The sequence below is a fragment of the Paraburkholderia unamae genome (assembly GCF_003268775.1).
GTDB classification, from domain to species: domain Bacteria; phylum Pseudomonadota; class Gammaproteobacteria; order Burkholderiales; family Burkholderiaceae; genus Paraburkholderia; species Paraburkholderia unamae.
Window position 1 is genome coordinate 173,015 of sequence record NZ_QLSU01000003.1, and the last position, 56,650, is coordinate 229,664.

The 56,650-nt window shown below is 66.3% G+C and carries 52 protein-coding genes and 1 riboswitch (2 of these 53 cut by a window edge); of the genes, 27 read left to right on the forward strand and 25 right to left on the reverse strand.

The window, feature by feature from the left end:
• Both C7401_RS05965 and C7401_RS05970 read right to left on the reverse strand, forming a co-directional pair.
• Positions 1-621 carry the 5' portion of an urea amidolyase associated protein UAAP2 gene (locus tag C7401_RS05965; RefSeq protein WP_112170437.1) on the reverse strand. It extends 33 nt beyond the left edge of the window, so only the first 621 of its 654 coding nucleotides appear in the window; it begins with the start codon at positions 619-621; the stop codon falls past the left edge of the window.
• A 16-nt stretch (positions 622-637) separates the two neighbouring features.
• Positions 638-1,405: an urea amidolyase associated protein UAAP1 gene (locus C7401_RS05970; RefSeq protein WP_112170438.1), complete on the reverse strand. Its 768-nt coding sequence runs from the start codon at positions 1,403-1,405 to the stop codon at positions 638-640.
• Positions 1,406-1,461: 56 nt separating this feature from the next.
• Positions 1,462-1,608: riboswitch (guanidine-I (ykkC/yxkD leader) on the reverse strand.
• Between the two features lie 215 nt (positions 1,609-1,823).
• Between C7401_RS05970 and C7401_RS44260 the strand changes: the two genes are divergently transcribed.
• Complete coding sequence (locus C7401_RS44260) at positions 1,824-2,030, forward strand: hypothetical protein (RefSeq protein ID WP_146757885.1); 207 nt, start codon at positions 1,824-1,826, stop codon at positions 2,028-2,030.
• Positions 2,031-2,047: 17 nt separating this feature from the next.
• Here the strand turns inward: C7401_RS44260 and C7401_RS05975 are convergent, their stop codons facing one another.
• The 3 genes from C7401_RS05975 to C7401_RS05985 all read right to left on the reverse strand — a co-directional run bounded on the left by C7401_RS05975 (position 2,048) and on the right by C7401_RS05985 (position 5,733).
• Positions 2,048-3,487, reverse strand: coding sequence for an MFS transporter (locus tag C7401_RS05975; protein ID WP_112170439.1), 1,440 nt, complete (start codon positions 3,485-3,487; stop codon positions 2,048-2,050).
• A gap of 139 nt (positions 3,488-3,626) precedes the next feature.
• Positions 3,627-4,778, reverse strand: a complete 1,152-nt coding sequence (locus tag C7401_RS05980; protein WP_112170440.1) for a CaiB/BaiF CoA transferase family protein — start codon at positions 4,776-4,778, stop codon at positions 3,627-3,629.
• 7 nt (positions 4,779-4,785) lie between these two features.
• On the reverse strand, positions 4,786-5,733 hold the full coding sequence (locus tag C7401_RS05985) for a hydroxymethylglutaryl-CoA lyase (protein WP_112170441.1): 948 nt from the start codon (positions 5,731-5,733) through the stop codon (positions 4,786-4,788).
• 118 nt (positions 5,734-5,851) lie between these two features.
• Between C7401_RS05985 and C7401_RS05990 the strand changes: the two genes are divergently transcribed.
• Both C7401_RS05990 and C7401_RS05995 read left to right on the forward strand, forming a co-directional pair.
• Positions 5,852-6,805: a LysR family transcriptional regulator gene (locus tag C7401_RS05990; protein ID WP_112170442.1), complete on the forward strand. Its 954-nt coding sequence runs from the start codon at positions 5,852-5,854 to the stop codon at positions 6,803-6,805.
• 61 nt (positions 6,806-6,866) lie between these two features.
• Positions 6,867-7,532 carry a DUF2278 family protein gene (locus tag C7401_RS05995; protein ID WP_112170443.1) on the forward strand — a complete coding sequence of 222 codons (666 nt, stop codon included), beginning with the start codon at positions 6,867-6,869 and terminating at the stop codon, positions 7,530-7,532.
• 74 nt (positions 7,533-7,606) lie between these two features.
• On the opposite strand, the gene C7401_RS06000 is transcribed toward C7401_RS05995, so the two are convergent.
• Both C7401_RS06000 and C7401_RS06005 read right to left on the reverse strand, forming a co-directional pair.
• Positions 7,607-9,814, reverse strand: coding sequence for a TonB-dependent siderophore receptor (locus C7401_RS06000; protein ID WP_181565501.1), 2,208 nt, complete (start codon positions 9,812-9,814; stop codon positions 7,607-7,609).
• Between the two features lie 273 nt (positions 9,815-10,087).
• Positions 10,088-10,978: a LysR substrate-binding domain-containing protein gene (locus C7401_RS06005; protein ID WP_112170704.1), complete on the reverse strand. Its 891-nt coding sequence runs from the start codon at positions 10,976-10,978 to the stop codon at positions 10,088-10,090.
• A 101-nt stretch (positions 10,979-11,079) separates the two neighbouring features.
• On the opposite strand from C7401_RS06005, the gene C7401_RS06010 reads away from it, so the two are divergent.
• The 3 genes from C7401_RS06010 (at position 11,080) to C7401_RS06020 (ending at position 13,342) form a co-directional block, all read left to right on the forward strand.
• The gene (locus C7401_RS06010; protein WP_112170444.1) at positions 11,080-11,670 is read left to right on the forward strand and encodes a LysE family translocator; all 591 of its coding nucleotides are present in this window, start codon (positions 11,080-11,082) and stop codon (positions 11,668-11,670) included.
• Positions 11,671-11,672: 2 nt separating this feature from the next.
• Positions 11,673-12,065: a cupin domain-containing protein gene (locus C7401_RS06015; protein WP_112170445.1), complete on the forward strand. Its 393-nt coding sequence runs from the start codon at positions 11,673-11,675 to the stop codon at positions 12,063-12,065.
• A 161-nt stretch (positions 12,066-12,226) separates the two neighbouring features.
• Positions 12,227-13,342, forward strand: a complete 1,116-nt coding sequence (locus tag C7401_RS06020; RefSeq protein ID WP_112170705.1) for a linear amide C-N hydrolase — start codon at positions 12,227-12,229, stop codon at positions 13,340-13,342.
• Between the two features lie 39 nt (positions 13,343-13,381).
• Here C7401_RS06020 and C7401_RS06025 read toward each other — a convergent pair whose 3' ends face one another.
• On the reverse strand, positions 13,382-13,807 hold the full coding sequence (locus C7401_RS06025) for a VOC family protein (RefSeq protein ID WP_112170446.1): 426 nt from the start codon (positions 13,805-13,807) through the stop codon (positions 13,382-13,384).
• 117 nt (positions 13,808-13,924) lie between these two features.
• Between C7401_RS06025 and C7401_RS06030 the strand changes: the two genes are divergently transcribed.
• The 9 genes from C7401_RS06030 to C7401_RS06070 all read left to right on the forward strand — a co-directional run bounded on the left by C7401_RS06030 (position 13,925) and on the right by C7401_RS06070 (position 21,528).
• Positions 13,925-14,815, forward strand: coding sequence for a LysR family transcriptional regulator (locus C7401_RS06030; RefSeq protein WP_112170447.1), 891 nt, complete (start codon positions 13,925-13,927; stop codon positions 14,813-14,815).
• Positions 14,816-14,852: 37 nt separating this feature from the next.
• Positions 14,853-15,455: an alpha/beta fold hydrolase gene (locus C7401_RS06035; RefSeq protein WP_112170448.1), complete on the forward strand. Its 603-nt coding sequence runs from the start codon at positions 14,853-14,855 to the stop codon at positions 15,453-15,455.
• Between the two features lie 179 nt (positions 15,456-15,634).
• Positions 15,635-16,765, forward strand: a complete 1,131-nt coding sequence (gene alr / locus C7401_RS06040; RefSeq protein ID WP_112170449.1) for an alanine racemase — start codon at positions 15,635-15,637, stop codon at positions 16,763-16,765.
• Positions 16,766-16,931: 166 nt separating this feature from the next.
• The gene (locus C7401_RS06045; RefSeq protein ID WP_112170450.1) at positions 16,932-18,002 is read left to right on the forward strand and encodes a fatty acid desaturase family protein; all 1,071 of its coding nucleotides are present in this window, start codon (positions 16,932-16,934) and stop codon (positions 18,000-18,002) included.
• 51 nt (positions 18,003-18,053) lie between these two features.
• The gene (locus C7401_RS06050) at positions 18,054-18,362 is read left to right on the forward strand and encodes a MocE family 2Fe-2S type ferredoxin (RefSeq protein WP_112170451.1); all 309 of its coding nucleotides are present in this window, start codon (positions 18,054-18,056) and stop codon (positions 18,360-18,362) included.
• Positions 18,363-18,665: 303 nt separating this feature from the next.
• A complete protein-coding gene (locus C7401_RS06055) occupies positions 18,666-19,781 on the forward strand; it encodes a SpoIIE family protein phosphatase (protein WP_112170706.1) in 1,116 nt (371 codons plus the stop codon).
• Between the two features lie 14 nt (positions 19,782-19,795).
• Complete coding sequence (locus tag C7401_RS06060; RefSeq protein ID WP_112170452.1) at positions 19,796-20,359, forward strand: SiaB family protein kinase; 564 nt, start codon at positions 19,796-19,798, stop codon at positions 20,357-20,359.
• A gap of 18 nt (positions 20,360-20,377) precedes the next feature.
• Positions 20,378-20,764: a DUF1987 domain-containing protein gene (locus C7401_RS06065; RefSeq protein ID WP_112170453.1), complete on the forward strand. Its 387-nt coding sequence runs from the start codon at positions 20,378-20,380 to the stop codon at positions 20,762-20,764.
• Positions 20,765-20,787: 23 nt separating this feature from the next.
• Positions 20,788-21,528, forward strand: a complete 741-nt coding sequence (locus C7401_RS06070) for a GGDEF domain-containing protein (protein WP_112170454.1) — start codon at positions 20,788-20,790, stop codon at positions 21,526-21,528.
• Between the two features lie 19 nt (positions 21,529-21,547).
• On the opposite strand, the gene C7401_RS06075 is transcribed toward C7401_RS06070, so the two are convergent.
• Entirely contained in the window at positions 21,548-22,141 is a 594-nt protein-coding gene (locus C7401_RS06075) for a putative pterin-binding protein (RefSeq protein ID WP_112170455.1), read from the reverse strand.
• Positions 22,142-22,266: 125 nt separating this feature from the next.
• On the opposite strand from C7401_RS06075, the gene C7401_RS06080 reads away from it, so the two are divergent.
• Positions 22,267-23,385, forward strand: coding sequence for a patatin-like phospholipase family protein (locus C7401_RS06080; RefSeq protein WP_112170456.1), 1,119 nt, complete (start codon positions 22,267-22,269; stop codon positions 23,383-23,385).
• 106 nt (positions 23,386-23,491) lie between these two features.
• Here C7401_RS06080 and C7401_RS06085 read toward each other — a convergent pair whose 3' ends face one another.
• The 3 genes from C7401_RS06085 to C7401_RS06095 form a co-directional block, all read right to left on the reverse strand.
• Entirely contained in the window at positions 23,492-24,736 is a 1,245-nt protein-coding gene (locus C7401_RS06085; RefSeq protein ID WP_112170457.1) for an NAD(P)/FAD-dependent oxidoreductase, read from the reverse strand.
• Between the two features lie 91 nt (positions 24,737-24,827).
• Entirely contained in the window at positions 24,828-25,151 is a 324-nt protein-coding gene (locus C7401_RS06090) for a non-heme iron oxygenase ferredoxin subunit (protein ID WP_112170458.1), read from the reverse strand.
• Positions 25,152-25,192: 41 nt separating this feature from the next.
• On the reverse strand, positions 25,193-26,251 hold the full coding sequence (locus C7401_RS06095; protein ID WP_112170459.1) for a fatty acid desaturase: 1,059 nt from the start codon (positions 26,249-26,251) through the stop codon (positions 25,193-25,195).
• A 249-nt stretch (positions 26,252-26,500) separates the two neighbouring features.
• Between C7401_RS06095 and C7401_RS06100 the strand changes: the two genes are divergently transcribed.
• A complete protein-coding gene (locus C7401_RS06100; protein ID WP_112170460.1) occupies positions 26,501-27,544 on the forward strand; it encodes a LacI family DNA-binding transcriptional regulator in 1,044 nt (347 codons plus the stop codon).
• A 33-nt stretch (positions 27,545-27,577) separates the two neighbouring features.
• On the opposite strand, the gene C7401_RS06105 is transcribed toward C7401_RS06100, so the two are convergent.
• On the reverse strand, positions 27,578-28,306 hold the full coding sequence (locus C7401_RS06105) for a FadR/GntR family transcriptional regulator (protein WP_112170461.1): 729 nt from the start codon (positions 28,304-28,306) through the stop codon (positions 27,578-27,580).
• A 270-nt stretch (positions 28,307-28,576) separates the two neighbouring features.
• Between C7401_RS06105 and uxuA the strand changes: the two genes are divergently transcribed.
• From uxuA to C7401_RS06135, 5 genes are all read left to right on the forward strand, one after another.
• Positions 28,577-29,617: a mannonate dehydratase gene (uxuA, locus tag C7401_RS06110; RefSeq protein WP_181565503.1), complete on the forward strand. Its 1,041-nt coding sequence runs from the start codon at positions 28,577-28,579 to the stop codon at positions 29,615-29,617.
• A gap of 123 nt (positions 29,618-29,740) precedes the next feature.
• Entirely contained in the window at positions 29,741-31,090 is a 1,350-nt protein-coding gene (locus C7401_RS06115) for an MFS transporter (RefSeq protein WP_112170462.1), read from the forward strand.
• A gap of 147 nt (positions 31,091-31,237) precedes the next feature.
• Positions 31,238-32,029 (forward strand): DeoR/GlpR family DNA-binding transcription regulator, encoded by a 792-nt coding sequence (locus C7401_RS06120; RefSeq protein ID WP_112170463.1) that lies wholly within the window; start codon positions 31,238-31,240, stop codon positions 32,027-32,029.
• A complete protein-coding gene (locus tag C7401_RS44860) occupies positions 32,026-33,237 on the forward strand; it encodes an MFS transporter (protein WP_258396909.1) in 1,212 nt (403 codons plus the stop codon). The genes C7401_RS06120 and C7401_RS44860 overlap by 4 nt, the downstream gene beginning before the upstream one ends.
• 169 nt (positions 33,238-33,406) lie before the next feature.
• Complete coding sequence (locus tag C7401_RS06135; RefSeq protein ID WP_112170465.1) at positions 33,407-34,717, forward strand: MFS transporter; 1,311 nt, start codon at positions 33,407-33,409, stop codon at positions 34,715-34,717.
• 20 nt (positions 34,718-34,737) lie between these two features.
• Here the strand turns inward: C7401_RS06135 and C7401_RS06140 are convergent, their stop codons facing one another.
• Together C7401_RS06140 and C7401_RS06145 are read right to left on the reverse strand one after the other, a co-directional pair.
• Positions 34,738-35,832 (reverse strand): lactonase family protein, encoded by a 1,095-nt coding sequence (locus tag C7401_RS06140; protein WP_112170466.1) that lies wholly within the window; start codon positions 35,830-35,832, stop codon positions 34,738-34,740.
• A gap of 52 nt (positions 35,833-35,884) precedes the next feature.
• Complete coding sequence (locus C7401_RS06145) at positions 35,885-37,444, reverse strand: methyl-accepting chemotaxis protein (protein WP_112170467.1); 1,560 nt, start codon at positions 37,442-37,444, stop codon at positions 35,885-35,887.
• A gap of 420 nt (positions 37,445-37,864) precedes the next feature.
• Here C7401_RS06145 and C7401_RS06150 point away from each other — a divergent pair, with 420 nt between their 5' ends.
• A complete protein-coding gene (locus C7401_RS06150; RefSeq protein WP_112170468.1) occupies positions 37,865-39,211 on the forward strand; it encodes an MFS transporter in 1,347 nt (448 codons plus the stop codon).
• Between the two features lie 2 nt (positions 39,212-39,213).
• Here C7401_RS06150 and C7401_RS06155 read toward each other — a convergent pair whose 3' ends face one another.
• The 8 genes from C7401_RS06155 to C7401_RS06190 form a co-directional block, all read right to left on the reverse strand.
• Entirely contained in the window at positions 39,214-40,440 is a 1,227-nt protein-coding gene (locus C7401_RS06155; protein ID WP_112170469.1) for an MFS transporter, read from the reverse strand.
• Positions 40,441-40,454: 14 nt separating this feature from the next.
• A complete protein-coding gene (locus C7401_RS06160) occupies positions 40,455-40,907 on the reverse strand; it encodes a MarR family winged helix-turn-helix transcriptional regulator (protein WP_112170470.1) in 453 nt (150 codons plus the stop codon).
• 103 nt (positions 40,908-41,010) lie between these two features.
• A complete protein-coding gene (locus C7401_RS06165) occupies positions 41,011-45,852 on the reverse strand; it encodes an NAD-glutamate dehydrogenase (protein ID WP_112170471.1) in 4,842 nt (1,613 codons plus the stop codon).
• A 221-nt stretch (positions 45,853-46,073) separates the two neighbouring features.
• Complete coding sequence (locus C7401_RS06170; protein ID WP_112170472.1) at positions 46,074-47,318, reverse strand: acyl-CoA dehydrogenase family protein; 1,245 nt, start codon at positions 47,316-47,318, stop codon at positions 46,074-46,076.
• A gap of 34 nt (positions 47,319-47,352) precedes the next feature.
• Positions 47,353-48,120, reverse strand: coding sequence for an SDR family oxidoreductase (locus C7401_RS06175; protein ID WP_112170708.1), 768 nt, complete (start codon positions 48,118-48,120; stop codon positions 47,353-47,355).
• 43 nt (positions 48,121-48,163) lie between these two features.
• On the reverse strand, positions 48,164-49,180 hold the full coding sequence (locus C7401_RS06180) for a phosphotransferase (RefSeq protein WP_112170473.1): 1,017 nt from the start codon (positions 49,178-49,180) through the stop codon (positions 48,164-48,166).
• A 26-nt stretch (positions 49,181-49,206) separates the two neighbouring features.
• Entirely contained in the window at positions 49,207-49,881 is a 675-nt protein-coding gene (locus tag C7401_RS06185; protein ID WP_112170474.1) for a histidine phosphatase family protein, read from the reverse strand.
• A 98-nt stretch (positions 49,882-49,979) separates the two neighbouring features.
• Positions 49,980-50,879, reverse strand: coding sequence for a LysR family transcriptional regulator (locus C7401_RS06190; RefSeq protein ID WP_112170475.1), 900 nt, complete (start codon positions 50,877-50,879; stop codon positions 49,980-49,982).
• Between the two features lie 137 nt (positions 50,880-51,016).
• On the opposite strand from C7401_RS06190, the gene C7401_RS06195 reads away from it, so the two are divergent.
• Together C7401_RS06195 and C7401_RS06200 are read left to right on the forward strand one after the other, a co-directional pair.
• Positions 51,017-52,414, forward strand: a complete 1,398-nt coding sequence (locus C7401_RS06195) for an MDR family MFS transporter (protein ID WP_112170476.1) — start codon at positions 51,017-51,019, stop codon at positions 52,412-52,414.
• Positions 52,415-52,462: 48 nt separating this feature from the next.
• Positions 52,463-53,458, forward strand: coding sequence for a GlxA family transcriptional regulator (locus tag C7401_RS06200; protein WP_112170477.1), 996 nt, complete (start codon positions 52,463-52,465; stop codon positions 53,456-53,458).
• Positions 53,459-53,466: 8 nt separating this feature from the next.
• Here the strand turns inward: C7401_RS06200 and C7401_RS06205 are convergent, their stop codons facing one another.
• Positions 53,467-54,042 (reverse strand): c-type cytochrome, encoded by a 576-nt coding sequence (locus C7401_RS06205; RefSeq protein ID WP_112170478.1) that lies wholly within the window; start codon positions 54,040-54,042, stop codon positions 53,467-53,469.
• A gap of 104 nt (positions 54,043-54,146) precedes the next feature.
• Entirely contained in the window at positions 54,147-55,100 is a 954-nt protein-coding gene (locus C7401_RS06210) for a GlxA family transcriptional regulator (RefSeq protein ID WP_112170479.1), read from the reverse strand.
• A 143-nt stretch (positions 55,101-55,243) separates the two neighbouring features.
• On the opposite strand from C7401_RS06210, the gene C7401_RS06215 reads away from it, so the two are divergent.
• Positions 55,244-56,047, forward strand: coding sequence for an SDR family NAD(P)-dependent oxidoreductase (locus C7401_RS06215; protein WP_112170480.1), 804 nt, complete (start codon positions 55,244-55,246; stop codon positions 56,045-56,047).
• A 41-nt stretch (positions 56,048-56,088) separates the two neighbouring features.
• Positions 56,089-56,650: the 5' portion of an SDR family oxidoreductase gene (locus tag C7401_RS06220; protein WP_112170481.1), read on the forward strand. The gene runs 200 nt beyond the window's last position; 562 of the gene's 762 nt are visible here — the first part of the coding sequence; it begins with the start codon at positions 56,089-56,091; the stop codon falls past the right edge of the window.

Here is a 56,650-nt window from a genome sequence, read left to right on the forward strand (position 1 = left end):
CGGGTTATAGCCGTTGCACGGGTTGTTCAGTTGCGGGCAGTTCGAGATCAGCACCGTCACGTCCTGCTCCGCGCGCATTTCCACGTATTTGCCGGGCGCGGAGATGCCGTCTTCGAAGGTGAGCTTGCCAAGCGGCGTCACGGGCACGTTCATGAAGAAGTTGATGTTGCTGACGATGTCGCGCTTGCCGAGCAGCGCGCCCACGCCGCATGTGCAGTGCGCAAGCGCGTTGAGGTAGCTGTCACGGCAGCTGTGCATGTGGCGCTTTTCGAGCGCATAGCGCACGGTGTTGCTCTCGGCCGCGCAAGCGCCGCCGAGCGTGTCGTGGCGGCCGCACGTATCGGCGGTGATAGTGAGCAGCGGCGCGCCGCGATTGGACATCAGCACGCTGCCCGCGCTCAGGTAGAGGTTGCGTTGCGCACGGATGGTGTCTTGCGCGCTATAGCGTTCCGTGGGGTCGGCGCTGCTGTAGAACAGCGTGTCCACGGCCTGGTTGCCTTCCAGATCGACAATGCGCAGCGTTTCGCCGCGCTTCATGTCGTGCATCCACGGTTCGCCCGCGGGCAGCGTGAAATCGGTATGGGCGTTGCGCGCGTCGAGCGCGCTTTCGATGATCGGCATGACGGCTTCCTTGCGCTCAGGCAAACAGACGGTCGGTGTTGATGAAGCCGCGCTGGTTTTCCGCGCAGGCGTTGCGGCACAGGTCGTCGGCGCTCGCGCTGGCGTCAGCCGCATAGGCGCGCCATGCCACGAGCTTGACCGGCTTCGGCGTGTACTCGCCGTGCGGGTCGAGCGGATGCGGCGCCGTGGAGAACGCGGCCAGCGTGTTCATTTCGAAGCGCAGGTCGAACGCCGCGCCCGCGCGCGAGTGGCCCGGCACGAATTCGAGCGCGCCGTCGTCGCCCACGGCCACCTTGCTGAAGAAGTTCACGTTGGCCACGAGGTCGCGCGCGCCGAGGCCGTACTTCGCGAGTTCGAGCACGAGGCTGTCGCGGCCGTTGCGGATCATCTCGTTGCGATGCGCCTGGTAGCGCTTCTCGCCATACTTGCGCGCGAACAGCGCCGCGTCGCCCACGCCGCCGAGCGGGTCGTGCCAGCCGAGCGTATCCGCCGTGATCGAGGCAATCACGCGGCCCATGTCGGTATGGAGTGCATGGCCGCGCGTGAGATGGGCCGTGTGCTGCGCCTTGAGCGTGTCGGCCATGTTGTAGCGTTCGAGCGGATCTTCCTGGCGGTGAAACACGGCGGCGAGGTTCGCGCCGCCTTCGAGGTCGATCACGCGCAGCGCGAGGCCGCGGCGCAGGATGCCCGACCAGTGCGTGCCCGCGGGAATCACGGTTTCCCACAACACGTCGACGGGCGGCAGATCAGGCTGCGCGGTGGCGGAAGAGAAGCTTGACGGCATGAGGGCTCCTGGTTGCGAAGGGATGGGGCGTGAGAGGGCGACCGAACGACATCGCGACCTCCCGGGCTTTTATCCCTCCGTGGAGCCTCATCGCCGCCTTGCAGGCAAGGTGGGAGACGAGACCGGATTGCTCTCGGACCAGGCATCGAACACGCCGCACGGACTCGTGCATTGCGCCGACCGGAACCCTAGCGATCCTAAGATGATGCAAATTGCTTCGCACCTCTCGCCAGGCTAATTAGCGAGTTCTGTGCCAGGCGTGTTGCGAATGGGGATGAACGAGGCTGCGTGCGCCGTAGCGGCGCGAGATGGCGGGCCACGCGGGCTTCAGGGCGCCGCGTGCGCGCAATCGCAGTGCAGCGCGTGCACCACGTTGCGAGGTCAAGCACCGTGACGGGGCATCACGTGCATTCAATGCGTGCGCGAAGGCACGCGCAAGGCGGGCCAGGCCAATGGCATACGAATTGCGTTGGCATGCAGGTCTACCCACCCGCTCATGCATTCACTCGAAACCGCCATGCCTACGCCCTTCGCCACCCGCCTGCGTCAATTCTTTTATGCCATGCTGGCCGCGCGCTTCATGGAATTCGATCCGCGCGCGCCCGGCGACATGAAGCGCAAATAAGTAGAGCAACCCGCCGCTCACCCAGAAAGCTCTTCGAGCCGCACGCCATTCGTGCGCGGTCCGAAGCCGCCTATGGAGATCATCACCGCGAGCATGCACACGGTGATGCCCGCGAACACCCCGTTCACGCCGAAGTCGCGCAAGAGCGCGGCGATGATGAAGCCCGACATCATCGCGCCCACCCGGCTCGCCGAATAGACGATGCCATTGGCGCTGCAACGCACGGCCGTTGGAAACAGTTCGGCCTGATAGGCGTGATAGCACACCGAAATGGTCTGCCCCGCGAGACTGATGAGCACGCCGAGCGCGATGAGCGCAACGGGACCGCGCGCCTGCGCGAACAGCAGCCCGAACACCACGACCGCGAACGCCGAGCCGACGATGAGCCACTTGCGCTCGATGCGATCGGCCACGAGCATGGCGAGCAACGGTCCGCAAGGCAGCGCGACGGCGATCACAACCGCATAGAGCAGGCTCTTCGTGACGGTCACGCCCTGCCCGATCAGCAGCGTCGGCACCCAGTTCGCGAAGCCGTAGTAGCCAACGGCCTGGCACAGGTTGAACGCGATCAGCATGATGAGGCGCGAGCGGTACGGCGGCTGCCACAATTCAGCGAGCGAGGCGCGCCGGTGCGCGGGCAGCACGAGCGAAGGTGTCGGTTCGGGCAGCGCCTTGCCGCTCTCGCGCACGGCCCGCTCCTCCATGCGCGCGATCACGCGCTCCGCCGCCTCGGTGCGGCCGTGCGAGACGAGCCAGCGCGGGCTTTCCGGCACCGCGCGGCGCACGAACCACACGAGCGCCGCGCCAAGCGAGCCCGCGAGCACGACCCAGCGCCAGCCGTCGAGACCGAACGGCGCCTGCGGCACGAGCCACCACGAGAGCAGCGCCGCAATGGGCGCGGCGGAGAACATGATGGCCTGATTGAACGCCATCGCGCGGCCGCGCATGCGCTGCGGGACCATCTCCGTCACATAGCTGTCGATCGTGACGATCTCGATCCCCACGCCGATGCCCGTGATGAAGCGCCAGAGAATCAGCCCTTCCGCGCTGTGCTGGAACGCCATCACCACCGATCCCACCGAATACCAGAGCAGCGAGAACGTGAAGACGCTTCGGCGTCCGAACCGGTCGGGCAGCCAGCCGAGACAAAACGTGCCGATGAACAGCCCCGCGAACGTCGCGGCCACGAACGCGCCCATGCCGTTGAAGCCGAAGAACGCGGAGGTCGTGGTTTGCAGCATGCCGCTTTTCGCCATGCCCGGCGCGATGTAGCCCGTGAAAATGAGGTCGTAGACCTCGAAGAAGCCGCCCAGCGATATCAGCAGCACCAGCATCCAGAGCTGCCGCGTGGCGGGCAGCCGGTCGAGGCGCGCGGAAAGCGCCGCCGCCGCGCGATTGCCAACGGGTATGGCCGTGACGGCGTCGAGCGGATCGTCCGCGCCCAAGGTTCGTTGCATGCTTGTCTCCGTGATGACGCCTCGTTGGGCATCTTTCTTCTGAAAAGCCGAGCGTAACCACGCGGCGCGCAACACATTGCGCGCGCCACGATCCGACTACCTCGGCACTGGAACCGCTAACGTGCGCTTTGCCCGTGCTTCAGGGCGAGGCGTGCGCCTTCAGGCCCGCCAGCACCTCTTCGGTATGCTCGCCCACGCGCGCGAGCGGCTGGCGCACGCCGGGGCGGCGGCCGCCCATCAGCAAAGGCAGCAACACGACTTCGGTCGTGCCGCCGTCGTCGGTCTGCATGGGCACGAGTCCGCCGCTCGCCTTCAGGTGCGGATCGTCCAGCAGCTGGTCAGGGCGCACGATAGGCGCGTAGGGAATGCCGGCCGCTTCGAGGCGCGGCGTGAGTTCGGCCACCTGGTGCGTGGCGAGCACCTGCGCGAGCCGCTCCAGCAGTTCGGGCCGCACCGCCACGCGCAGTGCGTTGTTCGCGAAGTGCGGTTCATCGGCAAGCTGCGGGCAGCCAATCACATCGCACAGCGTCACGAACTGCTTGTCGCTCACCGCGCCGATGAAAAGCTGCTCGCCGTCCGCCAGCGTGAACACGTCGTACACGCTCCACGCCGAAACGCGCGAGGGCATGGGCGGCGGCGCTTCATGCGTCATCGCGTACTGCTGCATGTGTTGCGCGCTCAGGAACACGCAGTTCTCAAACAGCGCGCTCTGCACTTCCTGGCCGCGCCCGGTTGCGTCGCGCTCGCGCAGCGCGGCAAGCACGCCGATGGCGCCGAACATGCCGCCCATGATGTCGTTGACGGACGTGCCCGCGCGCAGCGGACGCCCGGCGGGCCCCGTCATGTACGAGAGGCCGCCCATCATCTGCACGACTTCGTCGAGTGCGAGGCGCTTCTCGTACGGACCGGGCAAGAAGCCCTTGTGCGAGACGTAGATGAGGCGCGGATAACGTTGCGCGAGCGTGGCGTAATCGAGGCCGAGCTTTTCCATGAGGCCGGGCCGGAAGTTTTCGAGCATCACGTCGCACTGGCCGATCAGCTCGACGGCGGCAGCCTGCCCCGCCGCGGTGTTGATGTCGAGCACCACGCTCTTCTTGTTGCGATTGAACGAGCGAAAGAAGCCGATCCCGAGGCCCGGCAGATTGCGCGTCTTGTCGCCGCCGGGCGGTTCGATCTTGATGACTTCGGCCCCGAGGTCCGCGAGGATCATCCCGCAGGTCGGGCCCATGACCATGTGCGTGAACTCGATCACGCGCACGCCTTCGAGCGGAAGCCGGTTGGCAGTATTCATAAGGACCTCAAACAGATAAAGCGTGATGAACGGCGGCGCCGAAAGTTTTCGGCAGGCCGGCGCGCCAGAGCGTGCCGTGCAGCGTTTCGCCTTCCAGCCATTGCGCCACGCGCGCACGCAGCGCGAGCAGGCCTTCGATGTCGATGCCGGTGTCGATGCCCATGTCGGCGAGCATGAACGCGAGGTCTTCGCTCGCGGCGTTGCCGCTCGCACCCGGCGCATGCGGGCAGCCGCCGATGCCGCCGAGCGTGGCGTCGAAGCGCGTCACCCCCGCCTCCAGCGCGGCGTAGACGTTGGCGAGCGCGAGCCCGCGCGTGTCGTGAAAGTGCGCGCACCAGAGGCGCTCGCCCGCGATCTTGCACGCCGCCTCGAAGAGTTCGCGTACGGCCGCGGGGTTCGCGTAGCCCACGGTGTCGGCGAGGCTCACGCGGTCCGCGCCCGCATCGAGCAGCGCCTGCATGCAGTGCAGCACCTGCGCGGGCTCCACGCGTCCTTGCAGGGTGCAGCCGAACGCCGTGCCGATGCCGCCTTCGATCAGCGTCTTCGCGCCGCTCGCGTCGCGCGCGGCACGCATGCGGGCCACGTCGGCCACGACTTCATCGGGTGTCTTGCGCAGGTTCGCGAGGCTGTGCGCCTCACTTGCCGACAGCGGCACGAGCATCAGGTCCGCCTGCACTTCCAGCGCGCGCTCCGCGCCCTTGAGATTGGGCACGAGCACCGAAACGAACAGTTCCGGCAGCGTCTTCGCGAAGGCCACGAGTTCCGCCGTGTCGGCGAGTTGCGGCAAGAGGCGCGCGGGCACGAACGAGCCCACTTCGATCTCGCGCTGGCCGGCCTCGTGCGCGGCGCGGATCCATTCGATCTTGTGCGCGGTGGGCAGCACGCTCTGGATGCTTTGCAGGCCGTCACGCAGGCCGACCTCGCGGATCTGGGCCCGCAGGGGTAATGGGGGCATGAAGGTGTCTCCGTTTTTGTCTCCAGCGATGTGCTAACTTTAGGCATTCCATGAAATACATAAAGCGGTATTTTGGAAGCTTCAAGATTCCAAACCGGAAACACTGAAAGGAGACGCCGTGCGCGACATCGACCTCAAAACCCTGCGCCTGCTGGTGAGCGTGTGCGAGCACGGCAACATGGGCCGCGCCGCGCGCGAGGAGCATATCGAGCCCTCGGCCATCAGCAAGCGCATTGCCCAACTGGAAAGCGAATTCGGCGTGCCGCTGCTCACGCGCTCGCGGCGCGGCGTGCAGCCCACGGCGGCGGGACTCGCGCTCGTCGAGCACGCGCGCAGCGTGATTTTCACGCTGGAGCGCGCCGCGAGCGACATCGCGGCACTGGGCAGCGGCCTTTCCGGCAGCTTGAGCGTGTGCGCCTCGGCCTCCGCAATCGCCGAGGCGCTGCTCGACGACCTCGCCTCCTTCATGCGGCTGCCCGCCCACCAGAACATTCGCGTGAACGTGGAGGAGCGCACCTCGCGCGAACTGGTGGAGCGCGTGCGCGACGGCGCGGCCTCGCTCGGCGTGTGCTGGGACAACGTGGAGCTTGGCGGGCTGCAAGCGCGCCCCTGGCGCGAAGACCGGCTCGTGCTCGCCGTGCATCCCGAGCACGCGCTTGCGAAGCGCCGCTCGATCTCGTTCGAGGAAACGCTCGATTACGAGCACGTGGGGCTGCCGCCTTCCACGGCCGTTCATACGATGCTGCGCCAGTCGGCGGCGCGCAGCGGGCGCACCGTCACCTATCGCGCCGTGGTGTCGAATTTCGACGCGTCCTTTCGCGTGGTGGCCGCCAATCTCGGCATCAGCGTCGTGCCCGAGGAAGTGGGCAACACATACGGGCGCATCATGGACGTGCGCACCATCGCGCTTACCGACGCCTGGGCGCGGCGGCGCTTCATCGTCTGCTTTCGCGCGTTCGACGCGCTCCAGCCCGCGGCCCAGCGCATGGTCGAGCATCTCGTCGAGCGCGCGGCGCACAAGCCACGCGGCGCAAGAAGCCAGGCACGGGCGCGCGGCCCGGCCTCGCTGTAAGCGCATATTCACGTTCGGGCGGCACAATGAGCCGCTCCACCTGAACTGCAAGGAGCGCGCGATGGCCCTTCCTTACGGCTTCGTCAAGGCGAAGATCGTTTCCGCACCGCAACTGAAGTCCACGCGGCGGCCCCATGAAGTGCAGTACCACCTGCACTTCGGCATCACCGTGAACGGCGCGCCGTGGGACATTGCCGTGAACGTGGGCACTACCGACGCCGACGATCTGCTCAAGTACAAGCTCGTCTTCGACTTCCGCCACAGCGTGCTCACCACACTCAAGAGCGCGTCGCCTGGATCGACGGACCTCACGGGCACCGACGCGCTGCCCGCGCTCGACTTCCTGCGCAGCGACTTCCTCGCCAAGACCGGCGCGTGGCGCAACAGCGACGTGATGGACGGCTCCGACCAGGTCGAGCCCGTCGCCTCGTTGCAGCGTCTCCTGTTGCGCGCGCAACAATCTTCGCTGGACGTGTACGTGTTCGGCCGCTTCTACAGCGAAGGCGACGGCGTACACGACGTCCACATGAATCAGGGATCGAGGGGCGAGTTCATTCACCGCGCGGGCGACGACTCGAACGACCACAACGACATCTGGCAGGACGGCGCGCTGCTCGTCGATCTCGGCGAGCCCGAGTGGGCCCTGTATGCGGCGGCGTTCGACCAGCAATACGTGCCGACCGACGATCTCGGCAACCCCGCGCCGGGTTCGCAACCAATCTCCTGAACGCAAAACGGGCGCATCCCGGTCAACGGAATGCGCCCGCTCGCGGCGCGGCTTACGGCAAGCCGCTTGAACGCTTAGAAGTCGATCTTCGCGTTCAGGCTGACCGTGCGCGGATCGCCCGGCGCGATGTAGTCCGAGTACTGGAACATCCAGTAGCGGCGGTTCGTGATGTTGTCGATCGCCGCGCGCAGCGTGACATCGTGGCCGCCAATGCGCGTGAAGTAGTTCGCGCCGACGTTCATGAGCAGATAGCCGCCCGTCTGGAGATTGCCGGCCGGTCGCACTTCCGTGTTGCCCGTGAACTTCGCGTCGGCGGACAGTTGCAGGCCCGGCACGTACGGCATGTCATAGGTCACGCGACCCGCCGCCACGAACTTCGGCGCGCCCGCCACGCGGTTGCCGTTGAAGGACTGGCCCTTCGCGTACCAGGTATCGAGCAGCGTGACGCTGCCCGCCACCTGCCAGCTACGGCCGAGGCGCACGCTGCCGCCCGCTTCGATCCCTTCGTAGATCGAATCGCCGTCCTGCACGTAGACGTTATCGCTATTGGCATAGGCCGCGCCGCGCTCGATGCGGAACAGCGCCGCCGTCGCGCTCCAGCGCTCGTGCTCGCTCTTGACGCCCAGCTCGTACTGGCGCGAGCGCAGCGGGCGCAGCAACGAGCCGCCGTTCGCGTACATGCTGTCCACGATCGCACCCTGCTCCAGCGCCTCGACGTAGCTCGCATAGAGCGTCGTGTTCGGCTCCAGCTTGTACATGAGCGCGGCGGTCGGGGTGACCACGCCGTTCTGGCTGTACGCGGCGGTTTTCGCGCCCGTGGTTGAATAGGTGTTCTGACTATAGTTCGTGTAGCGCAGGCCCGCGAGCAGCGACCAGCGGCTCGTGATCTCCATGGTGTCGCTCACGAACGCCGACGTCTGCGTGATATCGCTCGCGCGGTACGTTTCGAGCCCGCTGCCCGAGTAATAGCGGAACGGATTCGGCTGATACAGGTTGCCGATGCCGAGCACGTTATAGACCGAGACCGACGAGTAGTCGTTGGTCTGATGCTGGTACGCACCGCCAATCACGAGCTGGTGCGTGAACGGCCCGGTCTTCACCTTGCCTTCGAACATGCCCTGCCAGTAGATGTCCTGGTGGCCTTCGTCGCCGTTCCAGCGCGCGTCCTGGTAGTCGCCGGCCTGATTGAGCAGTGTGAGCGTGCTTTCGTTGCGGTCGCGCGCCGACTTGCTGTAGCTGCCCGAGGTCGTGAACGACCAGTCGGGTGCGATCTGGTAGCGCACGCCCGCCGTGTAGAGTTGCAGGTTCGTGTTCAGATGCTGGTCGGTGCTGCCGAGCCAGTTGGTGCCGCCGCTGAGCACGGCGGGCAGGCTCGACGCCGTGTAGCTGCCCGTGTAGATCGCGGGCAGCTGGCCGCTGGAGCGGATCGTCTGGTAGAGCGCGTTGAACCACACCTGGAGGTCGCGCGTGAGCTGGCCGTCGAGCGCAAGCGAAACCGAGTTGCGGTTGTAGTCGCCGGCGTTATAGGTCTTGCCCGCTTCCTTCGTATAGTTCAGGCGCGCGCCGAACATGTCGTCGGGGCCGAAGCGGCGGCTCAGGTCGACGTGCGTGCTCAACAGGCCGTCCATGCGATAACCCACGTCGAGACTCGTGACAGGGTCCTTGCCCGGCCGCTTCGTCACGTAGTTGACGAGCCCGCCCGGCTGCGCGAAGCCATACATGAAGCCGCCCAGGCCCTTGAGCAGTTCGACGCGCTCCAGTTGTTCGTAGGGCATGGTGATGCCGTACGAAATGAACGGATTGCCGTCGATGCGAAAACCGTTCTGCCAGTCGATGGGCAGGCCGCGAATCGTGATGTAGGTGGCCCAGGCGCTATAGGCGTTGCTGTTGTCGGTGACCGAGGCGTCGCCCGCGAACACGTCGCCGAGCTTGTAGACCTGGCGGTCGGCGAGATCCTCACCCGTGACCACCGTGGTCGAGAACGGCGTGTCGAGCTGCGAGCGCGTGCCGAGCGCGCCGCTGTTCACCGGCGCGCTCAGGTTCAGCGGCGAGTTCGGCACCGTGCTCGCGCTCACGCTCACCGCGGGCAGCGCCTGGTCGGTGCCCGCGGCACCGTTGCCCGTGGCGCTCGTGTTCTGGGACGGCGTTTTCTGGGCCCCGCCGTCCTGCGTCGAGGTCTGGGCAACGGCGGCCTGGGCCGCCGCGAAAGTCAGCCAGGCGGCAATATGCAACGGGCGATGCAGCGTGCGGCGCGCGCGGCGCGCGGGTTCTCGATGGTTCATGTCGTTTTGGGAAGGGTCGTCTCGCGGAATTTCTCAATGAGAAGCATTCTCATTTTCACTCAGCGCGCGATATTAACAAACCCTTACGACATTTCCTAGGGCTTACGGCGGCATTCGTCTTTCCTGACGGATTTTTGCGGAATTTGGTGAGAAACGGACGGAAGAGATGTAGTTTTGTCTTTCTTGGTCGCAAAAATGCAGAAATGATCGGAGACGGACACCAACAGCACGCCCTCGCCCCCACCGCCCTGCCTCTACGACCCAGCCGCGCCCCTACGCCGCCCGCCGCGCCCGCATCACGTTCCCAGCGGCGTCCCCCGCCATCGACTCGCGCACACAGCGCGCAAACTCCTGCGCCGCCGGCTGAACCGTCGCAGGCAAGCGCAGACAGATCGCGAACGGCGGCAACGCGGGCAAGCCATACGCTTGCGGCGCGAGCGTCTCCAGATCGGCCGGCACGGTCGAGACAAGCCACGTCGTGATCGCAAGCCCCGCGCGCACCGTGGCGGCGGTCGCCTCGATATTGCCGCTCTCGAACACCGTGCGCCACGCAATGCCCGCGTCCGCGAGCGCCCCGAGCACCACCGGCCGGAACGCGCAACGTTCGTCCACCATCGAAAGCGGCAGCGGCCGTTTCTGCCACGCGTCGCTGTCGCGCCCGTTCACCCACACCAGCGGCTCGATGCGAACCACTTCGCCCTGGGCTTCGCTCGCGATGGATTCGACCAGCGACACGTCCACGCGGCCGCTATTGACCGCCTCGCTCAGTTCCGGCGACGCGCCGCACACGAGCGAAATCTCGACGTGAGGATGCGCCTCGGCGAACGCCTTCATCGCGGGCGCGAGCGGCGTCACGAGGTCGTAGGGCACGCCCACGCGCAGGCTGCCATGCAGCGGGCGGCCGGTCATGTCGGCCCAGATTTCGTCGTTCAACTTCAGCAGTTGGCGCGCTTTCACGAGAAACTGCTCGCCATGACGCGACAGTTCCAGCTTGCGCGCCTTGCGCACGAACAGCAGGCAATCGAGCAGGTCTTCAAGCCGTTTCACCTGCTGGCTCACGGCGCCCTGGGTCATGTGCAGCCGATTCGCGGCAACCGTCATGCTGCCGCTTTCGGCGACGGCGACAAAGGTCCGGATCAGGTCGAGGTCGAAGTTTCGGGTCATCGACACATTATGCAACGTAATGGATCGCATCAAGATTATTGCCTTTGATGATGCATTGGCGATCCGTACAGTGCAAAGATCATTCACGCGGACCTGCACCGATGACCTCGATCCTCCCGCTTCTGCTGTTCGTCGCCGTCGCGACCATCACGCCCGGCGGCGCGACCACGCTCGCCACCGCTTCCGGCGCGCGCTTCGGTTTCGCTCGCTCGATGCCGCTGATGCTCGGCATCGCCATCGGCCTCGCCTTGCTCGCCGCCGTCGCCGCGCTCGGGCTTGGCGGCCTGCTGCTCGCGCTGCCGTCGCTGCAAACGGCCGTGAAAGCGCTTGGCTCGGCGTATCTGCTGTGGCTGGCGTGGCGCATCGCGCGCAGCGGGCCGCCCAACGCAAGCGCGGGCCCCGCACGGCCGGTTACGCTCGTCAACGGCCTGCTGCTCCTGTGGCTGAACCCCAAAAGCTGGGCGATGACGGTGGGCGCGGCCGCCTCGTTCGCGTTGCTTGCCAGCAGTCCGAACCGGCTCGCGTTGCTGCTTGGCGCGACATTCGGCGTGGCCGCGTGCGCTTCGCTTGCGCTGTGGTGCGCGCTCGGCGTGCTGTTCGCCCGGCTCTTTCGCACGCCGCGCCACTGGCGCATGCTCAATCTCGCGATGGGCGTTCTGCTCGCCGCTTCCATCATTCCAACCTGGAGATAAGGATGCCTGATTATCCGTTTGCCGATTCATTCGACCTTGAAGCCGCGTTCGCCGAGGTGTCCGAATACTGGTCGCCGAAAGTCGTCGCCCAGGTCAACGATCAATACGTGAAGATCGCCAAGGTGCGCGGTCAACTCGTGTGGCACGATCACGCGCACGAGGACGAACTGTTCTTCGTCGTGCGCGGACATCTGAAGATCCAGTACGAGGGCGGGCGCGTCGTCGATCTGCCCGCGGGTTCGATGCACGTGGTACGGCGCGGCACCCTGCACAACCCCGTTGCCGACGAAGAATGCTGGCTCGTGCTGATCGAGCCCGTGCAGACGAAGCACACGGGTGATGTGGACTCGCCGTTGACGAAGACCATCGAGGAGCAGTTAAGCGGGACGCGTTGAATCCGGTATTCACAGCGCCTGTAGATTTTCGCCTCAACCGTCAAGAACGTGATACGCACCGCATAACGCGGCGCGCGTGCCCGGTTGTGCCTGGCCACGTTCGAGCGGCCCGAAACGGCTTCTATGACATGATCGGCGCGTCCTGCAACCGGAACGCGACCATGCCCCGTCTGCCCCACGCTCTTGCCTGTCTGAAAGCCGGCGCGATCGCCGCCTCGCTCGCACTCGCGGCCGCGCCGCTCGCCATTTCCCCCGCCGATGCCTGCACGCGCACGCTCTATGTCGGCGACAGCGGTCTGGTCATCACGGGGCGTTCAATGGACTGGTCCGAGGACATGCGCTCGAACCTGTGGGTGTTTCCGGCCGGCATCGAGCGCACGGGCAACGCGGGGCCGCGCTCGCCGCGCTGGCGCTCGAAGTATGGGAGCGTCGTGGTCTCGGGCTACGACATCGGCAGCGTGGACGGCATGAACGAGCGCGGCCTCGTCGCCAATGCGCTTTACCTGGCCGAGACCGATTACGGCAAGCCCGATTCGGGCCATCCACCGCTGTCCATCAGCCTGTGGGCGCAATACGTACTCGATAACTTCGCCACGGTTGGCGAAGCCGTGGCCGCGCTCGGCCGCGACCCGTTCCAGATCATTGCGCCGCCGCTGCCCGACGGCAAGCCGATCTCGATCCACCTCTCGCTTTCGGACTCGCAAGGCGACTCGGCGATTCTCGAATACATCGACGGCAAGCTTGTCATCATGCACGACAAGGCCTATAAGGTGATGACGAATTCGCCGATCTACCCCGAGCAGCTCGCACTCGATACGTACTGGAAAGGCGTGGGCGGCCTCGCGTTCCTGCCCGGCACGAATCGCGCGGCCGACCGCTTCGTGCGCGCCTCGTTCCTGCTCGACGCGATTCCCAAGAAGCCCGATCCGGCCTATATGGCGGGCGTGCCGCAGCAAAATCCCGCTTACCAGGCGGTGGCGAGCGTGATGAGCCTCATGCGCTCGGTGAGCGTGCCGCTCGGCATCACCACGCCCAACATGCCGAATCTTTCGTCCACGATCTGGCGCACGGTCGCGGACCAGACCGATCTCGTCTACTACTTCGACTCCGCCACGCGCCCCGACACTTTCTGGATCTCGCTGCGCAAGCTCGACCTCAAGCCAGGCGCCCCCGTGATGAAGCTCACCATCGACTCGGGCCAGGTTTATTCGGGCGAGGTGTCGGGCAATTTCGTGGCCACGCCGTCGTTCAAGTTCATGCCCGCGCCCGCGCCTTGAGCGCGATGACCTTCCCGCTCGCCCCGCAAGCGCCCGCGCTCATTTCGCAAACAGCTGGCCGATGTCCTTGAACGCCTTGAATTCGAGCGCATTGCCGCAGGGGTCGAGCAGGAACATCGTTGCCTGTTCGCCCACCTGGCCCTGAAAACGCACGTACGGTTCGATCACGAACTGCACGCCGAAGGTTTTCAGGCGCTCGGCCAGCGCCTCCCACTCGCTCCATCCCAGCACGACGCCGAAATGCGGCACGGGCACGTCGTGGCCGTCCACGGGGTTCGTGTGGGCGTGCTCCTGCGAGGCCGTTTTCGGATGCTCGTGAATCACGAGCTGATGGCCGAAGAAGTCGAAATCGACCCACTGCGCGCTGGAGCGCCCTTCAGCGAGGCCGAACACGCGGCCGTAGAAGTCGCGCGCGGCGGGCAGATCGAAAACGGGAATCGCGAGGTGAAACGGCGACAGCGACATGGCAAGTCTCCTGTGTACTGTGTGCTGTGTATGGGGAACGGTTGCGGCAATGGTAGACACACTCAAGCAAAAACAAAATCAATATATAATTTTCCGACACACAAATTATTTTGATGAATGATACGCGAGCTCAAAACCCTCGTTGCGGTGGCGGAGCAAGGCACCTTCGCGGCGGCGGGGCAAAAGATCGGCTTGACCCAGGCGGCCGTGAGCGCGCAAATGCAACGGCTCGAGGCGGAGCTGGGCTTCGCGCTGTTCGACCGTGAGGGCCGCGCCGCGCGCCTGAACGCCATGGGCCAGCAGATCCTCGCGCAGGCCCAGGAGGTGATCCGCCTCTACGAGAACCTGAGTTCGAGCGCGGCCGGGCCCGCGGCCACGGGGCGCGTGACGCTCGGCGCCATCGCCTCCGTGCAGCGCGCGGTGTTGCCGGCGGCGCTGGCCGAATTCCATCGCCGCTGCGCGGGCTGCCGCACGCGCGTGATTCCGGGGCTCTCCATGGAGTTGATCCATCTCGTGGACGCGGGCGAGATCGACATGGCCGCCATCATCCGTCCACCGTTCGCACTGCAAAGCGATTTGCGCTGGACCTCGCTCGCGCGCGAGCCGTTCCGGCTGATCGCGCCGCGCCACGTGAAAGGCGGCGACTGGGCCACGCTGCTGGCGAGCCAGCCCTTTATCCGCTACGATCGGGCCTCGTTTGGCGGGCGCCAGGTGGACCGCTTTCTGCGCCGCATGCATTGCACCGTGCAGGACGTGAGCGAGCTGGACGAGCTGGAAGCCATCGTCGAACTGGTGGCGAACGGCGTGGGTGTCGCGCTGGTGCCGCAAACCGTGGCGTGGCGGCGTTGGCCCGCGAAGGTCCGTGCGCTCGATCTCGGGCAGCACACGTTTCATCGTGACATCGGCCTCGTGCATCGCGCGCCGGGCACGCTGGGAGAGCCGGCGCGCCTCTTGATCCAGCTAATCGAATCGTGCGCCCGCGAGCAGCTTGCGGGCGCGCCGCAATGAATCCGCCCTCCCCTGTCCCCACGCTGGAGCAACAGACTTGAGCACTCCCGAACAACTGCTTTTCCTGCCCGGCGCATCGGGCAACAAGGCTTTCTGGCAACCGCTGTCCGAACGCCTCGCCACGCGCGCGGCGCGCGAGTTCGTGGGCTATCCGGGCTTTGGAGGCGAACCGGCGGACCCGGCCGTTGCCAGTATCGACGACATCGTCCGGCGCGTGGTGGCCCGCATCGATCGGCCCACGGCGTTGGTCGCGCAGTCGATGGGCGGCGTGATCGCCGTGCGCGCGGCGCTCGACAAGCCGCAACTCGTCACGCATCTCGTCCTGACGGTCACCTCGGGCGGCATCGACACCGCCGCGCTCGGCGCGCAGAACTGGCGTGCGGGCGACACGAGCGCCTTCCCAAGCTGGTTCGTCTCGTACCACGCCGACCTCTCGGACGACATTGCGCGCCTCACGCAGCCGGCACTGCTGCTATGGGGCGACAGCGATCCGTTGAGTCCGCTTGCCGTGGGCGAGCGGCTCAACGCCCTGCTCGGGAACGCCACGCTGCACGTGGTGCGCGGCGGCGAACACGATCTCGGCAGCGTCCACGCCGAGGCGCTGGCGCCGCTCGTGGACGCCCATTTGCTGGCGCGCTGAGCCCGCAGCGTCGCCGGGCAGCAGGGCGCGATCAGTCGTTTCAACCAAATACGTCCAAAAATACATTAGAAATAACTGGACGAAAATCAATACGATTGCGGAAATCACTGGATCGCGCGCACTTACCCAGGCGCGACCACCGCCTATCGACTGAACCGCCCCCGACCACAGGAACGCCCATGCCGCGCCCCATCGCCGCCCGCATCCAGCCCGACGCCATCCGCCACAACCTGCAACTCGCGAAGCAGACCGCTTCCGGCTCGCGCGCCTTTGCGGTCATCAAGGCCAACGGGTACGGTCATGGCATCGAGCGGATTTACCCGGCACTGGCCGGGGCGGACGGCATCGCCCTGCTCGACCTCGATGAAGCCGTGCGCGTGCGCGAGCTGGGCTGGACCAAGCCGCTGCTGCTGCTCGAAGGCGTTTTCGAGCCCGCCGACGTCGAACTGGCTATCGCGCACCGCCTCACGGTAGCCGTGCATTGCGACGAGCAACTCGACCTGCTCGCGGCCGCCAGGCCCGAATCGTCGCGTGGCCCCGTCGACATCCAGTTGAAGATGAACTCGGGCATGAATCGCCTGGGCTTTCGCCCGCATGCGTATCGCGCCGCGTGGGAACGCGCGCGCGCCCTGCCTTCGGTCGGCGCGATCGGCCTCATGACGCACTTCGCGAACGCCGACGACGGCCAGATCGACTGGCAGCTCGACACCTTCGACGCCGCCGTGCAGGACCTGCCCGGCGAGCAGTCGGTGTCGAATTCGGCGGGCGTCCTCTGGCATCCGCGCGCGCATCGCGACTGGGTGCGGCCCGGCACGATCCTCTACGGCGCGTCGCCCACGGGCGTGGCGCGTCATGTGGCGGGCATCGGCCTGCGCGCTGCCATGACGCTCACGAGCCGCATCATCGGCGTGCAGACGCTCGCACCGCAGGAAACCATCGGCTATGGGCGCACGTTCGAGGCCGACCGGCCCATGCGCGTCGGGGTGGTCGCGTGCGGCTATGCGGACGGCTACCCGCGCCATGCCCGCAGCGGCACGCCCATCGTCGTGGACGGCGTGCGCACGCGCGTGGTGGGCCGCGTCTCCATGGACATGCTCACCGTCGACCTCACGCCCTGCCCGCAGGCGGGCATCGGTTCGAGCGTCGAGCTGTGGGGCGACCAGGTGAGCGTGGACGAAGTAGCCGAGGCGTCGGGCACGATCGGCTATGAACTCATGTGCGCGCTCGCGCGGCGCGTGCCGGTCGTCGTGGCCGACGACACGGAGCACGCGCGCGCCACGCAGGCACAAGGCGAGAGCGTGGCCGCCTGACGGCCACACACAAGCCCACACAGCGCCCACCCAGCTCTCACCCCGCGCCCGCTGACGAAATATCGTCAATCTTCCGGTTGAGCCACGGCCTTGGGTCACCTATTTTGGTGATGACACGCGCGGCGCATTGCACGCCGCGCAACGGCATCCCAACAAGGAGACATCCGTGGCCGACCAGGAGACTCAAGACTACGCGCCGCATCACGCGGATTACCGGCTCATCGGCGGCGCGGGCGAACGCGCGCGCGCCGCGGGCCTCGTCAACGCGGACTGGTACCGCTGCGCGGTGCCGCGCCCGGTGATGAAGCAACTCATGCAGCGCGGCGACGCGCGCGCGATCCGCGACACGGCGATCTGGTACGCGGCGATCATCGCGAGCGGCGTGCTGGCCGGGTTGCTCTGGCATGCGCATTCCTGGTGGGCCGTGCCCGCCTTCCTGCTCTACGGCACGCTCTATTGCAGTCCCGCCGATTCGCGCTGGCATGAATGCGGTCACGGCACGGCGTTCAAGACACGCTGGATGAACGACGCGCTCTATCAGGTCGCCTCGTTCCAGGTGTTGCGCTGCGCGACGATCTGGCGCTGGAGCCACGCGCGCCATCACACCGACACGCTCGTCGTCGGCCGCGATCCCGAGATCGCCGCACCGCGCCCCACCGACTGGCTCTCGCTCGCGCTCAACCTCTGCGCGCTCAAGCACGCCTCGAACGAACTGCCGCGCATGGTTCGCGCCGCGTGCGGGCGTTTGAGTGCGGAGGACCAGAGCTTCGTGCCCGCCTCCGAATGGCCGAAGGCGATACGCGAAGCGCGCCTGAGCCTGCTCGTCTATGCGATCGTGATCGGCCTGTGCGTCGGCTACCGCACCATCCTGCCGCTGCTCTATATCGGCTTGCCGAGCCTCTACGGCGCGTGGCTGTATCTCTACTTCGGCCTCACGCAGCACGCGGGCATGCCCGAGAACGTGCTCGACCACCGGCGCAACTGCCGCACGGTGATGATGAATCCCGTGTTCCGCTTTCTCTACTGGAACATGAACTATCACGTCGAGCATCACATGTTTCCGATGGTGCCGTTTCATGCGCTGCCGCGCCTGCACGAAGTCGTGAAGACCGACATGCCGCCGCCTTATCGCAGCAGCCTCGCCGCCTACGCGGAAATCATTCCGGCGCTCGTGCGGCAAACGCGCGACCCCTCGTATCACGTGGCGCGCCCGGTGCCGGGCCACGCGGAAGCCTGAACCCTTGCGCGCGCAACCATTCGATAACAGACTCAGCACAGGAGACGACACATGACGCAATGGATCGAGGCAGCCGCATTCGACGATATCGAAGACGAGGACGTCATGCGCTTTGACCACGGCGGACGCACCTTTGCGATCTACCGCGTGGAAGACCGGGTGTACGCAAGCGACGGACTCTGCACGCACGAGCACGTGCACCTGAGCGACGGACTCGTGATGGGCCATGTGATCGAATGTCCCAAGCACAATGGCCGCTTCGACGTGCGCGACGGCCGTCCGCTGTGCGCGCCGGTATGCGAAAAGCTCGCGACCTATCCGGCCAAGGTGGAAGGCGGGAGAATTTTCATCGAGGTATGAGCGATGAAGCGGCGCACCCGGCCGATGCGAATCGCTGAAAAACCACGCAAACGTTAGCGTGGGGCGCGCCGATCGTTACGGTGTATTAAACAGAAAAAATTGAGCACTCTCTCGCACCCATGTAACGAGAATGACATAAATAGGCATTAGCGTGCTGGTTCTCCATATTAATCGGAATGGATAGCCATGCATCCCGCGCTCGCGCAGTTTCGTCGTCCGGGGCCTTCCATGGGCCCTCGCAGCGCCGGGGAACTGGCTCAGGAAGTGCCGGCCATCGACGCGGCGGATTCCAATTCGCTCGTCATGGAGATTTTCTATTCGCGCCGCGACATGGCGAGCCTCGCGGTGATCGACAACGACCGCCCCATCGGCCTGATCAATCGCGACATCTTCCTCTCGCAAATGAGCAAGCCGTTTCATCGCGAGCTCTACGACAAGAAGAGTTGCATCGCGTTCATGGACAAGGAGCCGTTGATCGTCGATGCGGAGATGAGCATCGAAGCGCTCACCTTCAAAACGGTGGAAGTGGGCGAAAAGGCGCTGGTCGACGGCTTCATCGTGACGCGCGAAGGCCGCTTCGCGGGCGTGGGCAATGGCCTGCGGCTGCTTTCCATCGTGGCGGAAATGCAGGCGGAGAAGAATCGCCAGATCATGCAGAGCATCGAGTATGCGAGCGTGATCCAGCAAGCCATGCTGCGCGCCTCGCGCGAAACGCTCGGCAGCATGCTGCCTGACGCGGCGCTGCTATGGGAGCCGCGCGACGTAGTGGGCGGCGACTTCTATCACTTCGCCGCGTTCCCCGACGGCTGGTTCGGCGCGGTGGCCGACTGCACGGGGCACGGCGTGCCCGGCGCGTTCATGACCCTGCTCGCTTCGGCCTCGCTCTCGCAGGCGCTCGAACAACTCGGCCCGCGCAACCCGTGCGCGCTGCTCGCGGCGGTCAATCGCAACGTCAAGGCGCTGCTCGGCCAGATCCACGGCGCGGGCGACGCCCCGCAGTCCAACGACGGGCTCGACGCCGCGTTCTTCTGGTTCGACGCGGCCCGCCAGCAACTGCAATTCGCGGGCGCGCGCGTCGCGCTGCATGTGCTGCGCCCCGCTGCGCCGCAGTTCGAAAGCATTGCCGGCGACCGCATGGGCGTGGGCTACGTGGACAGCCTGGCCGATTATGCGTGGGCCCAGCACGCCGTCGATGCGCCGCAAGGCAGCCTGCTGTTCGTTTCGACCGACGGCTTGACCGACCAGATCGGCGGCCCGCGCAAGATCGCATTCGGCAAGCGCCGCGCGCTCGACCAGATTCTCGAACGGCGCGACAACGCCGCCTCTTCCATTTGCGCGAGCCTGCTCGACGCGCTGGCCGACTGGCAAGGCAAGCAGGCGCGCCGCGACGATGTCACGCTTTTCTTTGCACGTGTTTAAGGTAGTCCAACCATATGTCTGGAATTCTGGATCAGAACTGCTGCTTTTTTGAAATTGCCCAGAAGCGCAATTTGCTTTTCTATCACAAAGGGTATTTCTCGCACAGCATCGTCGCCGCCATGAGCGAGGTTGTGAAGCTGCAACTCGAAGTGGCGGGACTGAGCACGGCCACGCGCCGCAAGATCTTCTCTTCGTTCATCGAACTTTCGCAGAACATCGTGCACTACTCGTCCGATGCGATCACCGAGGGCCAGGGAACGGGCGGCGCGATCCGCGAAGGTGCCATGTGCATTTCGGCCGAGGGCGAGCGCCACCTCATGGTTTGCGTGAACCCCATCGCCACGGCGGCCGTGGCCGAATTGCGCGAGAAGCTCGAACCGCTGCGCAACATGTCGATCGATGAGATCAAGCAGGCATACAAGATGTCGCTGCGCGCCGACACGCCCGCCGACAGCAAGGGAGCGGGACTGGGTTTTCTGACGATGGCGCGCGACGCGAGCGCTCCGCTCGATTTCGCGTTCCATCCGCGCGAAGACGATACGGACACCACACTGTTTTGTCTCAAGACCATCATCTGACCAGGGCACGCGCACAGCATGGATAACCTCTTTATCGCCGCCACGGCAACCTCGCCGGAAATCGACTTCCGCTTCGACGAGCATGTGCTCTCCCTGCGCGGCGAGTCGTACCCCGAGAACGCGGCCGCGTTCTATGCGCCCGTCATCGAGCGGCTCAACGGCTGGCTCGCGACGTGCACGGACACGGCCATCACGGTCGAAGTCACGCTCACCTACTTCAATAGTTCGAGCACGAAAATGCTGTTCAGCGTATTCGACGCGCTGGACCGCGCCGCTTCCTCGGGCAACCCGGTGCAGGTGAACTGGTATCGCGACGAAGAAGACGAAACGATCCTCGAGTTCGGCGAGGAACTGCAAACCGACTTCACGGCGATCAAGTTCAACGATTGCCCGGTTGCCACTTGAGTGGCGCTTTGAGGACTACGCGCGTGGAAACGACTGCCTTGCGGGACGCAACGAAGGATCATTCCCTGGACCTGTTCCGCAACGAGAGCGAGGCGCTGGAGCGCGCGCGCGCGAGCGCCGCCGATCCGCACGCGAGCGCGCAGGACTACCACGAGGCGCTGGCCGAACTGATCCGGCATTACGAGCGCCTGATGCGCGAGACGCGCCGCCTGATCGGCCGCAGCGATCGCGCCGAGCGCGAAATGCAGGCGCTCGCGCAGCAGTTGCAATATCGCGCGACGCACGACGCGCTCACGAGCGTGCTCAATCGCAGCGCCGTGATCGAGCGCACAGTGAAGGCGCTGCGCGCGAACCGGGCCGTGATGATCCTGCTCGACATCGACGACTTCAAGAAGGTCAACGACGACTTCGGCCACCCCGCCGGCGACGCCGTGATTCTCGGCATCGTGAACTGTCTGCGCCGCATTCTGGGCGACGCGGGCATCATCGGCCGCGTGGGCGGCGAGGAGTTCACGGTCGTGCTGCCGGGCTTCGATATCGGCGAGGCGCTGAAACTGGCGGAGCGCATGCGCGTGGCCATCGCCAATCACACGTTCCCCGCGCCGGTGAGCCGCGCCATCACGGCGAGCTTCGGCGTGAGCGACAATCCGGCCGGCACGGATTTCGACACCGCCTACGGTCTTGCCGACTCCGCCCTCTACGCGGCCAAGCGCGGCGGGCGCAACTGCGTGGCGTACGAAGGCCCCCTCGCGCAAGCGGAGTAAAAGGCGGCCCGTCGCGCGCTCAAGCTTCGCTCACCTGCACGTGATAGACCGCCCACGGGCACGACACGAAACGTTCCTTGAGCGGCTTGCTCGCGAGTTCGGGAATGCGGTCGGCGTCGTAGACGGCCCATAGCGGCCCCAGCCCGCCAAGCGGCATTGGCTTGCCGTCCAGATGCGTGGCCACGATGAAGCGGTACGCACGCACGGTGTCGAGCGGCACCATCACCGCGTAGCCGTCGATGGCGCGCAGCATGATCTTCGTCGCGCCCGCGTCGGGCGCGCCAACGCCTTGAAGCACTTCACTCAGTAGCGGACCCGACAGCGTGTGCGGCTGCGCGTCGTATTCGAGCGTGGGGCGGATCGTGACGGCGGGCAGGCTCGCAAGCGATTGAAAGCTGTGCGTGTACGCTTCGGGAAACGTCACGAGTTGCTTGTGGAACAACTGGTCGAGCGCCGGATCGGTTGCACCGCGATTGTGCCGCTTAATGGCGCCGGATATCGTCAGGATCGCGGGCGCCGCCGCGCATGCGCCGTTCGTTTCGCGTTTGGCCGCGAATGCCGATGACGCCGCCCCGAGCGCAACGGCGGTGGTGAGGAAATGACGCTTGTTCATGCTGGGTTGCCTTTTTCTCTTTGGATAATAGTAAGCAGTAAGCGCAAGCCATGAGCGCCCTACAATGATGAAACCGGATAGCGCCCGGTGTGTAGCGTCGGCAGAACCCATGAGCGAGACAATCAATGACAGCGAAGCGGCCGGCACGCCTGGAATTGCCAGGGCAAATCGTACTCGTTTTGCAGGGCGGCGGCGCGCTGGGCGCCTATCAACTCGGCGTCTACGAGGCGCTGGACGAAGCCGGCATTCACGTGGACTGGGTGATCGGCACCTCCATCGGCGCGATCAACGCCGCGCTGATCGCAGGCAATCCACCGGAGCGCCGTTCTGAACGGCTCGCCGAATTCTGGCATCGCGTGAGCGATCGCACGCGGCTCGACGTGGCGGCCGCGTGGCCCGGCTGGGACAAGACGTTTGCAAAACTCATGATCATCGGTGGCGGCATCGAGGGATTCTTCCAGCCCAATCCGGCCTCTTGGTTCGGACCGCTCGCGCACTTCGGCGTGGATCGCGCGTCGTACTACATGATCGCGCCGCTGCGCGAAACGCTCATGTCACTGGTCGATTTCGACCGGCTGAACGCGGGGCATCCGCGCCTCACGGTGGGCGCCGTGAACGCGCGCAGCGGCGCGATGCGTTACTTCGATACGCGCGAGCAGCGCCTCGATGTGGCGCACATCATGAGTTCGGGCGCGCTGCCGCCGGCCTTCCCGGCGGTGCGTATCGAAGGCGAGCCGTACTGGGACGGCGGCATCTACTCCAATACGCCGGTCGAGGTCGTGCTCGACGACAAGCCGCGCAATAGCTCGGTGATTTTCTCGGTGCAGGTGTGGAACCCGGCCGGCCCCGAACCGGACAGCATCTGGCAAATTTCGGAGCGGCAAAAGGACATTCAGTACGCGAGCCGAACCGACAGCCATATCGCGCGCCAACAGCAGATCCACCGGTTGCGCCACGTGATCCGCGAACTAGTGAAGCGCCTGCCCGAAGCGGAGCGCGCCACGGCCGAAGTGCAGGACCTGGCCGCGTGGGGCTGCCAGACCACCATGCGGCTCATCAAACTCGCGGCGCCGCGGCTCGATGGCGACGACCAGTTGAAGGACATCGACTTCACGCCCTCCGGCATCGCCGCGCGCAGGCGCGCGGGCTACGAGGCCGCCATGCGCGCGATCGCCGCGCGCCCGTGGGAAGCGCCGATGGACCCGATAGAAGGCCTGAGCGTCTACAACGCCGACGAAGCGTAAAAAGAAAACGATATGAGCACGTGCGGCTCATATCGTCCCACTCCAGCCACAGTGGAAAAAGCCGGCGGGTGGAGTCGCCGGCCGAGCAGAGCGATTCGGCGCGTCGTCAAACTTGCTGCGCGAGCAGCGCCTTGAGCTTCGTCGCGCGGTCGGCAAGGCATGCGGGATCGATGCGCGCGCGCCGCGCGATCAACGCCTGGGCGATGCGCACGTCGCGCGCGATCTCGCCCGTTTGCCCGACGCCGCTTGCGCCCACCAGCTCGCCTTCGCCGTTCAGCGCGAAGAACACCTTCGAGGCCGCGCCCGTCTCGCGCACGACCGTGGTTGTGCCGAACGCGGGCAGACCCGCGATCTGGATCGTCATATCGTATTGATCGGACCAGAACCACGGCACCGCGCTGTGCGTCTCGTCATGACCGAGCATGTTGAGCGCGGCGGTGCGCGCCTGGTCCTCGGCATTGCGCCAGCATTCGAGGCGCATGCGCCGCCCATACAGCGGATGCACGAACGAGCACACATCGCCCGCCGCGTAGATATCCGCATCGCTCGTGCGCAGCGTGGGATCGACGGCAATGCCGTTGTCGATTTCGAGCCCCGCCTCCTGCGCGAGCGCCACGCGCGGCGCGACGCCCACGCCGACCACGGCCGCATCGCACGGCACGACGCTCCCATCGGCGAGCACGACGGCGCGCACGCGCCCTTCGCCTTCGAAGCGCTCGACCTGCACGTTCAGGCGCACGTCCACGCCCCGCTCACGATGGTGCGCCACGAGGCATTGCGCCACCTCCGCCGGCACGGCACGCATCAACGCACGCGGCGCGGCTTCGAGCACGACGACCTCGCAGCCGCGCTGCACCGCCGAAGCCGCGACTTCCAGTCCGATGAAGCCCGCGCCGATCACCGCAATGCGGCGTCCCGGCGCGAATTCGGCTGCGATCTCAAGCGCGTCGCCGGCATTGCGCAGCATGTGCACGCCCGCGAGATCCGCGCCGGGTACCTGCATGCGGCGCGGCTGCGCACCCGTCGCGATCAGCAGACGCCGGTAAGCGAGCGTTTCGCCATTCGCAAGCGTGACCGTGTGTGCGGCGCGATCGATCGCCTTCGCCTGGCAGCCGCTGCGCAAATCGACGCCCTGCTCGCGGTAGAACGCCTCGCCGTGTATCGCGCCTTGCGCGGGCGTGCGCTCGCCCAGCAAGACCGCCTTGGAAAGCGGCGGCCGTTCGTAAGGCAGTTCGGCTTCTTCCGCTATGAGCGTGATCGCGCCTGCCCAGCCGCCTTCGCGCAACACCTGCACGGCGCGTGCGCCGCACTGGCCGCCGCCCACCACCACCATCGCTTCGCCCGGTTTCATGCTCACTCCTTGCGCGCCTTGAGGAAGGGAACGTTCACGGCTGTCTCCTGTGTCGCTTCGTTATGTCACGCGCCAAACCTTGCTGGCCGACTTACTGCGATGCGAGACCGATATAGATCGCGCCGCCCTCGACCTTGACCGGATGCGTGGCGAGATTCACGCACACCGGCGCGCCTTTGGCCGCACCCGAGGGAATGTGAAAGCGCCCCATATGCATGGGACATTCGATGATGTCGCCAAACACGAGGCCTTGCGCGAGGCGCGCCGTTTCGTGCGTGCACACGCCTGCGGAAGCGTAGTAGCCCGTGGGCGTGTGATAGATCGCGTAAAGCTCGCCTTCGTGCTCGAACTCCATCACGTCCTCTTCCTCCAGCTCGTCGCTCGCGCACACTTCGTGCCATTGAAGAATGTTCATGGTTGCCTCCTCTTTTGCATATTGATCAGTTTTCCGAACGATTACTGTGCATCGACTGCGAAAGCATGCGCGTCGGCACGCTCGCTCGCCACGTTCGCCGTCTTGCCGGGCACCGCCGGCGTCATCATGAATTCCGGATCGTGGCGCTGCATGCGCAGCACGTGCAGGATTTCGCCCCACGCATCGAGCAGTCCGTCATAAGCGGGTGGCAAATCGGCTTCGATCGCCTTGCGCAGTTTGGGCAGCGCATGGAACGGCACATTGGGGAACATGTGATGCTCAATGTGATAGTTCATGTTCCAGTAGAGGAATTGCAGCACGGGATTCAGACGCAGCGTGCGCGTGGAGAAGCGATGATCGAGTTCGTTTTCGCGCAGGCCCGTGTGCTGCGTGATGGCGAGCAGTTCGTGAAGCCACGCGCCGTAGGCACGCGGCAGCAACAGGAACACCACGGGCAGCCAGCTATGCGCGACGATCGCCCACGCGCCCACGGCCACATACAGCGCGAGTATCACGCGCGAATTGCGGCGCATCGCCCGATACTCGACCACGGGCACGACCGCCTTCGCGCTCGTCGACACGATGCCGACGCTATGCAGCACGATATTGCCGAGATGGTGAATGCCATGCGAGACACGCAGAAAATCGGTGGCCAGCTTGAGGTAACTGGGAGGGCGCTTGACGGCGATTTCGGCGTCGGCGGGAACGCTGGCCGTGAGGTGCGTATAGGTGTGATGCTGCGCGTGCGACCAGCGGCTGTACACCTGCTCGCGCCACGTCATGAAGCAGATGACCCAGTGCACCGTCTCGTTGAGCCATTCGCTCCTGAACGGCGTGCGATGGCGCAACTCATGCTCCATTGCTTCGGCGAACGCGTAGATCGTGCCGTAGAGCAGGAAAGCCGGGCTGCACCAGAGCGTGCCCAGCGCCAACCAGGCGAGCGCGCCGCTGCCGAGCACGAGCGCCATGAAGCCGCCGAAATACAGCAAGGCGACCCGGTCGTTGCGCCGCGTGACCTCCTTGAGCACCTTGCGCTCGAGCGGACTCCGGTACCAGTCGTCCATGGTGATGACCGGCGGCAAGCCTTGCTGTGCGGACATGAATCGAACTCCCGTGCATGACGTTGAACGGTGGATGAGCCGGTTTGCTTGCGCTCATCTGTGAGTCGAATTACATGCTCCAAATGAGCCAAGGTCAAAGACTAAAATGACTCATATTGAGTCTTAAAGGGTTTTTACCTGGATGAAATCGATCTCCACGTGGAGATTTATATTATCTAAGTTTGATAATCGACTCATTTTGAGGCAAAATGAGTCCGCAGCTTTGCATCCACCGGCAGCGGAGACGCCATGAAAGGCCGCCCCACCCTCAAGCAGTTAATGGAGCTCACGCAGTTGAGCCGCGCGACCATCGACCGCGCGCTCAATGACCGGCCGGGCGTCCATCCGCGCACGCGCACCGCCGTGGAAGCCGCGCTGCGGCAACTGGGCATGGGCGAAGGCGAGGCGCTGTCCGCCGCGCCGCATGCGCGCTCCCAATCGCAAAAGCAGACGCTGCGCGTGCGCCTGCTGCTGCAAGCCGGCGACGCCTTCACCGAAGAACTCACGCGCACGGCGGCAAGCCTCGAAGCCGAGTTCGGCGCGGCGGGCGTGCAGGTGCAGGTGGTCAACTGCGTGGGGGCGAACGACGAAGCGGTCGCACAGCGCGTGCGCGAAGCATCGCAAGCGGCCGACGCCATCGGCATCGTCTGCACGAACACGCCGCCCATTACGGCGGCGCTGCGCGAGTGCATGGCGCGCGGACTCGCGGTGGCGACGCTCATCACCGACGTCGACGCCGACGCGCGCCACACCTACGTGGGCGTGAACAACCGCGCAGCGGGCCAGGCCGCGGCGTTCCTGGTGGGCAGGCATCTGGAGGGGCGGCCCTCGCCATCGGTCGCCGTGGTCGTCGCGACGTTCTCGTACACGTGCCATGAAGATCGCGAGATCGGCTTTCGCTCGCTCCTGCGCCAGCGCTTTCCGCACGTGAATCTGGTCGAGGTGATCAAGGGCGCCGATTCGGGCGCGGCCACTTACGAAGCCACGCGGCGCTGCATGGAACTGCACGGCGCGCTCGACGGCATCTACAACGTGGCGGGCGGCAACGAAGGGCTCGCTGCGGCGCTGCGCGAGCGCGCTCTCGCGGGCCGCACGCTCTATGTGACCCATGAGGTGAACAGCGTGACCGAACCGCTGTTGCGCGCGGACGTGATCGACTATCTGCTTTCGCAGGACCTGCGCCTGCTGCTGCGCACGGCCGTCGAGCAGATGCGCAACGCGTTTGAAGGCGCGGCTTCACCCGCGCAGGCGCTCGTGCCAATCGAAACGTATTCGCGCTATTCGTTGTACTAAGTCATGCCGGGCTTGCGCAGCGCAAGCGGGCCGCTATCTCCAGGCCTGCGTAAACTCGCCGATCACACGCGCGAGATGCGCCTGCATCGCCTCGCGCGCGCCTTGCGCGTCGCGCGCCATGATCGCCGAGAAAATGCGCTGATGGTCCTCCTGCGAGGCCGCGCGCAATCCCGGCGTATGAAAGTGCTCCTCGATCTTCTTCCATAGCGGGTCGCTGCGCGAGCCGTCCCACATCGCCGCGACCATGTGCCGGAGCACCGCGTTGCCCGTTGCCTCGGCAATGCCCAGGTGGAACTCGCGGTCGGCGGATTCGTTGGCCGCCTTGTCGTCCATGTTCTCGCGCATGGCGCGCAAGGCCGCGAACAACCGGTCGAGATCGGCGTCCTTGCGCTCGGTCGCGGCAAGCGCGGCAATCTCGGCTTCGATCAGCGCACGCGCGCGCAACGTCTCGATCGGGCCCGGACCGCGCGGCAGTTCGAACGTCGCGGCGGGCGCTTCGCGAGCCTCGGTCACGTAAATACCCGAGCCCACGCGCACCTCCACCGCGCCGCGCACCTCCAGCGCAATGATCGCCTCGCGCACCTGCGTGCGGCTCACCGCGAAGCGCTCCGCCAGCGTGCGCTCCGAAGGCAGGCGCGCACCCGGGCCGAAATCGCCCGATGCAATCAGTTCGTAGATCTGCTTCGCCAGCCCGACATAGGAACGGTCGGCCGCGTCCGCCTCGGCGGCACGGTTGGCGGGCGTAGATGAGACTTCGGCCATCCAGTTGCTCTCGATGAATTGCTAAAGGCCGGCATGGCCTGAAACGCTCAAAATGGTACACCAGTTTGCCCCACGGGCGAATTGCGCCCGCTTCACGTGGCACAAAAACCGCGTCCGAGCTATATGACAAGGCTCTCCAGCCTCTCTAACCACTGGTAAACCACTATCCCCTCTAACTGGTTGACCAATCATAATCTGGCCGACCAGACGGCACACGGCCCGCGCCAGGCGCGGCCACGCCGTCATCGACGCTTGAAGAAGGAGTCCGCTGTGAAGATGTCTTTCCGTTGGTATGGCGAGTCCGATCCGGTCTCGTTGCAGTACATCCGCCAGATCCCCGGCGTGACGCAAATCGTCTCGGCCGTCTACGACGAGCCGGTGGGCGAGGTCTGGCCCGAGCACAAGATCGCCGCGCTCAAGGCGACCATCGAAGCCGCGGGCCTGCGCTTCGAGGTGGTGGAGTCGGTACCGGTGCACGAGGACATCAAACTCGGCAAGCCCTCGCGCGATCGCCTGATCGCCAACTATCAGCAGACGATCCGCCATCTCGCGGCGGCGGGCATCCGCGTGATCTGCTACAACTTCATGCCCGTGTTCGACTGGACCCGCACCGAACTCGCCAAGACGCTCGAAGACGGTTCCACCTGCCTCGCCTTCAGCGTGGACGAAGTCGAGCGCATCGATCCGGCCAAGGGCATTTCGCTGCCGGGCTGGGATTCGAGCTACCGGCCCGAGCAACTGCAAGCGCTGCTCGCCGAATACCGCGACGTGGACGAGGCCGGGCTTTGGGCCAACCTCGAATATTTTCTGAAAGCGATCGTGCCCGTGGCCGCCGAATGCGGCGTCAAGATGGCGATCCATCCCGACGATCCGCCGCGCCCCATCTTCGGGCTGCCGCGCATCGTGAAGAACCGCGACGACCTCGCGCGCATCGTGAAGATCGTCGACGATCCGGCCAACGGTCTCACGCTCTGCTCGGGCTCGCTCGGCGCAGGCCCGCAGAACAACGTGGAAGCGCTCGTGCGCGAGTTCGGCGGCATGGGGCGCATTCATTTCGCGCATATCCGCAACGTGAAGATCACGCCCGAAGGCGATTTTGAGGAGTCCGCACATCTTTCGAGTTGCGGCTCGCTCGACATCGCCGCCATCGTGAAGGCCTATCACGACACGGGTTTCACGGGCTACGTGCGCCCCGACCACGGCCGCATGATCTGGGGCGAGACGGGCAAGCCCGGCTATGGCCTGTACGATCGCGCGCTCGGCGCGGTCTACCTGAACGGCCTGTGGGAAGCGATGGACAAGCTGGCCTGACGGTTTGAATCCCGTGCGCGGTTGAACCGTAAAACCGGACCGCGCACACGAAACCTGCACGAACAAGAGCGCCCGCCCCACGAAGCGAGCGCACCGGCAACCCCAGCGAAGCGGAGACCTTCGATGCCAAAAATCCGATGGGCGATGATCTTTATGTGTTTCCTCGCCAACGTCATCAATTTCGTCGATCGCGCGAACCTCGCGATCGCGGCCCCGAGCATCCGCGCGGATCTCGGCCTCGACGCCGTGGGCATGGGCCTCGTGCTGAGCGCGTTCTTCTGGACCTACGCGTTCCTGCAACTGCCCGCGGGCTGGTTCATCGACAAGGTGGGCGTGCGCGTGGCGCTGGCGCTCGCGGTGGGCTGGTGGTCCGTGTTCACGATCGCCACGGGCGCGGCGCGCGGCCTCGCGCAACTCGTGGGCATGCGCCTGATGCTGGGCGTGGGCGAAGCCGCGGCGATTCCCTCGTTCGCGAAGGTCGCGTTCAACTGGTTTCCGCGCAGCGAGCGCGGCCTAGCCAGCAGCATCTTCGACAGCGGCTCGCGCGTGGGCTCCGCGCTCTCGCTGCCGCTCGTCGCGTGGCTCATCTCGCTCATCGGCTGGCGCGGCTCGTTTGCCGTGACGGGGAGCCTGGGCGTCATCTGGGCGCTTGCCTGGTGGTTCATCTATCGCGACCCGGAACGCTACCGCGCAATCGCGCCGCAAGCCGTCGATGCGCTGCTCGCCCAACGCGGCGCCGCACCCGCAGCAAGCGCCGGCGCTTCAGTCAACAACCCGGCCAACGACCCAACCGACGCCGACGCGCCGCGCGTGTCGTGGCTCGACCTGTTCCGCTACCGCACGGTGTGGGGCATGATGATCGGCCTCTTCTGCCTGAACTTCGCGATCTACTTCTTCATCACCTGGTTTCCCAGCTACCTGCTGCAATCGCGCGGCTTCTCGCTCGCTTCGCTGGGCACGCTCGGCATGCTGCCTGCGCTGCTCGCCATTCCCGGCGGCTGGCTCGGCGGCTGGGTCTCGGACAGCCTCTTCAAGCGCGGCTGGAGCGCCACGGCGGCGCGCAAAACCTGCCTCGTGGGCGGCATGCTCGCTTCGTCGTCGATTGCGCTTTCCGCGCTCGTTCACGACGTCGGCCTGTGCCTCGCGCTGTTCTCGCTCTCGTATGCAGGCCTCTCGTTCGCGGGCGCCAACGTCTGGACGCTGGTGGGCGAAGTCGCGCCCACGCCCGCGCACGTGGCCTCGCTGGGCGGCATCCAGAATTTCGCGGGCAATCTCGCGGGCATCTTCATCACCACCTTCACCGGCGTGATGCTCTCGATCACGCAAGGCTCGTTCGTCGTACCGCTCGTGGCCGCGGGCGTGCTGTGCGTGGTCGGTGCGTTGTCCTATCTGTTTCTCGTGGGCAAGGTCGAGCCGCTGCCGGCGCTCGGTGCGGCGCACGCCGCGAGAAGCGACCGCGCCAGCGCCATGTGACCACTGTGCGACGCCCATGTGCCGGCATGGGCGCGGCCTTCCGGCCCCGATACCGGCCACGGATTCCGGCAGTTGCATGCATCGCCCGTTTACGCTACTTTATGCTCGTTTTTGATCGATTGAGCCGACCAGCGGGAGCGAGCCAGCATGCAACGAACACGCCAGGAAGCCTTGGAAGGCCTGCTTCCCGATGAACGCGAGCGCCTGATTCTCGAAAAGCTGCGCGCCGAGGGCCGCGTGATCGCGGCCGAACTCGCCGCGCAGTTCGAGACGTCCGAACACACTATCCGCCGCCATTTGCGCGACCTCGCCGAGGCGGGGCATTGCAAACGCGTGTACGGCGGCGCGCTGCTCACCTCGCCCGCCAACAAGCCCGCCTCCGTGCGCATGCGCGAACAGGTGGACGCCAAGGCGCGCCTCGCGCGCGCCGCGGCGGCGCTCGTGCAGCCCAACCAGGTGATCCTGCTCGACGCGGGCTCGACCAATGTGGAAATCGCGGCGGCGCTGCCCGAGCATGCGGGCCTCACGGTCGTCACGACTTCGCCGCAAGCCTGCGTGCGCCTGCTGGAGCGGCCCGGCATCGACGTAATCCTGATCGGCGGGCGCGTGAGCGCGCAGGCGGCCGGTTCGATGGGTGCGACGGCGCTCGTGCAAATCCAGCAGATCAAGGCCGACCTGTGTTTTCTCGGCGCCTGCGCGCTCGATCCTTCCGAAGGCATCGCCGCCTTCGATGCTGAGGATGCCGAACTGAAGCGTGCGATGGTCGCGGCAAGCGGACAAATCGCGGCGGCCGTCACCACCGAAAAGCTGATGACGTCCGCGCCGTTCGTCATCGCGCCCTGCGCCGCGCTCGACTATCTGGTGGTCGACGCCGACGTGCCCAAACCGCATCTGAAGCAACTGAAAGCCGCCTGCGGCGACGTGACGGTCGCGCGATGAAATCCGTACGCGAACGCTACGCCACCAAGGCCGTCTTTCTCGCCAACGGCTTCGGCATTGGCGCGTGGGCCGTCGAGGTGCCGCGCGTGAAAGACAAGCTGCTGCTCGGCGATTCGATGCTGGGCGTCGCCCTCTTCGCCTTTGCGCTCGGCGCCATCATCGCCATGCCGCTGGCCGGGCGGCTCGCGCCGAGGTTCGGCAGCGGCCGCGCAACCGCGCTGCTCGGCGTGCTGTTCGTCGCCGCGTTTCCCTTGCCCGCGCTCGCACCGAACGCGCCGCTGTTGTGCGCGGCGCTGCTGCTGCTCGGCGCGATCAACGGCGCGCTCGACGTCTCCATGAACGGCCACGCCAGCGCCATCGAAGCGACATGGGGCGCGCCGATCATGTCGTCGTTCCATGCGGCGTGGAGCGCGGGCGGCCTCGCGGGGGCGGCCTTCGGCACGCTGTTGCAGCGCGCGGGCTTCGGCGTGCTGAGCGGCCTCGCGCTGCCCGATCTGCCTATCGCCGCGCTGATCGTGGGCGCGGCGTGGCTCTCGCTGCGCGACGTGGGCGAGCGGCCCGCCGCCGCGCCGGGCGGCTTCGCGCTACCGCGCGCGGGTGTCATGAAGCTCGCCGCGCTCGCGTTCCTGTGCATGATGGCCGAGGGCGCGATTGCGGACTGGAGCGCCGTATTCCTGCGCGCCGCGCTGCCGTCGCATGCGGATAGCGCGGGCATTGGCTACACGGCGTTCGCCTTCGCCATGGCGGCGTGCCGCATGGTCGGCGACGCGTTCGTGAAGCGTCTGGGCGCGGTGCGCGTGGTCGCGCTGGGCGGGCTGCTTTCGGCGGCGGGGCTCACCGCCGTGCTCGCCGCGCCCGCGCGCAGTACGGCGGTGATTGGCTTTATCTACGTGGGCATCGGGCTCGCCAATGTCGTGCCGGTGATCTTCAGCGCCGCCGGGCGCACGACGAATCCGCCCGTCACGGGCGTGTCGATGGCCGCGACCGCCGGTTATGCGGGCTTTCTGGTGGGGCCGCCGTTGATCGGCTTTGGCGCGGGTGTGGTCGGCTTGCCGCTCGCGCTCGGCGTGCTAGTGATCGCCACGCTTGCGGTGGGTTTCGCGGGCAGTCGGGCGGTGCGTGACGTGGATGTTTCGCGCCACGCGCATGCGTCGCGTTCGCAAAGTCACCGCAACGCGCGCGACGCCAATCGTATCGAAGCCGATTGATACGCATGCATGATACCCATGCTGATTCGCATGCCGCCGCGAAAATGCGGCGTGGCGAATTTCACCACAAGATCCGGATAGCCCCGCCCAGGCGCGCTCCGTAGACTCGGTCCCGAAGCTCCAACCCACGCATCCGGCGCACGCCGGATCGATCTTCGGGATATCTGCAATGAGAGGCACACCAGGAAACGCGCAAGCGCCCGCCAACGCGCAGCGAGTCATCGTCAATCTTTCGCACGCGAGTCTCGCGGCGCAATTCAGCGAGCAGATGGCCATCGCGGTCATTCCGATCGTGGCGGTCGTGGCACTCGGCGCTTCGGCCCAACAGTCCGCCACGTTGCAGGCCGTCAACACGCTGCCGTTCCTGCTGCTCTCGCTGCCCGCCGGGCTCGTCGCCGATCGCAGCCGGCGCAAGCCGCTCATGATCGCGACCGAACTGCTGCGCGCCGCCGCCCTTTTCGTGTTGTTCGCGCTGTTTCATGCGCGCGTGCTTTCGCTCGTCACGTTAGGCACGCTGGGCTTTGCCATCGCCACCGGCACCGTCGTGTTCAGCGTCGCCGCGCCTTCGCTGGTCGCGGCCATGGTCGAAACGGGCGACTTGCTCACGGCCAACCGGCGGCTCGAAATCGCGCGCAGCATCGCCTATACGGCAGGCCCGGCCGTGGGCGGCGTATTCGCGGGCTGGGCCTCGGGCGTATTCGCGTTTCTCGCGGCGTTCGCCTTGTCGCTCGCGAGCGCGTGGTGTCTCGCGCGCCTGCCCGCCGAAACGCCACGCCCGCGAGCGCGGCGCGCGCTCGTGCACGAACTCTTCGACGGCGTGCAGTTCATCGCGCGCAGCACGCATTTGCGGCCTATCGTGGCCACCGCCTTCGTGTTCAATACCTCGTGGTATTTGCTGCTCGCGGTCTTCGCCTGGTACGCGATACACCGGCTCGCGTTCGCGCCGTCGGCCGTGGGCGTGGCGCTCGGCGTGTATGGCTTCGGCATGGTGGGCGGCGCGTTTCTCTACCAGGCCATCGCGAAGCGACTCGTATTCGGCCGGCAAATTCTGCTCGGGCCGATGAGCGCCGCGCTCGCCTCGGTGCTCATGGCCAGCACGGTTTTCACGCATTCGCGCGCGACCGTGTTTCTTGCGTTCTTCCTGTTCGGCTTCGGACCGATCGTCTGGACCATCTCGACCACGGCGTTGCGCCAGGTCGTCACGCCGCGCGATCTGATCGCGCGCGTTTCCTCGGTCATCATGATGGCGACGTTTGGCGCCCGCCCGCTGGGCGCGATGCTCGGCGCGTTCCTGAGCACGCGCTTCGGCATGACGAGCTGCCTCGTGGGCGCCGCATGCGGCTTCGCCGCGCAGCTTGCGATCATCGTGCTCTCGGCGCCCGCGCGGCTGCGCTCGATCGAAAGCCTGGAAGCGGCGCGAGCCGGGCAGCGCGACGCCGCATCGGCGATGCGCCTCGCGACCGGGAACCGGCAAGAGTAAGGCGGCCGAAGCCGCCTGTGTTACTCGTTCGAACCGTTGAAGTCCACCACTTCGATCCAGTTCGCGCCCTTGCCCACCGGGTACTTGCCGATCTCATGCAGCGCGCCGCTCTTTGCGTCGATGCGGTAGGCGCTCAGCGTGGGCGAAAGCTGGCCCACGGCGAACAGATACTGGCCCGAGGGGTCGATGTTGAAGCCGCGCGGCTGCTTTTCCGTGGCGTAAGTCCCGATACGCGTGAGCTTGCCCGTTTCCTGGTTCACGCGATACGCGCCCAGCGTGCTCGACGTGCGCTCGGAAATGTACAGATGGCGGCCGTCGGGCGTGAGATGCACATCGGCGCCCCACGGCTTGTCGCCGGAAAAGCCCGCGGGCAGGATCGAAACGGTCTGCACCGGCTTGACGGTGTCGGTGGCCGCGTTGAACGCGAGCACGTGCAGTTTGCCGTCGAGTTCGTCGATCAGATACACGAAGCGCTGGTCCGCCGAAAACTGGAAGTGGCGCGGGCCGGAGCCCTTGGGCGGCGAATAGGCGGGCTGCGCGTCTTCGGTCAGCGCGCCCGTGGAGGCGTCGAACTTCAGGCGCAGCCAGGCGTCCGCGCCGAGCACCGAGGCGAACGCGTAACGGTTGTCCGCCGAGGTGCGAATGGCGTGCGCCATCGGGCCCGTCTTCACGGTCTGCTGCACGTCGCCCGCCACGCCGTTTTCGCCGATGCGGTTCACGGCCAGCAGGTTGCCGCCATACGAAGCGGAGAACAGATAGCGGCCCGTGCCGTCGGTGGAGACATACGCCATGCTTTCGGCGAGCGGTGCGCGGCCGAGTTCGACAAGGCGGCCGTCCAGCGGATTGATCGCGAAGCTCACCACGCTATACGGCTTCGAGCGCAGCGCCGCATACAGACGGTGATGGTCGGGCGAGAGCGCCATCGGCATGACCGTGCCGCCCACGGGCACGGTTTCCACGGCCGCGAGCGCGCCGCTTTGCGCATCGAGGCGCAACACCGAGATGTCCTGGCTATCGGCGTTCGACACGTACACGTACGTCGCCGCATGCACGGCCACCGATGCCGCGAGCCCAAAAACCGCACCGACCACGCTGCGCAGGATTGTCTTCTTCATGTATTCCCTTCTGATTCGTTAGTTATATTAAGTGTTATCGAATTGCACGGCTTCAGGCGATCGCACCCACGCGAAACACCGAAACGGCTTCCTTCATCGATTGCGCCTGATGCTCCAGCGCGCTCGCGGCGGCGGCGGCCTGCTCCACGAGCGCCGCGTTCTGCTGCGTGACCTGATCCATCTGGCTCACGGCCATGCCCACCTGCTGGATGCCCGTGCTTTGCTCGGCGGTGGCCGTGGTGATCTCGGTCATGATGGTGGCGACGTTGCGCACCGCACCCACGATCTCGTTCATCGCCTCGCCCGCCTGCGCCACCAGCGCATTGCCGTTGCGCACGTCCTCGATCGAGGCGCCGATCAGCTCCTTGATCTCGCGCGCCGCGCCCGCGCTGCGTTGCGCGAGCGTGCGCACCTCGCCCGCCACCACGGCGAAGCCGCGTCCCTGTTCGCCCGCGCGCGCCGATTCCACAGCCGCGTTGAGCGCGAGAATGTTGGTCTGGAACGCGATGCTGTCGATCATGCTCGTGATCTCGGCGATCTTCTGCGAGCTCGCGCTGATGTCGTGCATGGTCTGCACGGCGCGCCCCACCACGTCGCCGCCGCGCTGCGCGAGATCGGCCGCGCCCGTTGCGAGCGAGCTGGCCTGCGAGGCGTTCGACGCGTTCTGTTTCACCGTGGAGGTCAGTTCCTCCATGCTGGCCGCCGTTTCTTCGAGCGAGGCCGATTGCTCCTCCGTGCGGCTCGACAGGTCGAGATTGCCCGCCGCGATCTCGCGCGCGGCCACGTGGATCGCGTCGCAACTGTCGCGCACGCCCGCCACGGTGCGCGAGAGCCCAGCCTGCATGCGGCGCATCGCGGCGAACAGCAGGCCGATTTCGTTGCGGCCCGCTTCGGGCACGCGCACCGTGAGATCGTTCGAGGCGATGCGATCGAGCACGGCCGCCGCTTCGGCAAGCGGCCGCGAAACGATGCGCTGCAAGGCGAAATACGTGGCGACGATCAGGCCCAGCGCGAGCGCAAGGCCCACGCCCACGAGCGTCATGATCGCGGCGTAGCGCGCGTTGCCCTCTTCGAGCGTCGCTTCGGCCAGCTGGTTGGCGAGCTTCTGGAACTTCTCGACGTTCACCGAGTACGCCGCGCCCGCGTTGGTCACGTCGCGGTCGTTGACCGCGACGTAGGCCGCGGTGTCGCCGCCGCGCAATGCATCGGTGGCGCGCGTGAGCACGCCGGCGAGCTGCGCCGCCGAGTCGATCAACTGGCGCTTGAGGTCCGCATCCATGCCCTCGAACGCGGGCGCGTTGGCGAAAGCCTGCGTCTCGCTCGCCGAAAGCTCGAAGCTGTGGCTCGCGCTTTGCAGCGCGGAATCGCGCGTGGCCGTGTCGTTGCGCTCCTTGAGCGCGCTATAGGCGCGCACCAGCGCCGAGCGCGTGCGCGTGGTGTCCTTGTAGGCGTCGTTCACCAGGATGGTCTGGCGTGCGATTTCGTGCAGCCGCTGGGCGTTGGCGTTCGCCTGTCTGAGCGAGAGCACGCCCGCGAGACCGCCGATCAGGATCATCACCCCAAAAATCACCAGCACCGCTAGCAGGCTGGCTCGTACCGTCGTGTTGCGCATGTTGCTTCAATCCCCGGTTTTCATGGTGTTCTTCTTTACGGCTCGAACGCCGGAGTCTTGAGGGTGTGCGTTTCATGTTGTCCAACAACTTGGCGCATCATCCCACGGCAATACGGTTATCCTGAAATTCGAGTTTACCCTGAGGGTGGCTCGGATCGCGCACAGCCCGGTTGCCTCGGGCTCCGGCGCGTTGTACGATTGCCTCTGACAACCGGCCATGATGTCAAACAACTTTCCGACAACTGGCCGACCATGCGGCGCACGAAGGCCGCGAACGGAACGCGCTTCGGGCGCGTTCCCGCGCAGGTAAATGCGGCGCGCACCCGGCGCGCCGTCTGGAGACAGCAGATACGGGCCGCCGCCTCGTTCGCGAGCGCGGGCCCGTGTCTCGCGCACGTTAGACGTTAGAGGCCGATCCACATGTCGTTGAGCCGCACCGCCACGCAATCCGATGTCGCGAAGCGCACCCGGGTGCGTTATCTGATCCTCTCGCTGATCTTCATCATCACCACGCTCAACTACGCGGACCGCGCCACGCTCTCGGTCACGGGCTCGGCCATGCGCGCCGAATTCGGCCTCGACGCGATCCGCATGGGCTATATCTTCTCGGCCTTCAGTTGGGCCTATGTGCTTTCGCAGATCCCCGCGGGCTGGGTGCTCGACCGTTTCGGCGCGCGCCGCGTGTACGCGGGCAGCATCTTCCTGTGGTCGCTATTCACGTTGCTGCAAAGCTCGATCGGCCTGCTCGGCGGCGCGGGCGCCGCGATTGCGGGCCTCTTTGCGCTGCGCTTCGCGATGGGCGCGGCCGAAGCGCCCGCATTCCCCGCCAACGCGAAAGTGGTGGCAAGCTGGTTCCCGGCGAAGGAGCGCGGCACGGCCTCGGCCATCTTCAATTCGGCGCAGTATTTCGCGGCCGTGGTGTTCACGCCGCTCATGGCGTGGCTCACGCACGCGTATGGCTGGCATCACGTGTATATCGTGATGGGGATCGGCGGCCTGCTGCTCGCCTGCGTGTGGGTGCGCTTCATGAAGTATCCCGCCGACCATCCGGGCGTGAATCGCCAGGAGCTCGACTATATCGAGGAAGGCGGCGGCATCGTGAACGGGCACCAGCGTTCGCCGCGCGGCGAGCGCAAGGGCGCGAACTGGGCGGTGATTCGTCAACTGCTCAGCAACCGCATGCTCGTGGGCGTGTATCTCGCGCAGTACTGCATCAACGTGCTCACGTACTTCTTCCTCACGTGGTTTCCCATCTACCTCGTGCAGGCGCGCCACATGACCATCCTGAAGGCGGGTCTCGTCGCCTCGCTGCCCGCCATCTGCGGCTTTCTCGGCGGCGTGCTCGGCGGCATCGCTTCGGACGCGCTCATCCGTTCGGGCCGCTCGCTCACGGTGGCGCGCAAGGTGCCCATCGTCGGCGGCATGGTGCTGTCGTCGTGCATCATCGGCTGCAACTACGTGAACAGCGACTGGCTCGTGGTGGCGCTCATGTCGCTCGCGTTCTTCGGCAAGGGGCTGGGCGCGCTGGGCTGGGCCGTGATCGCCGACACCGCGCCGCGCGAAGCCATCGGCCTCTCGGGCTCGATCTTCAACATGTTCGGCAATGTGGCCGGCATCGTCACGCCGATCGTGATCGGCTATCTCGTGGCGACCACGGGCTCGTTCAACGGCGCGCTCGCCTTCGTTGGCGTCAACGCCATCGTCACGGTGATCAGCTATCTCGTGATCGTGAAGGACATCAAGCGCGTGGAGTTGAAAAGCGCCTGAACTCAGGGCGTTTCATGCTCGCGGCGAGCAAGCGTGCGCGCCGCGACGACAGCCGCCGCGAACCCCGAAGCCGCGCCGACCAGCAGGGCACAGCGCGGCCCCCAATGGTCGGCCACCCACCCCACCACGGGCGCGCCGAGCGGCGTGCCGCCCAGCGCCACGGCGAGGCGTATCGCCAGCACGCGCCCGCGCATGCCGGGTTCCGTGGAAAGCTGCATGAGGCTGTTGGTCTCCGTGGTGAACGTGAGCGCCGCGATGCCGATCACCACGAGCGCGCCGCCAAACCACCAGTAGCCGGGCGCGACGGCCGCCAGCACGCAGCCCACGCCGAACGCCGCCGCCGCGAACAGCAGCGACGTGAAACGCGGGTGGCTGCGGCCCGCGCCGAAGAACGCGCCGCTCATGGTGCCCACGGCCATCAATGAAGAGAGGAGTCCGTAGCGTCCCGCGTCGGCATGGAACACGCTCACGGCCATGGTCGAGATGAAGATCGGGAAATTCAGCCCGAAAGTGCCGATCAGGAACAGCATGATGAGGATGGACTTCAGGTCCGGGCGCGACCACACATAGCGAAACCCGGCGGAAATGCCGCCCTTGGCGGGCTGCTTGAGGCGCGCCGCGCGCAACTCGCCCACGCGCAGCCGCGTGAGCGAGATCAGCACGGCGACGAACGACAGCCCGTTGAGCAGAAAGGCCCAGCCCACCCCCACCGAAGCGATGACGATGCCCGCCACGGCCGGCCCGATCATGCGCGCCGCGTTGAACGAGGTGGAGTTGAGCGCGACGGCGTTGGACAGATCGGCGTCGCCCACCAGTTCGGAAACGAAGGTTTGCCGCACCGGCGAATCGAAGGCGGTCGTGCAGCCGAACAGGAACGCGAATACATAGACGTGCCAGAGCTGCACGAGCCCCGTAGCCGTAAGCACGCCGAGCCCGATGGAGAGCGCGCCGAGCAAGGCCTGCGTGATCATGAGCAGCTTGCGCTGGTCGAAATGATCGGCGGCGAAGCCCGACCACGGCATGAACAGCATTTGCGGGCCGAACTGCAAGCCCATGACGATGCCCACCGCCGCCGCGCTGTGATGCGTGAGGCCCGTGAGCACGAGCCAGTCCTGCGCCGTGCGCTGCATCCACGTGCCGACGTTCGAGACGAGCGCACCGGCCGCCCACACACGATAGTTGTAGCTCTTGAGCGAGCGGAAGTACCCGGAAGAAGCTGGAGCGCCCATGCGGTTGCCTCGCCTCAGTCGGCCACGAGCCGCTTGAGCAGCTCGACGGCGGCGGCGAGCTGCTGTTGCTCCGCGCCGGTGAGGCGCGCCTCGATCGTGCGCGAGAGCCAGTCCTGGCGCGCGGCGCGCCCCTCCTTGAGCCAGTCGCGGAACGCCTGGGTGAGCGACCAGAGGGTCTGTCGGCCGTCGCTGGGGTCGGCCGCGCCGCTGATGTGGCCCGCCGCTTCGAGCGGCGCGATCAGCGTGCCCATGGACTGCGGGCGCATGCCCTCCGCGCGCGCGAGGCTCGACACCGTGGCCGGGCCTTCACGTTCCAGGCGCAGCAGCACGGCGATCTGCGACGGCGTGAATTCTCCGAGGATGGCCTGCTCGCGAAAGCGCCGGCGCAATTGCGCGACCAGCGCGCGCAGGTCGCCGGCGAGCCCGGCGGCCAGTTCGGAGGGTGGCGTGTGAGGATGATCGGTCATGAACGCAATCCGGGAGATATGAAGGTAATCTTTGCAGTTTACCTTCATATCTCCCGGATTGCACGCGCTGGCGCTTGCATCCCGCAAAGCGGGACGCCGGTCTTCAGGCCCTTTCCAGGGCCGCCATCGCCCTCACGATCACGAGCAGCACCGAAAGGCTCGCGCCGCTCGAAGCGCGCAACTCCGTCAGCAGTTGACCATAGCGCTCCAGTGCGGCCTCGTGCTGGCCGCACCAGGTGTCGACGAGCGCTTGCGCGTCCGCCGTGTCGCCGTCCTGGGCCAGCACGCTCGTCGTGAGCGCGCGCTTGAGGCGCGCCACTTCCGCCAGCGCCGCCGCGCGCGCCATGGTGTCCCAGTGCGTGGGCGTGGGCAGCGCCGCCGCGCGCTCGCTGATCCAGCCGTAGTTCAGCCGCGTGCCCAAGGCGAAGTAGACCGCCGCGACCCGTTCGAGCGGCAGATCGCGCGCGGCCGCCACATCGGCGATATCGAGCAGCGACACCGAGATTTCGCCGCTCGCCACACGCACCGCGAGCGCGCTTTCCACGCCCGAGTTCACGAGTTCGCCCTGACGCGCCGAAAGCGCTTCGAGATCCGGCTCGGGCAACAGCGCCGGCAACTGCGGCGCGAGACGCTGCGCCGCGTCGCGGCAGCGCGCGAGCAGCGAACTCACGCCGACCGCATCGACGGCGCCCGCCTGCAAGTGCCGCAGGAACCACAGCGCCGCGCGTTCGAGCAGGCGCGCGACGTCCACGAACATGCGCGCCTGCACGTCGTCGGGCGCGCGGTTGTCGAGCGCGTCGATGGCGCGCCAGATGTCGTTCAGATCAAACACGTCGCGCGCCATCATGCAGGCGCGCACGATCTCGCCCGGCTGCGCGTCGGTTTCCTCCATCAGACGATGGACGAACGCGCAGCCCACGCGATTCACCAGCGCATTCGTGAGGTGCGTGGCCAGAATCTCGCGGCGCAGCGGATGCCGATGCATCGGCTCGCTGAAGCGCTGTTGCAGCGGCTGCGGGAAATAGTCGATCAGCAGGCCGGCCACGAGCGGATCTTCGGGCACGTCCGAGTCGAGCAGCGCGTCGTAGAGCCACATCTTGCTGTAGGCGAGCAGCACGGCGCGCTCAGGTGAGGTGAGGCCGAGCTTCGCGGCCTGACGTTCGGCCACTTCCTCGTCGGTCGGCAGGAATTCAATCACGCGGTTAAGCCGCCCCGCGCGTTCGAGCCAGCGCATGAGGCGCGCTTCGGCGTCGAGCAGCGGCTCGGCGTAGCGGCCCGCGATCGAGAGCGCCTGAGTCTGGTAGTAGTTGTCGCTCAGCACCAGCAGCCCGACTTCGTCGGTCATTTCCGCGAGCAAGGTGTTGCGCTGCTTCGTCGTCATCTCGCCGTCGGCCACCACGAGACCCAGCAGGATCTTGATGTTCACTTCGTGGTCCGAACAATCCACGCCTGCCGAGTTGTCGATTGCGTCGGTGTTGATGTGGCCGCCGTGCTGGGCGAATTCGATGCGCCCGAGTTGCGTCACGCCCAGATTGCCGCCCTCGCCCACCACCTTGCAGCGCAGGTCCGAACCGTTCACGCGCACCGCGTCGTTGGCGCGGTCGCCCACTTGCGCGTGCGTTTCGCGCGCCGCCTTCACGTACGTGCCGATGCCGCCGTTGTAGAGCAGATCGACCGGCGCGTGCAGGATCGCGCGGATCAACTCGGTCGGCGTGAGCGCCGACGCCTCGATGCCGAGCGCCGCCTGCACCGCGGCCGAAATCGGAATCGTCTTCACGGTGCGCGCGAACACGCCGCCGCCCGCCGAAATCGCGGCGGGGTCGTAGTCGGCCCAACTGGAGCGCTCCAGCGCGAACAGGCGCGTGCGCTCCGCGAGGCTCGCGGCGGTATCGGGATTCGGGTCGAGGAAGATATGCCGGTGATCGAACGCGGCGAGCAGCTTGATATGCGGCGAGAGCAGCATGCCGTTGCCGAACACGTCGCCCGACATGTCGCCAACGCCGACCACGGTAAAGTCGGTGGCCTGCGTGTCCACGCCCATTTCGCGGAAGTGCCGCTTGACCGACTCCCACGCGCCGCGCGCCGTGATCGCCATCTTCTTGTGGTCGTAGCCCACCGAGCCGCCCGACGCGAACGCGTCGTCCAGCCAGAAGCCGTATTCGGCCGAAATGGCGTTCGCGTAGTCGGAGAACGTGGCCGTGCCCTTGTCGGCGGCCACCACGAGGTAGGGATCGTCGGGATCGTGGCGCACCACGTCGGGCGGCGGCACGATCGCGTTGTTCACGAGATTGTCGGTGAGATCGAGCAGGCCGCGCAGGAAAGTCTGGTAGCACGCCACGCCCTCGCGCATCCACGTCTCGCGGTCGCCCGGAGGCGGCGGATTCTTCACGACGAAGCCGCCCTTCGAGCCCACCGGCACGATCACGACATTCTTCACCATCTGCGCTTTCATGAGGCCGAGCACTTCCGTGCGGAAGTCCTCGCGGCGGTCCGACCAGCGCAGGCCGCCGCGCGCGACACGGCCGCCGCGCAGGTGCACACCTTCCACGCGCGGCGAGTACACCCAGATCTCGAACATCGGTTTCGGTTCGGGCAGGCCCGGCACTTTCGACGGATCGAACTTGAACGAGAGCGCGGGGCGCTCCCCGCCGTTCGCGTCGCGGCGGAAGTAGTTCGTGCGCACAGTCGCCTTGATCACGCCGAGGAACTGGCGCAGGATGCGGTCCTCATCGAGATTCGGCACCTGGTCGAGTGCGCTTTCGATGGCCTTGAGCATGAGCGACGTGCGCTCCTCGCGCGCCTGCGTATCATGCGGATCGAAACGGACTACGAACAATTCCACGAGTTGTCGCGCAATGGCCGGATTGCCGGTGAGCGCGCGCTCGATATAGGCGTCGCTGAAGGTCGAGCCCACCTGGCGCAGATACTTCGCATAGGCGCGCAGGATGGTGACTTCACGCGCGCTCAGGTACGCGCGCAGCACGAGCCGGTTGAAGTCGTCGTTCTCGATGCGCGCGGTCCAGACGCCTTCGAACGCGTCTTCGAACAGCGCCTTCACGCGCTCGATGTCGAATTCGGCGTCGTCGGCGAGTTCAAGGCCGAAGTCGTGGACCCATGCGGGCGCGCAGGACGGCGTTTCGATCACGTACGGGCGTTCCTCGTCCACGCGCACGCCGAGATGTTCGAGCATGGGCAGGCTGCGCGAAAGCGCGATCGCCTCGCCCGCGCAGTACACCTTGAAGCGGAAGGTGCGCGCCCCGGCCTCGATGGGCCGGTACAGATTCATGGCGATGCGCCCCGTGCCCTGCACCCGCTCGATCAACTCGATATCGCGCACCGCCGTGCGCGCCGGATAGTCGTCGCGATAGCCGGCCGGGAACGAGTCGGCGTAGCGATGCAGCAGGCGCGTGCCCTGCTCCTCGCCGAAGGCGTCGAGCAGCGCGTCGGCGAGATCGTCCTGCCAGCGCCGCGTGACCTGCACGAGCCGCGCCTCCAGCTCGCGCGTGTCGACCTCGGGCATCGTGCCCGGTTCGGCGTGCACCACGAAATGAATGCGCGCGATGGCCGACTCCGAAAGCAGCGGCGTGAACTCCACGGAAACGCCGTTGAACGCCTCCACCAGCAGCCTGGCGATGCGCCGCCGCAAGTCGGTGTTGTACTTGTCGCGCGAGACATACACGAGGCACGACACGAAGCGGTTGAAACGGTCGCGCCGCACGAAAAGGCGCGTGCGCTGATGCTCCTGCAAGCGCAGCACGCCGAGCGCGATGTCGAACAGCTCGTCCTCGCTCGCCTGAAGCAGCTCGTCGCGCGGATAGGTCTCCAGCACCGTCACCAGCGACTTGCCGAGATGTCCCTTGGGCAGAAAGCCCGCGCGCCGCACGATGTTCGCGCATTTGCGCCGCACGATCGGAATGTCGGCGGCGGGCACCATATACGCGGTCGAGGTGTAGAGCCCGACGAAGCGGCGCTCGCCGCACACCTTGCCGTCCGCGCCGACCAGCTTCACGCCCACGTAGTCGAGATAGCCCGGCCGGTGCACCGTGGCGCGCGAATTGGCCTTGGTGATGAAGATGGGCCATGCGCCGCCGATGATTTCCTCGGCGGCGGCCGGCAGCGGCGTGACATCGGGCGTGCCCGGTGCGCGCAGCGATTCGCGCAGGATGCCGAGCCCCGAGCCTTCCACGCCGCGCAGCGCGTGGCCGCCGTCGTGCGCGACGAGCGCGTAGTCGCGCTGGCCGAGGAAGGTGAAATGGTCGGCCACCATCCATTCGAGAAACGCGCGCGCCTCGATGTCCTCGGCGCTCGCCTCGCGCGCTTTCATGTTCTTGATGGTGGTGCGCGCGACCTCCAGAATCTTCGGCCAGTCTTCCACCGAAGCGCGCACGTCGCCGAGCACCTTGGCGATATCGCTGCGCAAAGTTTCGAGTTTTGCTGCATCGCCGCAGCGGTCCACCTCGAAATGGATGAACGAGGCGAGTTGCGACTGCCCGTCGTCGGCGCTCGCCACGCCTTCCTCCACGCGCTCGATCGCGCCCTCCTTGCCGCGCCAGATCCGGAACACCGGGTGCATGGCCGAGTGCAGCGCGAGCCCGAGCCGGTTGACGGCCATGGAGACCGAATCGACGAGGAACGGCATGTCGTCGTTGACGATCTCGATGACCGTGTGGTCCGAGTGCCAGCCGTGCTGTTCGAGGATCGGGTTGTAGACCTGCATGCGCTCGCTGCCCGGCACGAAGCGCTGCGCGGTGCGCCAGTGCGCCATGGCGGCGCCGTAGAGGTCGGCGATGCTGCGGCTGCGCAGGTCTTCCGCGTCAACGAAATCGTAGTAATGCCGCAGGAAGGGTTCGACGATCCGGAAGGTCGGCTCGGGCAGGCGCGCCCGCGCGAATTCCGTGACGTCGGAGAGCAGATGGGCAACGAATTCTTCGTTTCTCGCTAGCATGACGGACTCCTTGAGGGGTAGCCATCGACTGCATCGGCGGTTCGAATATTATGCACCGGCAAGATGATCGAACGATGAATACTTGCCCGCTGCGCTGCACAGTGTGTGCGGTGCAGCGCCTGCTTGCAAGGTCGCGAAAACCCGCTGAGTGAACGACAACGGCGCACGCAGGCCGCTAGCCCGCGTGCGCCGTTGCCGCTGCACGTAAACCCTGCCATGTATTACCGGGCCGCAGCAAGGTAAGGATTGTCACGGCCCGGCTCGTGCGGCCGCGCCTTGATCTCCATGCGCGCAATGCTCTGAAGATGCACCTCGTCGGGACCATCGGCGAAGCGCAGCGCGCGGCCCCAGGTCCAGCTGTCCGCGAGCGGCGTATCGGGGCTCAGGCCCATCGCGCCGAACACCTGGATGGCGCGCTCGCACACGGCCGTATGCACGCTGGGAACGAGCGCCTTGATCATCGCGATCTCCTTGCGCGCCGCCTTCGCACCCACGTTATCGATCATCCACGCGGCCTTCAGCACGAGGAGCCTCGCCTGATCGATTTCAATGCGCGACCGGGCAACCCCCTCCGCAACCGAGCCATGCTCGTAGAGCTTCTTGCCGAACGCCGTGCGCGCCTGGGCGCGTTCGATCATCAGTTCGAGCGCGAGTTCGGCCGCGCCGATGGAGCGCATGCAGTGGTGAATGCGCCCTGGCCCCAGGCGCGCCTGAGCGAGTTCGAAGCCGCTGCCTTCCTCGCCGAGCAGATTCGAGCGCGGCACACGCACGCCCTTGAACTCGATCTCGCAGTGGCCCTCCGGCGCCGTGTGATTGACCACGGTGATATTGCGGATCACCTTGACACCCGGCGTGTCGCGCGGCACGAGGATCATGCTCTGCTGACGATGGCTCGGCGCCTGCGTATCCGTCTTGCCCATCACGATAAAGATTTCGCAGTGCGGGTGCGCGGCGTTCGTGATGAACCATTTGCGGCCGTCGATCACATAGTCGTCGCCATCCAGGCGAATCGACGTGGTGATGTTGGTCGCGTCCGACGAAGCCACCGCGGGCTCCGTCATCGCGAAGGCCGAGCGGATCTTGCCTTCGAGGAGCGGTTCGAGCCAGCGCTTGCGCTGCGCGGGGGTCGCGAACATATGCAGCAGTTCCATATTGCCCGTGTCCGGCGCGTTGCAGTTGAACACTTCGGAGGCCCAGGCAACGCGCCCCATGATCTCGGCAAGCGGGGCATAGTCCAGGTTGGTCAGCCGCGTCCCCGGTTCGTCGTCATGCAGATGCGGCAGGAACAGGTTCCAGAGTCCCTCCGCGCGCGCCTTGTCCTTGAGTTCCTCCATGAACGAAACCGGATACTGGCCGGCGCTCACCTCCTCGTGCCATTGGCGCATGCGCGGCACGATATGCGTTTCCATGAACGCGCTCAACTGGGCGCGCAGCGCTTCCACTTTGGGGCTATAGGCGAAGTCCATCGTGCTCTTCCTTCAAACGTGATAGAGGGGATTCTCAGATCGTCAGGCCGCCGTCAACGACAATGCACTCGCCGTTGGTATAGCTCGACGCGTCGGACACGAGGTACAGCACCGTGCCCGCCATCTCGCGAGGCTCGGCGTGGCGGCGCAGCGGAATCTGGGCCATCCAGCTTTGGTACAGCGCCTCGTCCTCGAACAAGGCTCCGGCGAATTTCGTTTTGGTGAGGCCTGGCAGCAAGGCGTTCACGCGGATGCCGAGCGGCCCGCACTCCTTGGCGAACGCCCGCGTCATATTGACGACGGCGGCCTTCGTGATCGAGTAGATGCCCTGCCTGTCGCCGGGTTGCAGCGCGTTGACGGACGCGGTGTTGACAATCGCGCCGCCGCCGTGCTCGCGCATCAACTTTCCCGCCTCCACCGACATGAAAAAGTAGCCGCGCAAATTGACTTCCACGGTCTTTTCGAAGGACGTGAGATCGGTGTCGAGAATGTGACCGAAATACGGATTCGCCGCCGCGTTGTTCACGAGAATATCGAGCCGCCCGTGGCGCGCGCGCACATGCTCGAAGATCGCGTGAATGTCGTCGAGACGGCCCACGTGGCACGCATGCGCCTCGGCGCTGCCGCCTGCCTCCCGGATGGCGTTCGCCACGGCTTCGCAGTCTTCGCGCTTGCGGCTAGACACGATCACATGGGCGCCTTGCTGCGCGAGCAACCGGGCAATCTCCTCGCCAATGCCACGGCTCGCACCCGTGACCAGCGCGACTTTTCCGTCAAGATCGAATAAATCAGTAGTCCCCATCATTCCTCCGATATGTCTCGTTTCGCGTATCGCTCGCGCGGCTTCAGATCAACTCGACACCCATGGCCGCCAGCGCACCCGCCATTTCACCGACCTGGCGCGCCTTGTCGTTCGACGCATTGCCGCCGAGCGCCCGCTTTTTCACCCCCTGGGCGATGGCCGCCAGCCGGAAGAAACTGAAAGCCAGGTAAAAATGCCAGTTCTCGATGGCGCCGATTCCGCGCAAGCGGCAATATTGTTCGACGATCGCGGCCTCATCCGGCACGCCGAGCGCCGCGCGATCCAGCCCCGCCAGCCCGACGATATGACCTTTGGGGGGCAACCTCAGGCACATGCAGAAGTACGCCAGGTCGGCCAGCGGATTGCCGAGCGTGGAGAGTTCCCAATCGAGTACGGCACGCACCTGCGGCGTGCCCCGGTGAAAGATCAGGTTGTCGATGCGGAAGTCGCCATGCACCAGCGCGGGCTTGCCCGCCTCGGCCGGACAGTGCGCGGGCAGCCACGCGATCAGCGCTTCCATGGCGGCAAGCTCATCCGTTTGCGCCGCGCGGTATTGCCTCGTCCAGACATCGATCTGGCGTGCGAAGTAATTGCCGGCGCGTCCATAGTCCGCGAGACCGACGGCCTCGACATCCACGTCGTGCAGCGCCGCCATCGTGCCGATCAGCGCGTCGTACACGGCGGCGCGACCGCCGGCGGGCAACGAGGGCAAGGCCGGGTCCCAGTGGATCTCGCCTTCTTCGAAGCTCATCACGTAGAACAGACTGCCGATCACGTCGCGGTCTTCGCAAAGGTGCAAGGCGCGGGCGACCGGAACGGGCGTGCCGCTCAGCGCGCTCAGCACGCGAAATTCGCGGTCCACGGCATGCGCGGACTTGAGCAGCGCGCCAGGCGGCTGACGCCGCAGCACATAGCGGCCGCTTTGTGCTTCGATGAGAAACGTCGGGTTCGATTGGCCGCCCGCGAACTTCTCGACGGACATGGGTCCCTGAAAGCCGGCCACGTGGGCCGCCAGATAACGCGTGAGGGCTTCGACGTCGAATTCAAGAGTGCTATTCATGTTGGCTGCGGATACCAGGAATCGAATCAACCGTAGGTGACGAGTTCGCGCCTTTCGGCCCGTTCGAGATGGGGCAACGCGTTGAAGCTGACCAGTGACATCGCGTTTTCGTTGAACACGTACTGGCTCACGCTGCTGTTGCGAATCTGCATGTTGAGCGCGATAGCCGCGGCGGCGGGCGCCTGGAGCACCTGCTGTGCGGTCACGGCAATCGGCCCACCCGAACTCACCACCAGCACCCGCTTGCCGCCCATGCGCGCGATGGCGAGGCGTGCGCGCTCCACGCGCGCCTGGAACTGCGCCCAGGTCTCGGGAACGCGGCCCGGCAGGCGATCTTCGGACCACAGGTGCAGCACCTGCTTGAGGCCCTTGTAGAAGTGTTTCATCGAGCTTTCGGCCGCGAGGCCCGGCGCGGCGTCGCTCTCGCCGAGCGCCGAAAACAGGGCGCGAAAGTCGTATTCGTTCAGGTCGGCGTCCTGCACGATCTGCGCGGGCTGGCCGCCCATGGCGGTGAGCATGGCGTCGGCGGTTTGCGCGTGCCTGCGCATCGTGCCCGTGACGATGCGATCGAACGTCAGATTCGCCTGCGCGAAGTATTCGCCGAGCCAGCGCGACTGCATGCGGCCCGAAGATGAAAGCTCGTCGTAGTTTTCAGCGCCGAAAGACGCCTGGCCGTGCCGCACCAGATAGAGTTCCGCCATGCCATCCTCACTGGAATATGGCTGGAACGATACCGGGCGCCAAGGCATTCAGGAAATTGATTCTCGTGATACCTTGCCATAACGAACAGTGACACCCCCTACTGCCGCGTCTTGCGCATGAGGCGGCCGATCTGTTCGCGCAGCCAGCGGTGCGCGGGGTCGGCGGAAACGCTGCGATGCCAGTAGCCGTGCGTCTCCAGATCGGGCAGCGCGAACGGCAGCGCCAGGATGCGCGCGTCGTAGCGCTTGAGCAGCATGAGCGGCGCCGTCAGCATGAGGTCGGTGCGCATGGCGATCAAGGGCGCGACCAGATAATGTTGAACGCGCGTCTGGATGGTGCGCCGCACGCCCAGCTTGTTGAGTTCCGTATCGACGAGGCCGGGCCCCTGGCGGCGGCTCGACACGTGAATATGGCCGAAGCGCAGGTAGTCGTCGATCGTCAGCTTCTTCTTCGCGAACGGATGGTCCTGGCGCAGCATGCACGCGTAACGGTCGCGGCCGAGCGGCTCCTGTTCGAGATAGGGGTCGTCGATCAGGGGCGCGTCGATCGCGAGGTGGACCGCGCCGCTCGCGAGCGCTTCGGGCACGTCGCGGCGCGTCGTGAAGTAGCTCTCGATGCGAATGCCGGGCGCGTGGCGCTGGAGCACTTCTTCGAGCGCGGGAAGCAGCAATGCTTCGGTCAGGTCGTTCATGCTGAGCCGGAAGGTGCGCTGCGACGCCGCCGGATCGAAGCGCTCGCCCGCATGCGTGCTCGAATCGAGCAGTTGCAGCGCCTCGCGCACCCGCACGATGATGTTCTCCGAAACGGGGGTCGGCATCATGCCCGCCGGCGTGCTCACGAACAGCGGATCGTCGAAGGTCTTGCGCATGCGCGCGAGCGCATTGCTCACGGCGGGCTGCGTGATGAACAGCAGTTCCGCCGCGCGCGTGAGGTTGCGCGTTCGATACACGGCTTCGAACACGATGAAGAGATTCAGATCGATCCTGGACAGACGCATGGCTTGAGATTCCCCTGGCCGCGTGGAATGGCGTACGGCTGCGGGTCATTATCAACTTGAGTAGAATTGGCGACAATATCCGCCTGAAGGCCACGTCGGCGCATGCCCGCTCTGGCTGTCACCAAGGAACACGCCTGATGCCGCACCGCCTCGAACGCCGCACCGCTGTCGCCTTCCTTGTGGCCGCAACGTTCTTCATGGAGAACCTCGACGCCACGGTCATCACCACCTCGTTGCCCGTCATGGCGCGCGACTTCCACACCGCCCCCGCCTACCTCTCGATCGGCGTCTCCGCGTACCTGGTCGCGCTCACCATGTTCATTCCCGTGAGCGGGTGGCTGGCCGAGCGCTTTGGCGCGCGGCGCGTGTTCGCCTCGGCTATCACGGTGTTCACCGTCGCTTCGCTGCTGTGCGCGCTCAGCACGGGGTTGTTCGCCTTCACGGCGGCGCGTGTGCTGCAAGGACTGGGCGGCGCGATGATGGTGCCGGTGGGCCGGCTGGTGGTGCTGCGCGACACGCCCAAGCACGAGATCGTGCGCGCCATCGCCATTCTCACGTGGCCCGCGCTCGTCGCACCCATACTCGGGCCGCCGCTGGGCGGCTGGATTAGCACGCACTGGAGCTGGCCCTGGATCTTCCTGCTCAATCTGCCGCTCGGCGTGGCCGCGTTCGCCGCCGCGCTGTGCCTCATGCGCGACACCGAGCGGCAGGCGCGCCGCTTCGACACGTCCGGCTTCGTGCTCAGCGGCCTGGGCTTCGCGTGCCTGATGAGCGGCATCGAGATGGCAAGCCGCGCCGACGTGAGCGTGCCAGTATCGGCCGGCACGTGCGCGGCGGGCGTCGCGCTGCTCGCCGCCGCCATCGCGCACTTGCGCCGCGCGCCGCACCCGCTGTTCGATCTCGCGCCGCTGAAAATCACGACGTTTCGCGTTACCGTGTTCGGCGGCTCGCTGTTTCGCACCGCCATCAGCACCGCGCCGTTCCTGCTGCCGCTGATGTTCCAGGTGGCGTTCGGGTGGAGCGCGGTGGCGTCAGGCGCGCTCCTGCTGTGGCTGTTCGCGGGCAATCTGTGCATGAAACCGGGCACCACGTGGATCATGCAGCGCTTCGGCTTTCGCACCGTGCTCGTCGTCAACGGCACGCTGGTCGCGCTCGGCTTCGCGGGTTTCACGCTGCTCGGCCCGGATACACCGCGCGTGGCGGTGGCGGCCTTGCTGTTCTTCAGCGGCCTCACCCGCTCGATGCAATTCACCGCGCTGAACACGATCGGTTTCGCCGACGTCCCCCAACCGCAGATGCGCGACGCGACCACGCTGTTCTCGGTGCTGCAACAAATGAACGGCGGCATGGGCATCGCCGTGGGCGCGCTCGCGCTTTCCGTGGCCGAAGCGCTGCGCGGCACGCACGCGGGCACGGCGGGCGCGGCCGACTTTCATCTCGCGTTCTGGATGATCACCGCGCTCGCGGCACTGGGCGTGGTGGACAGCGTCCTGCTGCCGCGCAGCGCCGGCGCGCATATTCTGGCGCGGCGCTAGCATGCTACGCACCGCCCCCACCCGCAACCGCGCGCGCCCTCCACACCGATGCTCAGCGTAGCCCTCCTCGTGTTCCCCGGCGTGCAGGCGCTCGACGTGTTCGGGCCCACCGACGTTTTTTCGGAGGCCAACCGCTTCCTGCCGCCCGAATCCCACTATCGGCTGGAACTGATCGCGACCACGCACGGCGCGATCCCCTGCTCCAGCGGCGTGCGTATCGCCGCGGACCGCCATTTCGGGGATGCCCTCGACCACTACGATCTGCTGCTCGCGGCGGGCGGCCCCTCGCTCGTGGATCAAGCGCTGCCGGACGACGTGCACGCGTGGCTGCGCGAGGCCAGCGGGCGCGCACGGCGCTTCGGGGCCATCTGCAACGGCTCGCTCACGCTCGGGCGGGCGGGGCTGCTCGAAAACCGCACCGTGACGACACACTGGAACGACGCGGGCGCGCTCGCGGCCATGTGTCCGGGCACGAACGTCGAATACGACCGCATCTTCATTCAGGACGGCAACCTCTATACCTCGGCGGGCGTGACGGCGGGCATCGATCTTTCGCTGTATCTGCTCGCGCAGGATCACGGCCCCGAGGTCGCGCTGAACGTGGCGCGCCGGCTCGTGGTGTTCGTGCAGCGCGCGGGCGGCCAGTCGCAGTTCAGCCCGTATCTCACGCCCTATGCCGAAGCGTCGTCGCCCATTGCCCAGGTGCAGCAATATGTGCTCGGGCATCTGGACGAGGACTTGAGCGTGGACGTGCTGGCGTCCGTCGCCAGAATGAGCAAGCGTAATTTCGCGCGCATCTTCGTGCGCGACACCAACGTGACGCCCGCTGAATTCGTCGAGAGCGCACGCATCGACGCGGCGCGCGTGATGCTCGAAAACAGCGCGCTGCCGCTCAAGACCGTGGCGTTCCGCTGCGGCATGCGGGACGCCGACCATCTGCGCGTGGCCTTCCGGCGCAAGCTAGGCACCACGCCGCAACAATACCGGAGCCACTTCGGCGCAATCACCGCGAAAACCGGCCGCAACGCGAAAGCCGATTCGTAACCGCGCCTTCAATGCGCGCCAGCCGCCGCTGCGCCGTGTGAAACGTTGCCAACGCCGGGCGCGCTCACCAGCCGGTCATAGTCGGTTTTCGACAGGCCTCGCTTCGCGTAAAGAAACGCGGCGACCTGCCAGAGCGTCTGATCCGACTGCGTCTTGCCGAACGACGGCATTGCGGTCATGTTCACGCCGTGCTTGATGACCCAGAACATCAGCGCGGGGTTGTTGCGGCGGCTCGCCGCCAGCAGCGCGGGCGCGGCGGGTTGAATGCCTGCGCCCACCGCGCTCAGCGGCCGGTCCGGCGCGCCGTGGCAAAGCGCGCAATTCGCGTCATACGTGTGGGCGCCCGCGCGAATGTTGTCGAGCGACATCAGGTCGGCGGGCGGCGCGTCGTGGCCGCCGTAGTGATGCAGCGAGGCTTCGTAGGTCGAATGCAGCATCTTCGCGACGAGCGGATTGTCTTTCGCGCTTGCGGAAACGTCGTAAAGCCCGGCATGCAGCCAGGCGAACGCGGCGCCTGCGGGCAACACGAGCAACGCCGCCGCCGTTCCGATAACGGTGGCGAGACGCGAATGAGTGGAGGGCATGATGTTCCTCGCAGGAGTTCGGAGCCCTCTTATTCTTGATCGTCGTTGCTTGCCGGAAAGTGTCGCGCAGATTACGAGTTTGATAACTGCCGTGGTCGCGCCAGCTAGCCCGCCGCGCGCGCGTCGCGGCGCACCGCCTGCGGCGGCACGCCGAAGCCGCGCACGAACGCCTCGCGCATGTGCCGCCGGTCCCGAAACCCGGTTTCGCGCGCCACTACGTCGAGCGGATGCGTGCTTTGTTCGATCATGAGCCGCGCCGCCTCGAGGCGCAGGCCCTCCACGGCGCGCGCGGGCGACTGCCCCGTCTCGGCCGTGAACACGCGGCTGAACTGGCGCGGGCTCAGGTGCACGGCCTCGGCAAGCTGCTCCACGGTGAGCGCGCGATTGAGGTTGCGGCGCGCGTAGTCGAGCGCGGTCTGGATGCGGTCGGACTTCGGCGCGAGCGCGAGCATTTCGGAATGTTGCGACTGGCCGCCCGAGCGGCGCTGGTACATGACGAGCTTGTGCGCCACGGAGCGCGCCACCTCCGCGCCCAGATCGCGCTCGACCATGGCGAGCGCGAGATCGAGACCCGCCGTCATGCCCGCCGACGTCCAGATCGGCCCGTCGACGATATAGATGCGGTCGTCCTCCACCTGCACGCCGGGAAAGCGCTGCTGTAACTCGCGCGCGTAGAACCAGTGCGTGGTCGCGCGGCGGCCGTCGAGCAGCCCCGCCTCGGCCAGCACGAAGCCGCCCGTGCAGATGCCCGCCACGCGGCGCGCGCGGCCGCCCGCGCGGCGCAGGAACGCGAGCGTTTCCTTGGGCGCCCCCACGCTGAGCGGGTCGTTCACGCCCGCCACGATCCAGGTGTCCACGCGGCTGCGCGCGGGCGCAGGCGCGCGCCGCGTCCCCACGCTCATGGCGAGCGACGAGCGCACGTCGCCACCCGCCACCGAATAGTTTTCGATCGCGTAGAACGGCGTGCCCGCCACGACGTTGGCATATTCGAAAACGCTTTGCGTGGCGATGGCCATGACCTGAAAGCCGTCGCCCAGCAGGTAGCCGATGCGGTGCATGTCCTTCTCCCGTCACTGCATGTCCTAAAACACGACCCTATACGTCATTTGCGCCGCCGTCAATCGCGCCCAGAATGCACTCACGACAACGCCGCTCCGGCGTTCTTCAACCACCCGCCCCTTTTGTGGCAAGGAGTGCAGTCATGACCCAGCAAACGCATCGCGGCACGGCGCTCATCACCGGCGCGTCATCCGGCATCGGCGCCGTGTACGCCGCGCAACTCGCCCGCCTCGGCTACGACCTCGTGCTCGTCGCGCGCAATCGCGAGCGGCTCGCGAAGCTCGCCGAGCGCATCACCAACGAAACGCAGCGCGACGTGGAAGTGCTCGCGGCCGACCTCAACGCGCGCGGCGACCTCGCAGCCGTCGAAGCACGCCTGCGCGACGACGCGAGCCTCACGCTGCTCGTGAACAACGCGGGCATCGGCACGCATACGCCGCTCGTCGAAAGCGACGTGGAGCACATGACGCGCATGATCGATCTGAACGTCACCGCGCTCACGCGGCTCACCTACGCGGCCGTGCCCGGTTTCGTCGCGCGCGGCCAGGGCGCCATCATCAATATCGCTTCCATCGTGAGCGTCGCGCCCGAGATCCTCAACGGCGTGTATGGCGGCACCAAGGCGTTCGTGCTCGCGTTCAGCCAGTCGCTGCAACACGAACTGGCCGCGAAGGGTATCCGCGTGCAGGCGGTGCTGCCCGGCGCGACCGCCACCGACTTCTGGGAAACGGGCGGTCTGCCGCTCGAACATCTCGACAGTGCGATTGTCATGTCCGCCGAGGACCTGGTGAGCGCCGCCCTCACCGGCTTCGAGCGTGGCGAAACCGTGACGATTCCTTCGCTGCACGACGTGGAGCAATGGAATGCGTTCGAAACCGCCCGCCGCGCGATGTCCACGCAGCTTTCCAGCAATACGCCCGCGCCGCGCTATCGCGTCGCACAGTAACTTCGCATGACTGATGTTTTCTAACTTCTGTAACACACATCATGAAAATCACCGGCAATACGATCTTCATCACGGGCGGCACATCCGGCATCGGCCTCGGGCTCGCGCAGGCGTTTCACCGGCGCGGCAATAAGGTGATCGTCGCGGGACGCCGCCGCGCGCTGCTCGACACCATCGCGCGCGAGCATCCCGGCATCGACACCGTCGTGCTCGACATCACCAACGCGGACGATATCCGGCGCGTCGCCAACGAGGTGATCGCACGGCATCCGTCGCTGAACGTGGTCATCAACAACGCGGGCATCATGCCGTTCGACGATGCGAGCGGCCCGCTAGACGATGCAGCGGCCGTGCGTCTCGTGGAGACCAACCTGCTCGGCCCGGTGCGCGTGAGCGCCGCTTTCGTCGAGCATCTGAAAAGCCGGCGCGAAGCGACGATCATCAACAACAGCTCGGTGCTCGCGTTCGTGCCGCTCGCGCAAACGGCGCTCTATTCGGCGACCAAGGCCGCGATTCACTCGTACACGCTCTCGCAGCGCTTCATGCTGCGCAATACTAGCGTGCGCGTGCTGGAAATCGCGCCGCCCTGGGTGGACACCGACC

Excerpts from the sequence above, each read along its gene's own strand:
- C7401_RS06145 (WP_112170467.1), bottom strand. The coding sequence starts at position 37,444 with ATGCGCAACACGACGGTACGAGCCAGCCTGCTAGCGGTGCTGGTGATT.
- C7401_RS06180 (WP_112170473.1), bottom strand. The coding sequence starts at position 49,180 with ATGAATAGCACTCTTGAATTCGACGTCGAAGCCCTCACGCGTTATCTG.
- C7401_RS06155 (WP_112170469.1), bottom strand. The coding sequence starts at position 40,440 with ATGGGCGCTCCAGCTTCTTCCGGGTACTTCCGCTCGCTCAAGAGCTAC.
- C7401_RS06175 (WP_112170708.1), bottom strand. The coding sequence starts at position 48,120 with ATGGGGACTACTGATTTATTCGATCTTGACGGAAAAGTCGCGCTGGTC.
- C7401_RS05970 (WP_112170438.1), bottom strand. The coding sequence starts at position 1,405 with ATGCCGTCAAGCTTCTCTTCCGCCACCGCGCAGCCTGATCTGCCGCCC.
- C7401_RS06085 (WP_112170457.1), bottom strand. The coding sequence starts at position 24,736 with ATGAAACCGGGCGAAGCGATGGTGGTGGTGGGCGGCGGCCAGTGCGGC.
- C7401_RS05995 (WP_112170443.1), top strand. The coding sequence starts at position 6,867 with ATGGCCCTTCCTTACGGCTTCGTCAAGGCGAAGATCGTTTCCGCACCG.
- C7401_RS06095 (WP_112170459.1), bottom strand. The coding sequence starts at position 26,251 with ATGTCCGCACAGCAAGGCTTGCCGCCGGTCATCACCATGGACGACTGG.
- C7401_RS06015 (WP_112170445.1), top strand. The coding sequence starts at position 11,673 with ATGCCTGATTATCCGTTTGCCGATTCATTCGACCTTGAAGCCGCGTTC.
- C7401_RS06195 (WP_112170476.1), top strand. The coding sequence starts at position 51,017 with ATGCCGCACCGCCTCGAACGCCGCACCGCTGTCGCCTTCCTTGTGGCC.
- C7401_RS06090 (WP_112170458.1), bottom strand. The coding sequence starts at position 25,151 with ATGAACATTCTTCAATGGCACGAAGTGTGCGCGAGCGACGAGCTGGAG.
- C7401_RS06205 (WP_112170478.1), bottom strand. The coding sequence starts at position 54,042 with ATGCCCTCCACTCATTCGCGTCTCGCCACCGTTATCGGAACGGCGGCG.
- C7401_RS06050 (WP_112170451.1), top strand. The coding sequence starts at position 18,054 with ATGACGCAATGGATCGAGGCAGCCGCATTCGACGATATCGAAGACGAG.
- C7401_RS06200 (WP_112170477.1), top strand. The coding sequence starts at position 52,463 with ATGCTCAGCGTAGCCCTCCTCGTGTTCCCCGGCGTGCAGGCGCTCGAC.
- C7401_RS06135 (WP_112170465.1), top strand. The coding sequence starts at position 33,407 with ATGAGAGGCACACCAGGAAACGCGCAAGCGCCCGCCAACGCGCAGCGA.
- C7401_RS06170 (WP_112170472.1), bottom strand. The coding sequence starts at position 47,318 with ATGGACTTCGCCTATAGCCCCAAAGTGGAAGCGCTGCGCGCCCAGTTG.
- C7401_RS06215 (WP_112170480.1), top strand. The coding sequence starts at position 55,244 with ATGACCCAGCAAACGCATCGCGGCACGGCGCTCATCACCGGCGCGTCA.
- C7401_RS06100 (WP_112170460.1), top strand. The coding sequence starts at position 26,501 with ATGAAAGGCCGCCCCACCCTCAAGCAGTTAATGGAGCTCACGCAGTTG.
- C7401_RS06160 (WP_112170470.1), bottom strand. The coding sequence starts at position 40,907 with ATGACCGATCATCCTCACACGCCACCCTCCGAACTGGCCGCCGGGCTC.
- C7401_RS06210 (WP_112170479.1), bottom strand. The coding sequence starts at position 55,100 with ATGCACCGCATCGGCTACCTGCTGGGCGACGGCTTTCAGGTCATGGCC.
- C7401_RS06030 (WP_112170447.1), top strand. The coding sequence starts at position 13,925 with ATGATACGCGAGCTCAAAACCCTCGTTGCGGTGGCGGAGCAAGGCACC.
- C7401_RS06020 (WP_112170705.1), top strand. The coding sequence starts at position 12,227 with ATGCCCCGTCTGCCCCACGCTCTTGCCTGTCTGAAAGCCGGCGCGATC.
- C7401_RS06000 (WP_181565501.1), bottom strand. The coding sequence starts at position 9,814 with ATGAACCATCGAGAACCCGCGCGCCGCGCGCGCCGCACGCTGCATCGC.
- C7401_RS06165 (WP_112170471.1), bottom strand. The coding sequence starts at position 45,852 with ATGCTAGCGAGAAACGAAGAATTCGTTGCCCATCTGCTCTCCGACGTC.
- C7401_RS05980 (WP_112170440.1), bottom strand. The coding sequence starts at position 4,778 with ATGAATACTGCCAACCGGCTTCCGCTCGAAGGCGTGCGCGTGATCGAG.
- C7401_RS06005 (WP_112170704.1), bottom strand. The coding sequence starts at position 10,978 with ATGACCCGAAACTTCGACCTCGACCTGATCCGGACCTTTGTCGCCGTC.
- C7401_RS05985 (WP_112170441.1), bottom strand. The coding sequence starts at position 5,733 with ATGCCCCCATTACCCCTGCGGGCCCAGATCCGCGAGGTCGGCCTGCGT.
- C7401_RS06010 (WP_112170444.1), top strand. The coding sequence starts at position 11,080 with ATGACCTCGATCCTCCCGCTTCTGCTGTTCGTCGCCGTCGCGACCATC.
- C7401_RS06185 (WP_112170474.1), bottom strand. The coding sequence starts at position 49,881 with ATGGCGGAACTCTATCTGGTGCGGCACGGCCAGGCGTCTTTCGGCGCT.
- C7401_RS06025 (WP_112170446.1), bottom strand. The coding sequence starts at position 13,807 with ATGTCGCTGTCGCCGTTTCACCTCGCGATTCCCGTTTTCGATCTGCCC.
- C7401_RS06065 (WP_112170453.1), top strand. The coding sequence starts at position 20,378 with ATGGATAACCTCTTTATCGCCGCCACGGCAACCTCGCCGGAAATCGAC.
- C7401_RS06190 (WP_112170475.1), bottom strand. The coding sequence starts at position 50,879 with ATGCGTCTGTCCAGGATCGATCTGAATCTCTTCATCGTGTTCGAAGCC.
- C7401_RS06055 (WP_112170706.1), top strand. The coding sequence starts at position 18,666 with ATGGAGATTTTCTATTCGCGCCGCGACATGGCGAGCCTCGCGGTGATC.
- C7401_RS06150 (WP_112170468.1), top strand. The coding sequence starts at position 37,865 with ATGTCGTTGAGCCGCACCGCCACGCAATCCGATGTCGCGAAGCGCACC.
- C7401_RS06105 (WP_112170461.1), bottom strand. The coding sequence starts at position 28,306 with ATGGCCGAAGTCTCATCTACGCCCGCCAACCGTGCCGCCGAGGCGGAC.
- C7401_RS06140 (WP_112170466.1), bottom strand. The coding sequence starts at position 35,832 with ATGAAGAAGACAATCCTGCGCAGCGTGGTCGGTGCGGTTTTTGGGCTC.
- alr (WP_112170449.1), top strand. The coding sequence starts at position 15,635 with ATGCCGCGCCCCATCGCCGCCCGCATCCAGCCCGACGCCATCCGCCAC.
- C7401_RS06120 (WP_112170463.1), top strand. The coding sequence starts at position 31,238 with ATGCAACGAACACGCCAGGAAGCCTTGGAAGGCCTGCTTCCCGATGAA.
- C7401_RS06115 (WP_112170462.1), top strand. The coding sequence starts at position 29,741 with ATGCCAAAAATCCGATGGGCGATGATCTTTATGTGTTTCCTCGCCAAC.
- C7401_RS06060 (WP_112170452.1), top strand. The coding sequence starts at position 19,796 with ATGTCTGGAATTCTGGATCAGAACTGCTGCTTTTTTGAAATTGCCCAG.
- C7401_RS05975 (WP_112170439.1), bottom strand. The coding sequence starts at position 3,487 with ATGCAACGAACCTTGGGCGCGGACGATCCGCTCGACGCCGTCACGGCC.
- C7401_RS44860 (WP_258396909.1), top strand. The coding sequence starts at position 32,026 with ATGAAATCCGTACGCGAACGCTACGCCACCAAGGCCGTCTTTCTCGCC.
- C7401_RS06080 (WP_112170456.1), top strand. The coding sequence starts at position 22,267 with ATGACAGCGAAGCGGCCGGCACGCCTGGAATTGCCAGGGCAAATCGTA.
- C7401_RS06075 (WP_112170455.1), bottom strand. The coding sequence starts at position 22,141 with ATGAACAAGCGTCATTTCCTCACCACCGCCGTTGCGCTCGGGGCGGCG.